The following is a 47,611-nucleotide window of genomic DNA, read 5'->3' as shown; positions in this document are numbered from 1 at the left end:
GGCGCAGGCCGCTGGGAATGGTTGTTCCCTTTCCAAGGCCTGCAACGCAGCCTGGCCCGCTTTAAGGCACAACCCGAAGGGCCGGGCCTGCTGTTGTGCAGGGCTGCGTTGCTCGAAGCTTATTTGGAATGACCAAACCACGCTTCTCGCGCCTTGCCCTGCACAACAGCAGACCCGGCGCGGCGGGAAAACTAATTGAGAACGCCCCCTGGAACTATAACGCGCCTGCCCCACGGCGCCAGAAATGCGCTGGCCGGAACGCGGGTGTTGAGTACACTCAGGCAGTCTTATCCAGGAGGTGTCCGGCATGAACGACGAATCCCGCGAGCCGTTCAAACGCCTGTTCTTTGCGTTGAACTGTGCCCCGACCATGCGCCGGGAGATCGCCCAGTGGCGCAGTGCGCTGCAACTGCGCAACGGACGGCCGGTGCCGACGGAAAACTTTCACCTGACGCTGAAGTTTTTGGGGGCGGTGGGTGTGGCGCAGATCGCCGAGCTCTGCACCGCTGCGGCGTCCATCCGTACACCGGGCGAGCGCTTGACGGTGGTGCTGGATCGGCTGGACGTGTGGCGCAGGGCAGGGGCGCTGGTGCTCGCGCCGCAGCAGGCGCCCCCGGCATTGCTGCGCCTGGTGTATGCCCTGGAACAGGCGATGTTGCCGTTCGGGCTGGAGGAAGCACCAAGGGAATATCGTCCGCACCTGACCCTGGCACGACAGTATCGGGCGCCGGTGCCGGAGTCCACAACCGCACCGGAATTCTTCCTGCGTGCCGACCGATTCACCCTGTTCGAATCCCACAAGGGCCGTTATCGGGCGCTGGCCGAATGGCCGTTGATTGATCCCCAATAAAAAAGGCGCCCGAGGGCGCCAAACTTCACCTGAACCGAGGGAGCCAGGTGAGGCCGTTCTACTGCAGGAGAGGCAGCGGTGGTAAGGCGCTGCGTGAACGGAAAGGGTTTGAACATCGTACTTGATCGAACACATCACTCTGAAAAAAGCAGGTGAATTACTGTCCGAGTTTCACCTTGGTCCAGCCACGGGTCATGATCCGCTGGATGGCAATCGGCTGGTCCGGCACGGCATAGAGCGTGGCCATCACCGCTTGTGGCGGGTAGGAGCCCGGATCGTTACGGATGGCTTCATCCACCAGCGGCGTGGCCGCCGCGTTGGCGTTGCTGTAGCCGATGTTGTTGGTGATGTCGGCGATCACGTCGGGGCGCATCAGGAAGTTCATGAACAGGTAAGCGTTCTCGACGTTGGCGGCATCGCGGGGGATGGCGAGCATGTCGTAGAAACTGGCGGCGCCTTCTTTCGGGATGCTGTAGTCGATCTTCACCTTGTCTCCGGCTTCCTGGGCGCGGGCCTTGGCCTGCAGCACGTCGCCGGAGTAACCGACGGCCACGCAGATGTTGCCGTTGGCCAGGTCCGAGATGTATTTCGACGAATGGAAGTACGCCACGTTCGGGCGAATCTTCATGAACAGCGCCTCGGCTTCGGCGATGTGCTGTTTGTCCTGATCGTTCACCGGGTAGCCCAGGTAGTGCAGGGCGGTCGGGATCATTTCTGTCGGTGAGTCGAGGAAGCTGATGCCGCAGGCTTTGAGCTTCTCGGCGTTTTCCGGTTTGAACAGCAGGTCCCAGGAATTGGTCGGGGCGTTGGCGCCGAGTACTTCCTTGACCTTCTGCGGGTTGAAACCGATGCCGATCGAGCCCCACATGTACGGGATGGCGTGGGCGTTATCGGGATCGCTCGCCGAGGCATTTTTCAGCAGCACCGGGTTGAGGTTTTTCCAGTTCGGCAGCTTCGATTTGTCCAGCGTCTGGTAGACCCCGGCCTTGATCTGCTTGGCCAGGAAACTGTTGGACGGCACGACGATGTCGTAGCCGGATTTACCCGCCAGCAGGCGTGCTTCAAGGGTTTCGTTGCTGTCGAAGACATCGTAGGTCACCTGGATGCCGGTCTCGTCTTCGAACTTCCTGACGGTATCCGGGCCAATGTAATCCGACCAGTTATAGACGCGCAGAACCTTGTCATTGGCCTGGGCGCCAGTGGCGATTGCGCCCAATAAGGACAGTGTCAGCAGAGTCCTGCCAAACATTTTCATCGGTACAACTCCATTTTTTTTATTCAAAAACACAACACCAAAACTGATCGACTGAGCCCGTTTTTGTAGGGGCTGTCGAGAGAAACGAGGCTGCGATCTTTTGATCTTGAACAGCAGAATCAAAAGATCGCAGCGTTCCGCAGCTCCTACAGGTTCAGGCGGTGGCGGCGCGTTGCGGCTGCCACGCCTCGTTTGCCGTCTGATCCATGGCTTCCTGGATCGCGCGTTTACGGGTGGCTTCGGCACGGCGGCTGAAGTACCAGACCATGAACGTCACGATCGATACCGCCAGCAGGATCAGGCTGGCCACGGCGTTGATCTCGGGCTTAACCCCAAGGCGCACCGCCGAGAACACTTCCATCGGCAGGGTCGTGGAACCCGGACCGGACACGAAGCTCGCCAGCACCAGGTCATCCAGCGACAGGGCGAACGACATCATGCCGCCGGCCGCCAGTGACGGCGCGATCATCGGAATGGTAATCAGGAAAAACACTTTGAAAGGCTTGGCGCCCAGGTCCATAGCCGCTTCTTCGATGGACAGGTCCAGCTCGCGAAGGCGGGCGGAGACTACCACCGCCACGTAGGCCGCACAAAACGTGGTGTGGGCGATCCAGATGGTGACGATGCCGCGTTCCTGCGGCCAGCCGATCAACTGCGCCATGGCCACGAACAGCAGCAACAGCGACAGACCGGTGATCACCTCAGGCATCACCAGCGGTGCGGTGACCAGGCCACCGAACAGGGTGCGACCCTTGAAACGGGTGACGCGGGTCAGGACGAACGCGGCTAACGTCCCTAGTGCGACTGCTGCGACGGCGGTGTAGCAGGCGATTTCCAGCGAGCGCACCACCGAACCCATCAGTTGCGAGTTGTCGAGCAAGCCGGTGTACCACTTGATCGACCAGCCACCCCACACCGTCACCAGTTTCGAGGCGTTGAACGAGTAAATCACCAGAATCAGCATCGGCAGGTAGATAAACGACAGGCCGAAAATCAGCATGAACTTTGAAAATCCGAAGCGTTTCATCCCCGTGCCTCCATCTCTTTGGCCTGGCTGCGGTTGAACAGCAGAATCGGCACAATCAGGATCAACAGCATCACCACCGCCAGGGCAGACGCCACCGGCCAGTCGCGGTTGTTGAAGAACTCTTGCCACAACACACGGCCGATCATCAGGGTTTCCGGGCCGCCCAGCAGTTCCGGAATCACGAACTCACCAACCACCGGAATGAACACCAGCATGCAGCCTGCGATGATCCCGTTCTTGGCCAACGGCACAGTGATTTTCCAGAAGTTGTTGAAATTGCTCGAGCCCAGATCCGACGCGGCTTCCAGCAGGCTGCCATCGTGCTTCACCAGGTTGGCGTACAGCGGCAACACCATGAACGGCAGGTAGGCGTAAACGACCCCGATGTAGACGGCGGTGTTGGTATTGAGGATCTCGATCGGCGCCGAGGTCAGCCCGGTCCACATCAAGAATGCGTTGAGCAAACCGTTGTTGCTGAGGATGCCCATCCACGCGTAAACGCGGATCAGGATCGCGGTCCAGGTCGGCATCATGATCAACAGCAGCAGGACGTTTTGCGCTTCCTTGCTGGCCTTGGTGATCGCGTAGGCCATCGGGAAACCGATCACCAGGCACATCATCGTGCTGAGCAGCGCTACTTTCAACGAGCCGAGGTACGCCGAGATGTACAGTTCGTCCTGGGTCAGCAGGCTGTAGTTACCGAGGTTCAACAGCAGTTGAAATTTCTGCTCGGCGAAGGTGTAGATCTCCGAGTAGGGCGGAATGGCCAGCGCTGCTTCCGAAAAACTGATCTTCATCACCAAAAAGAACGGCAGCATGAAGAACAGGAACAGCCAGACGAATGGAATCCCGATGACGAACTTGCGCCCGCTGGGGACCAGTCTCAGAAATTGCTGATTGAAGGTTTTCATGCGCGCAGTACCACGCCGCTGTCGTCTTCCCACCACACGTAGACCTGATCGTCCCAGGTCGGACGCGCACCACGGCGTTCGGCGTTGGCCATGAACGACTGGACGATCTTGCCGCCAGGCAACTCGACGTAGAACACCGAGTGGCCGCCGAGGTAGGCGATGTCATGCACCTTGCCGCTGGACCAGTTGTAGCGGTGCTCGGGCTTGACGGTGCTGACCAGCAGTTTTTCCGGGCGGATCGCGTAGGTGATCGACTTGTCCTGCACCGAGGTGCTGACGCCGTGGCCGACGTAGATCTTCTGCGCAAGGTCCGGGCTGTGGATGATCGCGTGACCTTCCAGGTCTTCAACCACGGTGCCGTCGAAGGCGTTCACGTTGCCGATGAATTCGCAGACCATGCGGCTGACCGGTGCTTCATAAATGTCGACCGGGCTGCCGATCTGGGCGATCCAGCCCAGGTGCATGATCGCGATGCGTTCGGCCATGGTCATGGCCTCTTCCTGGTCGTGGGTCACCATCACGCAGGTCACGCCGACGCGCTCAATGATCTCGACAAGCTCAAGCTGCATCTGCGAACGCAGCTTTTTATCCAGTGCGCCCATCGGCTCGTCGAGCAGCAGCAGTTTCGGACGCTTGGCCAGGGAACGGGCCAGGGCCACGCGCTGACGCTGGCCGCCGGACAGTTGATGTGGCTTGCGCTTGGCGTACTGGGTCATGTGCACCAGGCGCAGCATTTCCTGCACGCGGGCTTCGATTTCGGCCGCTGGCAAACGGTCCTGCTTGAGGCCGAAGGCGATGTTCTGCGCCACCGTCATGTGCGGGAACAGCGCGTAGGACTGGAACATCATGTTGATCGGTCGTTCGTACGGCGGCATGTCGGTGATGTCGACACCGTCGAGCAGAATCCGGCCTTCGGTCGGGCGCTCGAAACCGGCGAGCATGCGCAGCAGGGTCGATTTGCCGGAGCCGGAACCGCCGAGCAGGGCGAAGATTTCACCCTGGTGGATTTCCAGGGACACATCGTCCACCGCGGTGGTTTCGTCGAACTTCTTGGTGACGCGATCGACTTTCACCAACACCTTTTTCGGTGCCTGGTGACCTTCAAGAGCCTTCCTGTAGATGCTGGAGGCGTTTGCCATGTGAAACTCCCAACAGGTTTCAGTCGCCCGGCCAACACGGCCCGGCTTAATAGTGGATTGCAAACCCGTTCCGTCAGTGGATCTCGATCCCTGTAGGAGCTGCCGAAGGCTGCGATCTTTTGATCTTGATGTTGAAGAGCAAAATCAAAAGATCGCAGCCTTCGGCAGCTCCTACAGGGGATACCCCGTCGGCTCGGGTTTATTCGGCGCCGCCATCCTGGCTGCCTGGTCGTACTTGTTGTTATTGCAGTGTGTTGTTTTCGTCAGCGGGGCACGCACAAGCGCCTGCCCGCTCGCGTTGGGCAGTTAATCGTTGAATGTGGGTATCAGGTCGTCAGCGCGAGTGACGCAGTGCCGCCCGTTGCCGGCAGGCTTCGCCGAACGCCTGGAAAATACTCAAGTAAGGAGGGTTATCCAGCACTTGCCATTCCGGGTGCCATTGCACGCCGAGGGCGAAGGCCTTGCTGTGTTCGACCGAGATCGCCTCGATCAGGCCATCGGGCGCAACGGCTTCGGCGCACAGGCCGGGCGCGAGTCGGTCGATGCCTTGGCTGTGAATCGAATTGACCTGGAACACCGCAGGCAGGTCCAACGCTTCGAACACACCGCCAGGCTGCACATTCACCGCGTGAGCGGGAGCGTATTGCACGGCCAGGTCCGGATGGTCGGCCTCGCGATGATCGAGGAAGCCAGGCAGTTCATGGACCTTCTGATGCAGGCTGCCACCGAACGCCACGTTCATTTCCTGGAAGCCACGGCAGATGCCGAGCACCGGGACACCCGCTGCAATAGCGGCGCGGATCAGGGGAAGGGTGGTGGCATCCCGCGCCGGATCATGATCCGTACCGGGGGCGCTGTCGGGGCCTTGATAGTGGAAGGGTTCCACGTTCGACGGCGAGCCGGTCAGCAACAGACCGTCGAGCTGCGGCAGCAGGTCATCGATTTCGGTCAGGTCGCCTAAGGAAGGAATAACGACAGGCAGCCCCAGCGCCGCAACGCTGACAGCACGCAAGTACTTGTCACCGCTGATGTGGTAGGGGTGCAGGCCAATCTGTTTGACGCATGCAGTAACGCCGATCAATGGCTTGAGTGCCATTTTTATCACCTCGAAGTTTCACACTTGAACGAGCTTTTCTGGAGCTTAGCCTTGTTGATTTTAATTAACAACTCTCATGTAAAAAATTCTAAACGCTGCACCTCCGATGTTCAGGGTTTACGCGTGTTTGAGGGTGCATCTGGCACTCTCGTCCTTCTTGGAGGCCCGAAAATAAACGCTTAAAGGCTGAGTGTTCGCTATTGACTTCACTTTGTCGTTCGGGTTGACTGGGTTCGTGAAAGGGTAGTGAACATAATAATTAACAGCTAAAAAATAGGTGCATCATGTCGGTCCCTCTGCGTGCCGTTCAACTCAACGAAGCAAACGCATTCCTTAAGAAATATCCTGAGGTTTTGTACGTCGACCTTCTGATTGCGGATATGAACGGTGTGGTGCGCGGCAAGCGCATCGAGCGCACCAGTCTTCATAAGGTTTACGAAAAAGGCATCAACCTGCCGGCGTCACTGTTTGCTCTGGACATCAACGGTTCTACGGTGGAAAGCACCGGCCTGGGTCTGGACATCGGCGACTCAGACCGAATCTGTTTCCCGATCCCCGGCACTCTCAGCATCGAACCCTGGCAGAAGCGCCCGACTGCGCAACTGCTGATGACCATGCACGAACTCGAAGGCGAGCCATTCTTCGCCGACCCGCGTGAAGTGCTGGCCAATATCGTGCGCAAGTTCGACGACATGGGCCTCACCATCTGCGCCGCGTTCGAACTGGAGTTCTACCTGATCGACCAGGACAATGTGAACGGTCGTCCGCAATCGCCACGTTCGCCGGTGTCCGGCAAGCGTCCGATGTCGACCCAGGTGTACCTGATCGACGACCTCGACGAATACGTCGATTGCCTGCAAGACATCCTCGAAGGCGCGAAAGAGCAGGGCATCCCGGCCGACGCCATCGTCAAGGAAAGCGCCCCGGCGCAGTTCGAAGTCAACCTGCATCACGTGGCTGACCCTATAAAGGCTTGCGACTACGCCGTCCTGCTCAAGCGTCTGGTGAAGAACATCGCCTACGACCATGAGATGGACACCACCTTCATGGCCAAGCCGTATCCGGGCCAGGCGGGCAACGGTCTGCACGTGCACATTTCAATTCTCGATAAAGAAGGCAACAACATCTTTGCCAGCGAGGATCCCGAGCAGAACGCCGCGCTGCGTCACGCGATCGGCGGTGTGCTCGAGACCCTGCCGGCGCAGATGGCGTTCCTTTGCCCGAACGTCAACTCGTACCGTCGTTTCGGCGCACAGTTCTACGTGCCGAACTCGCCGAGCTGGGGCATCGACAACCGCACCGTAGCGGTGCGTGTACCGACCGGTTCGCCAGACTCGGTGCGCATCGAACACCGCGTAGCGGGCGCCGATGCCAACCCGTACCTGCTGATGGCTTCGGTATTGGCGGGCGTGCACCACGGCCTGACCAACCAGATCGAACCGGGCGCCCCGGTGGAAGGCAACAGCTACGAGCAAAACGAGCAGAGCCTGCCGAACAACCTGCGCGATGCCCTGCGCGAGCTGGACGACAGCGAAGTCATGGCCAAGTACATCGACCCGCTGTACATCGACGTGTTCGTGGCATGCAAGGAAAGCGAGCTGGCCGAGTTCGAGAACTCCATCTCGGACCTTGAGTACAACTGGTACTTGCATACCGTTTGATGGCGTTGGCGGCGTACACCAAACCTGTGTCCGCCGCCGACCCCTGTAGGAGCCGGCTTGCTGGCGATGGCGTCATGACAGTCAACATTGATGGCGTCTGATCCACCGCCATCGCTGGCAAGCCAGCTCCTACAGGGATCGCATTTCATTTTTTGATTGGGCGGGCGTTCGTCCGACGATCACCTATTCCCCTGCGTCGAGTCACAACAATGACAAACACTCGCAGCGATTGGGAGCAGCGCTTCCAGTCCCTAACAATCGAAGGTCGCGCATTCATTGACGGCCAATACTGCGCGGCCGCCAGTGGCGCCACGTTCGAATGCCTGAGCCCGGTGGACGGTCGTTTCCTGGCCAACGTTGCCAGCACCGATGAGGCCGACGCCAACGCCGCGGTCGCCGTCGCGCGCCGCGCGTTCGAATCCGGCGTCTGGGCCAACCTGGCCCCGGCCGAGCGCAAGCGCATCCTGATCCGCTTCGCTGATCTGATCCTGGCGAACCAGGAAGAACTGGCCCTGCTCGAAACCCTCGACATGGGCAAGCCGATCAGCGATTCGATGAGCATCGACATTCCAGCGACCGCCAACGCGATCCGCTGGACCGCCGAGGCCATCGACAAGCTCTACGACGAAGTCGCCGCCACGCCCCACGATCAGCTTGGTCTAGTGACGCGCGAAGCGGCCGGCGTGGTCGCGGCTATCGTGCCGTGGAACTTCCCGCTGATCATGGCCAGCTGGAAATTCGCCCCGGCCCTGGCGATGGGCAACTCGTTCATCCTCAAGCCTTCGGAAAAATCCCCGCTGACCGCGATCCGCATCGCGCAGCTTGGACTGGAAGCGGGCATCCCGAAAGGCGTGTTCAACGTCCTGCCGGGCTACGGCCACACCGTGGGCAAGGCGCTGGCGTTGCACATGGACGTCGACGTGCTGGCCTTCACCGGCTCCACGGCGATTGCCAAGCAGCTGATGGTCTACGCCGGGCAGAGCAACATGAAACGCGTTTGGGCCGAAGCCGGTGGCAAGAGCGCCAACGTGGTGTTCGCCGACGCGCCGGACCTGCGCGTCGCCGCACAAGCCGCGGCCGGTGCCATTGCTTTCAACCAGGGCGAAGTCTGCACCGCCGGTTCGCGCCTGCTGGTGGAGCGTTCGATTCGCGAGCAGTTCATTCCATTGCTGGTGGAAGCCCTGCAAGCCTGGAAACCGGGCCACGCACTCGATCCTGCGACGACCGTTGGCGCGGTGGTCGACCAGCGTCAGCTGGAAAACGTATTGCGCTACATCGAAGTCGGCAAGCAGCAGGGCGGTCAACTGATCGCCGGCGGCAGCCGCACCCTCGAGGACACCGGTGGCCTGTACCTGGAACCGGCAATTTTCGACGGCGTGACCAACGCCATGACCATCGCCCGGGAAGAAATCTTCGGCCCGGTGCTGTCGGTCATCACCTTCGACACCTTCGATGAAGCCCTGGCGATTGCCAACGACAGCATCTTCGGCCTGGCCGCCGGCGTCTGGACCAGCAACCTGAGCAAGGCCCACACCTTCGCCCGTGGCCTGCGTGCCGGCAGTGTCTGGGTCAACCAGTACGACGGCGGCGACATGACCGCGCCGTTCGGCGGGTTCAAGCAGTCGGGTAACGGTCGGGACAAATCGCTGCACGCGTTCGACAAGTACACCGAACTCAAGGCGACCTGGATCAAGCTCTGACACCTTTTAAACGGCGGTCGCCGGCACGCTGCCGGCGACCCTCGGAGAAACCTATGAAACAAAGCTCTGATAAACAAACTCATGTAAACAGCTACTACGCCGCCACCCGCAACTTCACCGGCGATTTCCCGGTGCTGGAAGGCGCGGTGGACTGCGACGTCTGCGTGATCGGCGCCGGCTACACCGGCCTGTCCTCGGCGCTGTTCCTCGCTGAAGCGGGCTACAGCGTGACCGTACTCGAAGCGGCCAAGGTCGGCTTCGGCGCCAGTGGTCGCAACGGCGGCCAATTGGTCAACTCTTATAGTCGCGACGTCGATGTCATCGAAGAGCGCTACGGCGACAAGACCGCCGAAGTCCTCGGCAGCATGATTTTCGAAGGCGCCGACATCATTCGTCAGCGCATACAGCACTACGACATCCAGTGCGATTACCGTCCCGGCGGTATCTTCGCGGCGATGAACAAGAAGCAACTCAAGGGCCTGGCCGAGCAGAAGAAAAGCTGGGAACGCTACGGCAACAAGAACCTGAAAATGCTCGACGCGGCCGATATCAAGCGCGAAGTCGGTTCCGATGCCTACGTCGGCGGCCTGCTGGACATGCAGGGCGGCCACATTCACCCGCTGAACCTGGCACTCGGTGAAGCCTCGGCGATCATCGGCCTGGGCGGCAAGATCTACGAGCAATCGGCGGCGGTGGAAATCACCTACGGCGAGCCAATCACCGTGCGCACCGCCAAAGGTGTGGTGAGGGCCAAGTACCTGCTGATCGCCGGTAACGCCTACCTGCCGCAAGGCCTCGACAACCGCGTGACCAGCAAGAGCATGCCGTGCGGTTCGCAGATCGTCGTCACCGAGCCGTTGTCGGAAAAGCAGGCCCGCAGCCTGATCAAGAACAACTACTGCGTCGAAGACTGCAACTACCTGCTCGACTACTACCGCCTGACCGCCGACAACCGCCTGCTGTACGGCGGTGGCGTGGTCTACGGTGCGCGCGAACCGGACGACATCGAACAACTGATCCGCCCGAAAATCCTCAAGACCTTCCCGCAATTGAAGGACGTGAGGATCGACTACCGCTGGACCGGCAACTTCCTGCTGACCATGTCGCGCATGCCGCAATTCGGTCGTATCGAGAAAAACGCCTATTACATGCAGGGCTACAGCGGTCACGGCGTTACCTGCTCGCACCTGGCCGGCAAACTGATCTCGGAAATGATCCGTGGCGACGCCGAGCGTTTCGACGCGTTTGCCTCGCTGCCGCACTTGCCGATGATCGGCGGGCGCACCTTCTCGGCGCCGTTGACCGCCCTCGGCGCCGTGTACTACTCGCTGCGCGACCGTTTCGGCATCTAAGCTTTACCTCGCCGGTGGCTTCTGCCCAAAGGGTGCTGCCGGCTTTTTAACACCTGAAACACTGCAGTCCCCCTGTAGGAGCTAGCTTGCTAGCGATGAGGCCATATCAGCCAAAATTGATGTCGCCTGACACACCGCCATCGCGAGCAGGCTCGCTCCTACAGGTCGTTTTTTTCTGCCGTTTATCGAACCTGCTGAGCATTACGAACAAACGTGATTTAATAGCCGCCTTTCACGTTTCCGGGACCGGAAAACGGCGTGATCCGCGCCTGCACTCCACCCTTCCATTATCCCTGTAGGAGCGAGCTTGCTCCGGGCGGCGATCCGACGATGGCGTTGATTCAGTCGACATCAATGATGAAGGTCAGATCGCAATCGCGAGCAAGCTCGCTCCTACGGGTTGGCACATAAGGCTGTCATGGACACGGGCTCACGACTCAAACTAGTACGCGAAAGCTACAAAATGTCCCAGCGCGAGCTGGCCCGGCGTAGCGGCGTCACCAATGCAACCATCTCCCTGATCGAACAGAATCGGGTCAGTCCTTCCGTCAGCTCCCTGAAGAAATTGCTGGAGGGCATCCCCATGTCCCTGGCCGACTTCTTCACCTTCGATCAGCCACCTCGCGAACACCAGTACGTCTTCCGCGCCAACGAACAGCCCGACCTCGGCCGGCATGGCCTGCGCCTGCTGCTGATCGGCGCGTCCGTGCCGAGCCGGCAGATGCGCTTGCTGCGCGAGCAATACGCGCCGGGCGCCAGTTCCGGTGAAGAGCCGATCGTGCATTCCGAAGGCGAAGAGTGCGGGTTGGTGACACGCGGCACGGTGGAATTGACCGTGGATGGCCAGGTGAGTGTGCTGAACGCCGGGGACGGCTATTACTTCCCGACGACCTTGCCGCACAGATTTCGCAATATCGGGGCGGATGAGGCGGAAATCATCAGTGCCAACACCCCGGCCAACTTCTAATAGAGTTTGTCCCGGTGACGCTTTGTCAGACCGAGCAATCGGTTCCTCCAGACAGAACCCACCAGGATCAGGCGATAGAAACCCGCATTAATGCGGGTTTTTTACGACTGGAATTTGCTTATTGCGACTTGGACACTTCAAATCCCCGCTGCTCAATCACCCCAAACTACAGGGCTGCGAAACCCTGTCGCCAATTCAAGTCAGCGACGGGCGCACATTAGGCATCGACTTCGACGGCTGCAACCGGCCTGTAGGCCCCAAATGGCCCTGTGGCGAGGGAGCTTGTCGGATCGCCGCACCGTCCCGTTCGGCGGCTCTGCCGCCGTAAAACCGGGCACTGCGGTGTGTCTGAGGAAATGAGTTACAAAGGATCAGGGCCGCTTCGCAGCCCAGCGGGACGGTGCGGCGATCCGACAAGCATCCTCGCCACAAAGGGACAAGTCCTAAAAATTTTTCAGACGTCAAGATTGAACGTTCGTCGGATGGCGGGTTGCTACCATCGCAATTGCCTGCCGATATCAACACGGCTGCTACGCTTGGTCGTTGCAGTGCCCGAGCCCCATTCCTGCTCACGCTGCAAGGGTTATCACGGAGTGCGACATCCATTCCTGTCGGCAACCTGCACGGAGGCAGGCGATGGTGATCAAAAGCATGGCCGATTCGACTGCGGCGGGGGTTCCCGAGCCGCTCGATCGGGAAGAAATCGAGCGGGTGCTGGCGTTGTTGCTGGTCAGCCCGTTGTTTGTCAAGTCCAGGCGCATGGGCAGTCTGTTGCGCTTTCTGGTCGAGCACGACCTTCAGGCTTGCAAAACGCCGCTGACCGAACACGCCATCGGCATCGAGGTGTTTCGTCGTGACCCGGCAGTGTATTGCACGGGCGACGATCCGGTGGTGCGAGTGCAGGTGGGGCGCTTGCGGCGCAAGCTCGCAGCGCATTACGCCGGCAACGGCCAGCAGGACCCGGTGCGCTTCAGCATTCCACCCGGGTGTTATCGCTTGACCTATCAGCGGCTGCGGCCCAAGGGCGTCGGCACTCGCCATCCTGTGGTCCAGATCCAGCCGTTTACCTGCCTCACCCGCGATGGCAATGACTTTACCCGGGGCTTGTGCGAGGAGTTGAGCTGCCGACTGTTCGAGTCGTTCGAGCAGGCGCAGACCGGGACCAATCATGTGTTGATGCGGGTGGCACGCAACAGCGAGCCGGTACCGGACTTCAAGCGTGGCGGGCGTTACAGTTATTGCCTGGAGGGCAGCGTGCGGGTCGAGCCTTCGCGGGTGCGAGCGTCATTGCGCCTGGTGGATGTGGCGCAGGGGCGGATTCGCTGGTCGGCGCAGTTCGATCGTGATCGACCCTATGGCATCGCCACCCAGGAGGACCTCGCGCAGTCGATCTGTCGCTCGCTGACGGGCTACTTCACCACGGCGGGCAAAGAGGAGTGAAAGGGCAACCACAAGGTTGCCCTGGCATGACGGTTACACGGTTTTCCACTGACCGCCTTCGTAAAGGCGATCTGCGGTGTTATCGAACGTCAGGTCGATTTCGATCGCCTTGGAGCGTGAGGTACTGAACATGGTGCTGGTCTGTACGTTCTGTTCGAACCACACGAGGATGGTTTCCACCGGCGTCAGCACGGTATTGCCGGTGACGACCTGGTTTACGGCCACGTAGATTGGCGTACTGACCTGAGTGCCATCGATGCCGGTGGACAATTGGTTGACCCCCGGATGAATCGGCGCGTAGTCGTTCACGAAAGTCAGGGAAATGTCCGGGCCACCGGTTACCGCCTGGCTCAGCAGGCCGCTTTCATCAAGTGTCGAGGTTTGCCCCAGGCCAATGTTGACGACGTTGGTCGAGACTTTGACTTGCACGTTGTCCTTGAACACGTTGGAGGCGAACAGCTGATACTGCGGCGTCCAGCTGAACTCGTTGTTGCTCAGGTAAGCGTCATAGGACTGCCAGACCACGTTGTAGTCGGCGTCACCCACCTTCTTGGCAAAGCACAGCTTGTAGCCGGACTTCTTCAGCAGCGTCAGGTCGCCGGCGGCGATTTCGATGGTGACGGTTTTTTGCGAGGCCGCCAGGGCCGACCTCAGTACCCGGCCGTAATCTGACGCCTTGAGTTGCGTTGCACCCATGATCGACTTGACGGCTTCTTGCACATCATTGTGAAGCTGCTGGCTCTGTTGGCTGACAGCGATTGATTTGCTCATGGTTTCCCTCTTCCTTGGTGGTGTGTTGGGCAAACAATGGGCTGCTGGCGCTTGGCGCCGCAGTCCATTGATGGCTTCACTCTAGGGGCGAGGGGCAGGGCGGCTAAGTGTCTTGGTGTTACAAGCGGGTATCGGGGTTGTGTCAGGGGCTGAGCGGGGCAGCCGATCGGCCGCCCCGTCTTGAACTCAGGCGGCCCGGGCATCGGCCCAGACGAAGTTCCAGCTGGTGCGTTTGCCCTTGGCGATCTCGATCAGCTTGTTCTCATACACCGTGTGATTGACCACACCGGTGTAGGTCAGGGTGCGGGCGGCATTGGTCCCGGTGACCTCGCCCGGCTTGCCGCCCGACTCGACCATGGCTTTTTTCATGTCGGCATCCGACGGGGCGCTGCTCTGGTTTTTTTCCACTTTGACGAAACTCATGATTCACCTCTTCCGTGATGGGGGGATCGGTGCCAGCGCGGGCCGACAAGTCGACGACCCTGTTCCACACCGACGGCCATACTCTATTGGCCAGTTCGACGGCGCAGAAGTGACAACTGCGGCGCTGAGGTAACAATCGGGAAACAGCGCCACGCGTTGAAGTATCTGCGACGTATCAAGCGTGGATTCACATCGAAGAAGGTTGCGGCGAGTATCTCGGGCCGAATGGGCACTCACCGAATGGAATTCCATACAAGGTATTAGAGTTGTGCCTGTAGCAAGCTCCCTCACCACGACAGAGGAGTGCCTGCGCTGCTTTTGGGCGTCCGGCTCAATAGCTCGCTGGTCGCGACGTCACTTCTCGATAAACCCGCGAATCGCCGCAATCGTCTGCGTCGGCGCTTCCTCCATCAGCCAATGCCCCGCCCCAGGAATCACCACTTCCGTCACCTTGTCCGCTGCATTGCGCATCACGATGGCTTCATTGGCGCCGAAGGATTTCTCACCCCCGACCGCCAGCACCGGCATGCTCAGCTTTTTGGCCATCGACGCCTCGTTGTCCACGGCGTCCTGACGAATGCTGCGGAACTGGGCGAAGGCTGCGTGCATGGCGCGGGGGCGGGCGTAGAGTTTGGCGTAGTGCTGGCGGATGCCTTCATCGACCTTGGCCGGGTTGCCGGCGAACTCGTTCCAGAAACGGTCCAGGTAGAGGCGTTCACGCCCGGCGACGAGGCGTTCCATGTCCGGCCCGCCGAAGTCGAAGTGCCACAGCATGGGGGAGCGCACGATGTCGTTCCACGGTGGAATGCCCGGCACCGGTGCATCCATCACCACCAGACGGTCGGTGCGCTCCGGGTAGCGCGAGGCATAGGCGAAGGCGACCATGGTGCCGATGTCGTGACCGACGACCACCGAGTGCTCGATCTTCAGCACGCTCAACACGCCACGGATATCGGCCGCCTGAGTCTTCTTGTCGTAGCCGCTTTGCGGGATCGATGACAAGCCCATGCCGCGCAGGTCCGGCACCACCACGGTGTGGTCCCGCGCCAGATCGGCCGCCAGCGGTGCCCACATGTCGCCGGTGTCACCAAATCCATGCAACAGCACCACCGCCGGCCCCTTGCCGCCGACGCGAACGTGCATCGTGACGCCGTCGACGGGGATGTCCTGGGTGTGGAAAGACGCCGGGAACGGCGTGACATCGGCGTGGGCGGCGACGCTCAGGGCAAGCAGGGTGAGGGCGCTCAGCAGCGGGCGGATCATGGCGATGTCTCCAGGGAGGCGCAGTGAGATGCATATAATCGACAAGCCCCATCCTTCGGCAAACGCTTGCAAGGCTTCGATCGGATGAGCGTAGACGGTTTGGCGGTTGGTGACTTGATGGAACCAACACCGTCAATAGCGTCTAAATTTCAGAGAATCTTCCCCACCACGAAGGAACGACTCATGTACAAGTCTCGATCATTGATTGCAGCGATTACCTGTTTGACCCTGATCAGCGGCTCGGTGACGGCGCTGGCCGATCCCGGTAACGGACAGGGCAACGGGAAGGTCAATCATGGCAACCAGGGTGGTCATGGCAACAAGAACAAGAATTCCGGCGGCGGGGACTGGAGCAACGGCCCGAGCATCAACCGTGGTAGCGTGCTCGAGATCATTGGCGTGAATACGGGCTACTGGAGCCCCGGGCCTGACCTGCCACCGGGTATTCAAAAGAACCTTGCCCGAGGCAAGCCGCTTCCACCCGGCATTGCGAAAAAACTGGATGGCCGACTGGTCGGCCGGCTGCCCCACTATGATGGCTACGAATGGCAGCAAGTCGGCACGGATCTGATCCTGGTTGCGCTGGCCACCGGGCTTGTCTATGAAATTCTCGACGGTGCGTTTGATTAAAGTGTGGAAGGTAGTCTTCCCGCTGACTCAAGGTGCTCCAGCCGTCTGTCGTAGTGCTTGAACTGTTGGAGGGATATCGCGTCATACGTCACGCGATATCAACCTCCTACGGAAGCAATCATGCTTTTTAAAAACAAGAGTCTCGTTGCTGTAATGTCATGCGCCATGATGCTTGCAGCCGCCCCGTTACTCCCTGATGGCCTGTCGATCATGGGTTCCGCATACGCGAAGGACGGCGGTGGCGGTGGCGGTGGCGGCGGAAACGGCGGCGGTGGCGGCGGTGGAAACGGCGGCGGAAATGGTGGCGGAAACGGCGCAGGCCACGGCGGCGGTATGGGTGGCGGACACGCCGGTACAGGCCACTCTGGCAGTAACGGCCGCGGCAACGGGCTGGACAGCGACCATGCTGGCAAATCCGTGCGCGACCATGGCCTGAGCGGGAACCACTACGGTAGTGAGCGCAACGATGACAACGGTCATGGCACCACGACCTCAGGCCTCGCCCATTCCAAGGATACTCGCGGCATCTCCAAGGCCAGGGCTATTTCGGCTTCGACGCCAGGTGATCACAACACCAAAGGCTTGAGTAAAGCCGGACTGTCGACCTCGAAAAAATCCCATTGAGTTCGCGGTTGTAGACATCAGTTTCTGAAAAGCCCATAACCCGCTGAAAGGCGGGTTTTTTGCAACTGGAATTTGATCGCCGGACATTACACGGACACGCAAAAGCGCCAGGACGTTATCAATGAGTAATGACAGGTTCGTGACCGCAGCTTCTACCGGCCCCATTTGCACTCACCAGACGCCACCGCTCGCACCGGACAACCGGTGGCACGAGCGGTACCGAGGGCCGGCCTGAAAGGGTCGCGGCTATTTCGCTGGCACTTCAGGCTTGATATCCCCGCAAAAAATATCGACGTTGCCATCGGTCGCTGCCGTGCGCACGACCACCGAATACTTGCCGTCAAGCAACGTCTGCAACGGCACAGGCGCGGTTCTGGTAAAAGACCAGCCGCGTACGGCTTGGCGTTCGGTGTTGACGGTGTCGTTCATCGCGTAGGCGACTGACCCGGGTTGCTGGCAGCTACCGTTATTGATGAAAGAGTAAAGACGCAAGGGCAGGATAACCCCGGTTGGAACACCGCTGACGAAGAAACTGAGCCCGGTTTTCTTGTCCCAGTCGGTCAACGTGACGGTGCCGATCTGACCGGCGTTTTGCCGGGTGGCGACCAGGGTAACGTTCACGCCGTGGGTCGATGAAGTGGTGCAGCCAAACAGGCTTGCCGCAACCATGAGTGCTGCCAGTGAGGTTTTGAGCTTCATTGCCAAACTCCTGAGCTGAAGAACTGCAATGGGGGGGAGTTAGCCGGTATAGCTCATTTATCGCTTTCATGACGTCGTCCATATAAGGCTTTCCATTTTTGACCGGTGATGGTGGGGCGTCTGTCCCCTTCGCCAGCCATATGGCGGCGTAGCCGTGCAAACCGGCTACATTTGTAACTGGTCGAGCCTGCGCGGATTGCCTGCTGGCACACGCGCCTGGATCCCAATGAAGGTTTGCAGTGGTTACGCGTGCAGTTAAAGGATTGTGCGGTCAGTTGAGTCTACTCATCATCCGCATGGGACGATTGGCGACTGGAGTGACTCATGAATCAACAAGGCAGCCATCCGCAAGAGCGGAGTCCAGGCACTCCACCGCGGGGTACCATGCGCAGCCTGTTGATCCCGCAATGGCTCGGCAGTTATCGGCCCGACTGGCTGCGAGGCGATGTGGTCGCCGGGCTGACGGCAGCGGCCGTGGTCATACCCAAGGCGCTGGCGTACGCCACGATTGCCGGCCTGCCGGTGCAGGTCGGGCTGTACACGGTGCTGGTGCCAATGGTGATCTATGCCGTGCTCGGTACCTCGCGCCCGCTCAGTGTCAGCACCACGACCACCCTGGCCATTCTCGCTGGCTCCGCGTTGGGCCAGATCAGCCCGGACGGCGATGCGGCGACCTTGCTCGCGGGTTCCGCCACGCTGGCCCTGATGGTGGGCGCGATCCTGATCGTCGCGGGGTTGCTGCGCCTGGGCTTCGTCGCCAATTTCATTTCTGAACCGGTACTGGTGGGTTTCAAGGCCGGCATCGGTGTGGTCATCGTGCTCGACCAGCTACCCAAATTGCTCGGTACTCACATCGACAAAGGTGGCTTCCTGCACAATCTGCTGGCCACGGTTCAGAGCATCGGTCATGCCTCGCTGCCCACCGTGGCGGTCGGTGTGTTCATGGTACTGCTGCTGGTCGGCATGAAGCGTTTTACGCCGCGGCTGCCCGCACCGTTGATTGCGGTGGCGCTGGGCATCATTGGCATGAGCCTGTTTGGCCTGGAGAGCTTTGGTGTGTCCGCCGTCGGCCTGGTGCCGATCGGATTGCCCGCGCCGACCCTGCCGGTATGGTCGTTGGCCGAAACCCTGTGGCCTTCGGCGATGGGCATCGCGCTGATGAGCTTCACCGAAACCATCGCGGCGGGGCGCGCGTTCGCCCGCAGTGACGAGCCCGTGCCACAGCCGAATCGGGAGCTGCTGGCCACTGGCGTTGCCAACATCGGCGGCGCATTTCTCGGGGCAATGGTCGCGGGTGGCGGGACCACTCAAACGGCGGTGAACCGTTTGGCCGGTGCCCGTTCGCAACTGGCCGCACTGGTCACCGCAGCACTGGCTTTGGGTACTTGCCTGCTGCTGGCGCCGCTGATTGGCCTGATGCCCAATGCCACGCTCGCAGCCGTGGTGATTGTGTATTCGGTGGGCCTGATCGAGCCGGCGGAATTTCGCGAGATCCTGTCGGTTCGCCGTACCGAATTTGCCTGGGCCGTAGTGGCCATGATCGGCGTGATGTTGCTGGGCACGCTGCAAGGGATCGTCGTGGCGATTATCGTCTCGTTGCTGGCCCTGGCCTATCAGGTCTCGGACCCGCCCGTGCATGTCCTCGGGCGCAAGCCTGGCACCAATGTGTATCGGCCGCAGTCCGCCGAACACCTCGATGACGAACACTTTGACGGGCTGCTGTTGCTTCGGCCTGAAGGGCGGATTTTTTTCGCCAACGCCCAGCGCATCGGCATGAAGATGCGACCCCTGATCGAAGATGCAAGGCCCGCCGTGGTGATTCTTGACCTGCGCAGCGTGTTCGACCTGGAGTACACCGCCCTGAAAATGCTCACCGGGGCGGAACAGCAACTGCGGGAAAAAGGCATTTCACTGTGGCTGGTGGGCATGAGCCCTGGCGTATGGGACATGGTCACCAAGGCACCGTTGGGTCGTACGCTGGGTGAAGCGCGCATGTTCCTGAACCTGGAGCAGGCGGTTGAACATTACCAGCGCAGTCGAGGCTGAATGAACGCGGCCGGGCGCACTCCGGACGCTGTGTGACGCATTGAAGGAGGTAACGGGCATGGCAAAGAAGAAGGCTGCACCGAAAAGCAAACCGGTCGAAGGCGACAAGCTCAAGAACAAGGTGTATCTCGAGGAACTGGCGAAGCTGCATGTCGAGCTGGTCAAACTGCAGGAGTGGGTGCAGCACACGGGCGCGAAGATTTGCATCATCTTCGAGGGCCGTGATGGCGCCGGCAAGGGCGGGAGCATCAAGGCACTGACCGAACGGGTCAGTCCGCGAGTGTTCCGGGTGATGGCGTTGCCGGCACCGACCGACCGGGAAAAAAGCCAGATGTATTTGCAACGTTATCTGCCGCACATGCCGGCGGCCGGTGAAGTGGTGATCTTCGATCGCAGCTGGTACAACCGCGCCGGGGTCGAGCGGGTCATGGGATTTTGCAGCGAAGAGCAGGTGCGCACGTTTCTCACCGTGGCGCCGCGCGTCGAACAGGCACTGGTCGAATCGGGAATCATCCTGATCAAGTACTGGCTTGAAGTGAGCGAGGAGGAACAGACCCGTCGCCTCAAGGCACGTATCACCGACGGGCGCAAAATCTGGAAGCTGTCACCCATGGACCTCAAGTCCTACAACCGTTGGTACGACTACTCCCGTGCCCGGGACGACATGTTCAAGTACACCGACACCAAATTCGCCCCTTGGCGGGTCGCCAACTCCAATGACAAGCGGCGGGCGCGGCTGAACATCATCAGCGATGTGCTGAAAAGCGTTCCTTACGAGGAAGTACCGCGGGCAAAAGTGAAACTGCCCAAACGGCAAGACCCCGGTAACTACCGGGAGCCGAACTATCCATACAAGTACATTCAGGAAAAATTCTGATCGTTGCATCGGGCAGGAGCCAGCCCAGGCCGGCTCCTGCTGCAGGCCATCAGGCGTGAACCAGCGCAATCGTAAACGAGACCACGATCATGCACGCAAAGGCAAAATTGATATTCATGAAGTTTCCATCCAAAACATGAGTGACGGCGCCATCTTGAACAGGTCACAGAAAAATAAAAAATTCGCTGTAATGATTTGAAAGATCGAAAAAAATGATACTTGGCCGGTTCGTTGTTTTTGCTCCGGGTTGCAGATACTCTCGTGTAACACGCAGTTACATGCATAAACGAGCAAAAACATGCACGACAACCATTCTGCTGCCGAACTTCCATCGGTGCGCCGACAAAAAATCCTGTTGATCCTCGAACGTGACGGCAAGGTCATGGCCTCGGAGTTGAGCCAGCATTTCGCGGTATCCGAAGACACCATCCGCCGCGATCTGGCGGAGCTGGCCAGCGCCGGCCTGGTGCAACGGGTGCACGGCGGGGCGTTGCCGCGGCCCAAGGATACGGGCAAGGACTATTTCACCCGGATCAGCGAAACCGACGAGGTGAAAACCCATCTGGCGCAACTGGCCGCGCGACGGGTGCAGGACGGTCAGATCGTGGTGTTCGATTCCGGCACCACCACCTTGCAGATTGCGCGTTCGCTGCCGGCGGACATCGCCATCACCGCGATCACCGCGTCGCCGATGACGGCCATTACCTTGTCTGAATACCAAGGCATCAAGGTGATCCTGGCCGGCGGCCAGCTCAACCCGGCGACGATGTCGGCCGGCGGCCACGAAACGCTGAGGCTGCTGGCGGGCATCAAGGCCGACCTGTTGTTTACCGGGGTGTGCGCGATACACCCGCAGGTGGGTTTAAGCTCACTGCACTTCGATGAAGTGCCGGTGAAACAGGCGATGCTCGACGGTGCTTCCCATGTGATTGCCGTCACCACCGCGGACAAGCTCGGTGCGGTGGAGCCCTTTGTCGTCGCGCCTTGTAACCGTGTGCACACGTTGATCACCGAACGGCATGTGGCGTCAGGCAATGTCGAGGACTACCGGGCGTTGGGGATCGAGGTGGTGCAGGCTTGAGCGTTTTTTGCTGGCAGGTGTATTGAATGTTCCGGCCCCTTCGCGGGCAAGCCCGCTCCCACAGGTTTTGTGTTTGACGCCGAATTTGGGAACGGTACAAATCCTGTGGGAGCGAGCTTGCTCGCGATGAACGATAACGCGGTCTAGCAGATGGTCACTGCGCCAACCACCCACCATCAACATTCCATGCCGCGCCCCGCACCTGGCTGCCGGCTTCGCTGCACAAAAACAGCACCAGTTCACCCAGTTGCGGCGGTGTCACGAATTCCAGCGATGGCTGCTTTTCTGCGAGCAAATCGTGTTGCGCCTGCTGCGGATCAACCCCTCTGGCGGCACGATCATCAATTTGCTTCTGCACCAGTGGCGTCAATACCCAGCCTGGGCAGATCGCGTTGCAGGTGACCTGGGTGGTCGCGGTTTCCAGCGCGACCACTTTGGTCAAGCCGATCACCCCGTGCTTGGCGGCGACATAGGCTGACTTGCCCACCGAGCCGACCAGGCCATGTACCGAAGCAATGTTGATCACCCGGCCCCAGCCCTTGGCGCGCATGCCCGGCAGGCTCAAACGGGTGCTGTGGAACACCGACGACAGGTTGATGGCGATGATCGAATCCCAGCGCTCCACCGGGAACTCATCCACCGCTGCCACGTGTTGAATGCCAGCGTTGTTGACCAGAATGTCGACGCCGCCAAACTCGCGCTCGGCGTAGGCGATCATGTCGGCAATTTGAGCCGGATCGCTGACATCGGCCGGGTGATGGCCGACCTTGCCGCCGAACTGTTCGACTTCGGCAATCACCTTGGATGCATCGCCAAAGCCGTTGAGGATCAGGTTGGCCCCGGCCTTGGCCAGGCTGAGGGCTATCCCCAGGCCGATGCCGCTGGTGGAACCGGTGACCAGTGCGGTCTTGCCCGAAAGAGTCGTCATGAATACCTCACACAATGCCAGTGGCGTAGAAGGTGCCGATCACTACGAAAACCGCCAGGGTCTTGATCAGCGTAATACAGAAAATGTCTTTGTAAGCTTCGCGGTGGGTCAGCCCGGTGACCGCCAGCAGGGTAATGACGGCGCCGTTGTGCGGCAGGGTGTCCATGCCACCGCTGGCCATGGCGGCGACCCGGTGCAGCACTTCCAGCGGAATGTTCGCCGCGTGGGCGGCGCTGATGAACTGCTCGGACATCGCCGCCAGCGCGATGCTCATGCCACCCGAGGCGGAACCGGTGATGCCGGCCAGCAGGGTCACGGTAATCGCTTCGTTGACCAGTGGGTTGGGGATGCTCTTGAGCCAGTCGGCCAGCACCAGAAAGCCCGGCAAAGACGCGATCACCGCGCCGAAACCGTATTCCGAGGCGGTGTTCATCGCCGCCAGCAAGGCACCGCTGACTGCACTTTTACTGCCTTCGGCGAGCTTGCGGCTGATCGCCTTGTAGCCGAACGCCAGCACCATGAGGATGCCGACCAGCAAGGCTGCCTGGACCGCCCAGATCGCCGTGAGCTTGGCGATTTCCGTGGTCACTGGCGCGGCCATGCCTGGCAGCGCGAGGCTGTGGGTCTTGCCGTACACCTGCGGAATCCAGTGGGTGAACAGCAGGTTCATGATGCCCACCGCCAGCAGTGGCGACAGCGCCAGCCACGGGGTGGGCAGCTTGAGGTCGGCGGCGGTTTCCGGTTCGTTACGCAGGTCAGAACCATAGCCTTCACCGGCACGCTGGGCCTTGTTGCGCTGACGCTGGAGAAACAGCATGCCGGCACAGAACACGAAGATTGTGCCGATCACCCCCAGCCACGGCGCCGCCCACGCGGTGGTGTTGAAGAAGGTGCTGGGGATGATGTTCTGGATTTGTGGCGTGCCGGGCAGGGCGTCCATGGTAAACGAGAAGGCGCCCAGGGCAATGGTCGCCGGGATCAGCCGCTTGGGGATGTTGCTCTGGCGGAACATTTCAGCGGCAAACGGATAGACCGCGAACACCACCACAAACAACGACACACCGCCGTAGGTCAGCAGGGCGCAGACCAGCACGATCACCAGCATCGCCTGGCGGGTGCCGAGCAGGCGAATCGCCGCCGCGACGATGGAGCGCGAGAAACCGGACAGTTCGATCAGCTTGCCGAACACCGCGCCGAGCAGGAATACCGGGAAATACAGTTTGATGAAACCGACCATTTTTTCCATGAACACCCCGGTGAAAGCAGGGGCGACGGCAGACGGGTCAGTCAGCAGGACAGCGCCGAGGGCGGCAATCGGGGCAAAAAGGATAACGCTGTAGCCACGGTAGGCAGCCAGCATCAGCAGCGCGAGGGCTGCCAAGGCAATGATCACACTCATCGTGTGTCTCTCCTGGGTTGTTATTTTTGTTGGGTGAAGCCTGGTAGGAGAGGCGTATAGCGAGTTTTGTGCCAGATGTTTAAGTTGTTGAAATATAAGGATATAAATTAATTTTAAGATGGGTTTGTGGCGTGCTTGTCTATTTATTGAGACTTTTTGTGCCTGAAAAGATCGCAGCCTTCGGCAGCTCCTACAGGGAAACGCGAAAAACCCTGTAAGAGCTGCCGAAGGCTGCGATCTTTTGATCTTGAAAATGCTTTCTACAAACAGAGATTTGTATCTCGTTAAGGAGACTCTGCAATCCCCAGTGCCACCATTTTCTTGTACAACGTCGACCGACCCAGCCCCAGCCGCGCCGCGGCATCAATCACCTTGCCCCCGCATTGCGCGAGGGTGGACTCAATCAATTGCCGGTCAAATCGCTCCCGCGCCGCACTGAACGTCTCATGGGCAAGCGGTTCGATGGTCAAGGGCGCCACGCGCTCCACCTGGGTGAACGTACCAATCGCCGCGCGGATGTCCGCCGCCGTCAGGCGCAAGTCATCACTGAGCAGTGCGGCCCGCTCCAGCACATTGCGCAGCTCCCGGATGTTCCCCGGCCAGGCGTGTTGCCCCAACAGTTCCAGGGCCTCGTGGTGCAACTCATGCTGGCTGCGCAGTTCCTCAAGAATGGCTTCACTGAGCGCCGGCACGTCATCCAGGCGGTCGCGCAGGGGTGGAACCTGGATCGGCAGCACATTGAGGCGGTAGTACAAGTCGGCGCGGAATTCGCCGCGCTTGATGGCCGCTTCCAGGTCGGTCGAGGTCGCGGCGATCACCCGCACATCGCTCTGGATCACTTCGTTGGAGCCCACCGGCTCGAATTCCTTTTCCTGCAATACTCGCAGTAGTTTGCTTTGCAGGGGCAACGGCATGTCGCCGATTTCATCGAGGAACAGCGTTCCGCCCTGGGCAATCTGCAATTTGCCGGCGCGGCCCTTGCGGTCGGCACCGGTAAATGCGCCAGGGGCTGTGCCGAAGAATTCGGCCTCCAGCAGCGATTCGGGAATCGCCGCGCTGTTGACACTGACAAACGCCTTGTGTGCACGGGGCGAGGCATTGTGGATCGCCTGGGCCAGCAACTCCTTGCCGGTGCCGGTTTCACCAAGCAACAGCACCGGCGATTCGGTACTCGCACTGCGCCGGGCGCGGCGTTTGACTTCCAGGCTGGCGGTGCTGGTGCCGATGAAATGGGCGAAGTTGTATTTGGTCTGCCGCGCCCGCAGCAGCGAGCGGGTGGAGGCCAGTTCTTCCTGCATGCTCATGTAGCGCTTGAGCATCGGCGACAGGCTGCGCAATTCGTCGAACAGGGCGAAACCAATGGCACCGATCACCACGCCGGCATCGTCATGAATCGGCAGGCGCATGACCACCAGCGGCTCTTTGGGGGTGTCTTGCATATCCAGCAAAATCGGCCGGCCGCTGCGCACCACTTCACGCAACAGGCTGCCGGGGATCACGCTTTCGCAGGGCTTGCCGATTGCAATTTCCGCCGATTGCAGGCCGAAGCGCCGGGCGTAGCGTTCATTCATCCAGACGATGTTGGCGTCGCGATCGACAATCACCGTGCCCTCGCTCGACTGCTCGATGATCTCGAACAACGAGCGGATCGCCAGCAAGCGAACGCGCTGGTAGTCCTTGAGGCTTTCGGTGGTGTTCATGGGTGTTGGTCCTGATGATGTGTTGGCTGTGCTGGCCTCTTCGCTGGCAAGCCAGCTCCTACAGGGGATTTGTGAACGACACAGATCAACTGTAGGAGCTGGCTTGCCAGCGAAGGCTGCGACTCGGTCCAGAGTCAGGATTATGCCTGCCCCAACATCGCCGCCGCCAACAGCTCCTTGGTGTACGGATGCTGAGGTGAGTCAAACACCTCATGGCTGGCGCCGCGCTCCACCACTTTGCCATCCTTGATCACGATCATGTCGTGGGCCAGGGCGCGCACCACCGCCAGGTCATGGCTGATGAACAGGTAGGTCAAACCGTGTTTTTCCTGAAGCTGGCGGAGCAGGGCGACCACTTGTTTCTGTACCGTGCGGTCGAGCGCCGAGGTCGGTTCGTCGAGCAGGATCAGCGCCGGCTTCAGCACCAGCGCCCGGGCGATGGCGATGCGCTGGCGTTGCCCCCCGGAGAACTCGTGGGGATAGCGATGGCGACTTTGCGGGTCCAGCCCGACTTCGCTCAGTGCCCGGATCACTTCGGCATTGCACTCTTCAGTGCTCAACTGGCTGTGCACTTCCAGGCCTTCGCTGATGATTTGCGCCACGGACATCCTTGGGCTGAGGCTGCCGAAGGGGTCCTGGAACACCACCTGCATTTTCTTGCGCCACGGTCGCAGCTGTTTTTGCGTCAGGTCGTCCAGCGCCTGGCCCTGAAAGCGGATGCTGCCTTCGGAGTCGAGCAAACGCAGAATCGCCTGACCGAGCGTGGACTTGCCGGAACCGGACTCACCGACGATGCCCAGGGTTTTGCCGCGCTGAATATTCAGGCTGATACCATCGACCGCGCGCAGCCAGGTCTTGCGTTGAAACAGGCCGCCACCGACGGGAAACCGCACCTGCAGGTTGTCCACTTCCAGTACGTTTTCGCGCTCGTCCCGGGGCAAGGCTTCGCCCTCGGGTTCGGCGTGCAGCAATACGCAGCTGTAAGGGTGCTTCGGTTCGGTGAAAAGGACTTCGCAAGGCGCCTGCTCGACGATTTCCCCGGCCTTCATCACGCACACGCGCTGGGCGATGCTGCGTACCAGATTGAGGTCATGGCTGATCAGCAGCAGCGACATGCCCAGTCGCTGTTGCAGGGATTTGAGCAGCAACAGGATCTTGCGCTGTACTGTCACATCCAGCGCAGTGGTCGGTTCGTCGGCGATCAGCAGTTCCGGTTCGCACGCCAGGGCCATGGCGATCATCACCCGCTGGCGCTGCCCGCCGGACAATTGATGGGGATAGGCCTTGAGGCGTTCCTCGGGTTTCTGGATGCCCACCAGATGCAGCAATTCAAGAATCCGCTCTTGCGCCGCCTTGCCCGCCAGGCCTTTGTGCACCAGCAGCGTTTCGCCGATCTGCTTTTCGATGCTGTGCAGCGGGTTGAGGGAGGTCATCGGCTCCTGGAAGATCATCGCGATGCGATTGCCGCGCAGTTTTCGCAACTTGCCGGCATCGGCGCCCACCAGTTCCTGGCCGCGATAGCGGATGCTGCCCGTCGTCTCGGTATCGGTTTGTGGCAGCAGTTGCAGGATCGAGTGGGCCGTCACCGACTTGCCCGAGCCCGATTCACCCACCAGCGCCAGGCATTCGCCGGGGCGGATGTCCAGGCACAGATTGCGCACCACGGTCTGGCCGCTGAAGGCCACGCTGAGGTCACGGATTTCGATCAGGTTGGTCATATCAACATTCCGTTTTCAAGAGCGTGCATCAAGATCGCGGATCAAGATCGCGGATCAAGATCGCGGATCAAGATCGCGGATCAAAAGCGTCGCGCAGCGCTTCGCCAATGAACACCAGTAAAGAAAGAATCAGCGCCAAAGTGAAGAACGCCGTCAGGCCCAACCACGGCGCTTGCAGGTTCTGCTTGCCCTGGCCGATCAGTTCGCCCAGGGAAGCGCTGCCCGCAGGCATGCCGAAGCCGAGGAAGTCCAGCGCCGTCAGGGTGGAAATCGCCCCGGTGAGAATGAACGGCAAGTAGCTCAAGGTCGCGTTCATGGCGTTGGGCAGAATGTGCCGCACGATGACTTTGCGGTCAGTCAGGCCCAGCGCGCGCGCGGCCTTGACGTACTCCAGGTTGCGCCCGCGCAGGAACTCGGCGCGCACCACGTCCACCAGGGCCAGCCATGAAAACAGCGCCATGATCCCCAGCAGCCACCAGAAATTCGGCTCGACGAAGCCCGACAGGATGATCAGCAGATACAGCACCGGCAACCCGGACCACACCTCCAGCAGGCGCTGGCCGAGCAAATCCACCCAGCCGCCGTAATAGCCTTGCAGGGCCCCGGCCGCGATGCCGATCAGGGCACTGACAAAGGTCAGCATCAAGGCAAACAGGATCGACACCCGGGCACCGAAGATCACCCGGGCCAGAACGTCCCGTGCCTGGTCGTCGGTGCCCAGCCAATTGACGCTGGAGGGCGGGCTGGGGGCGGGTTTATCCAGGTCATAGTTGGGCGTGTCGTCACTGAACGGAATCGGCGGAAACAGCAACCAGCCACCGTCCTTCTTGATCAACTTCTGCACGTAGTCGCTGCGGTAGTCGGCCTGGAACGGCAGATGCCCGCCGAACTCCAGTTCGGTGTGGCGCTTGAAGACCGGGAAGTACCACTGGCCTTGATAGCTGACCATCAGCGGTCTGTCGTTGGCGATCAGTTCGCCGCCCAGGGTCATCAGGAACAGGCCGACAAACAGCCAGAGCGACCACCAGCCCCGGCGGTTTCTCTTGAAGCGCTCGAAGCGCCGACGCGCCAGCGGTGAAAGCTTGAGCATCAGGCGTTCCTCGCGGCAAAGTCGATACGCGGGTCGACCAGGGTGTAGCAGAGGTCGCCGACCAGTTTTATCAAAAGGCCGAACAGGGTGAAGATGAACAGCGAACCGAACACCACCGGATAGTCCCGGGATACCGCCGCTTCGTAGCTCATGCGGCCCAGGCCGTCGAGGGAGAAGATCACTTCGATCAGCAGGGAACCGGCAAAAAATACACTGATAAAGGCCTGGGGAATGCCCGACACCACCAGCAGCATGGCGTTGCGGAATACGTGTCCATACAGTACCCGCCGTTCACTCAAACCCTTGGCCCGGGCGGTGACCACGTACTGGCGGGTGATTTCATTGAGGAACGAGTTCTTGGTCAGGATGGTCAGCGTGGCGAAACCGCCGATCACCAGCGCGGTCACCGGCAACACCAGATGCCAGAAGTAGTCGGCCACTTTGCCTATGGTCGACAGCGATTCGAAGTTGTCCGAGACCAGCCCGCGAACCGGGAACCAGTTCAGCGAAGTGCCACCGGCAAAGACCACGATCAGGAACATCGCAAACAGGAACGCCGGCATGGCATAGCCGATGATGATCGCGGTACTGCTCCAGATGTCGAACTGGCTGCCATGGTGCACGGCCTTGCGGATGCCCAGGGGAATCGACACCAGATAGGTGATCAGTGTCGCCCAAAGCCCGAGGGAAATGGTCACGGGCATTTTTTCGAGGATCAGGTCGGTGACGGTGGCACCGCGGAAGAAGCTCTTGCCGAAGTCCAGGCGCGCGTAGCTGGTGAGCATCAGCCAGAGGCGTTCGTGTGCCGGTTTATCGAAGCCGTACTGTTTTTCAATGTCCTTGATCAGCTGCGGATCGAGCCCGCGACTGGCCCGGGACTTGCCACTCATGGCTTCGCCGGAACCGCCGCCGACTGCGGCGCCGCCAATGCCTTGCAGGTGTGCGATGGCCTGTTCGACCGGCCCGCCCGGCGCTGCCTGGACGATGACAAAATTGACCAGGAGAATGATCACCAGCGTCGGAATGATCAGCAGCAGGCGCCGCAATATGTAAGCCCACATCAGTGCGGCCCTCCGGGTTTGCCACGGCTGATACGCTCGGCCGTCATCTGTTGGTTGGTCAATGGCGTGGTGCTCATCTCCCACCAGCTCTCGATGGCTTCGTCATTGCTCGCCTGCACGTTCGGGATGCCAAAGCGGTTCCACCACACCGTCGAGGTGCCCGGCGGGTAATAGTTGGGAATCCAGTAGTAATTCCATTGCAGCACCCGATCCAGGGCATGGGCGTAATGCAGCATGTCAGCCTGGGTATTGGCGCGGATCAGCCCGGTGATCAGCGTGTCCACCGCTGGGTTCTTCAACACCATGTAGTTGTTGGAACCAGGGTCGGTGGCTGCCGCCGAGCCGAAATAATTGAGCAGTTCGTTTCCCGGAGAGGTGGTGACCGGGTAGCCGGTGACGATCATGTCGTAGTCGCGGTTCATCAGGCGATTGACGTACTGGGACGAGTCGATGCGGCGGATGTTCAGGTCGATGCCGATCTGTTTCAAGGTGCGCTTATAGGGCAGCAGCAGGCGGTCCATGCCGTTCTGACTGACCAGGAAGGTGAAGCTCAGCGGCTCGCCGTCGGCATTGACCAGTTGGTCGCCAACGGGTTTCCAGCCGGCCTGTTCGAGCAAGTCCAGGGCTTGCAGCTGCTTGTCGCGAATCACGCCGCTGCCATCGGTCTTCGGTGCTTCGAACACCTGGGTGAAGACTTCGTCGGGAATCTGCCCGCGCAGCGGTTCGAGAATCGCCAGCTCACCGGCATCCGGCAGTTGCCGGGCCGCGAGGTCGGTGTTGGAAAAGAAGCTCTGCTGACGGATGTACATGTCACGCATCATCTGCCGGTTGCTCCACTCGAAGTCCCACAACATCACCAGCGCCTGGCGCACGCGACGGTCCTGGAACATGGGCTTTTGCAGATTGAACACAAAACCCTGGGCCGGCTGCGGTGCCTCGGTGGCGAGGTGGGCCTTTTGCAGGCGACCGTCGCTCAGGGCCGGGCTGTCGTAGCCGATGGAATAGCCGGTGGCGGAAAATTCCCGGTTGTAGTCAAAGGCGCCGCCGCGCAGGACCTGGCGCGCCACGTCGGTATCGCCGAAGTACTCGATGCTGAAGTGATCGAAGTTGTACAGGCCACGACTGACCGGCAGGTCCTTGCCCCACCAATCGGGATTGCGCTCGAAGGTGATGCTGCGTCCGGAATCGATCTTGCCGACTTTATAGGGGCCGCTGCCCAACGGCGCTTCATAGCCGCCGCCACCGGCGAAATCGCGGCTCTTCCACCAGTGTTCGGGAAACACCGGCAAGGTCGCGATATCCAGGGGCAGGGTGCGATTTTCGTTGTTCTTGAAATCAAAGCGCACGGTCAGTGGCGATTCCACTTCGACGCTTTTGACGTCGGCGAACTGGGTGCGGTAACGCAGGCTGCCCTGGGTCATCAGCAGGTCGAAGGTGTAACGCACGTCTGAGGCGGTAATCGGTTTGCCATCGGCAAAACGCGCCTTGGGGTTGAGGTAAAAGCGCAAGGACAGGCCGTCCTCGGAGCGCTCCATCTTCTCTGCCACCAGACCGTACACGGTGTAAGGCTCGTCCAGTGAACGTTGGGCCAGTGGTGAATAGAGCAAACCGTCGATCTGTGTGACGCCGATGCCTTTGTCGATGTAAGGCAAAACGTGGTCGAACTGACCGATTTCGATCGCCGAGCGCCGCATCGTGCCGCCCTTGGGGGCCTGCGGGTTGGTGTAGGCGAAATGACTGAAGCCGGCAGGGTATTTCGCCGGTTCGCCGTACACGGTCATTGCCGGTTGCGGTGCTGCATTCACACCCGCGGCAGCCATCAGCAGGGTCACGGCAGTGAATAACAAGGTAGGGAAAGCCAGTCGCATTGTCAGCCTTGGAGCCGGGTGGTCGTTAACGACAATTTGTACGCTAGCGGCGCGTCCCTCGCCAGCCGAATTACGCACCTGAAACACAACGGCCCACCAAAAGGCGGGCCGTTGTGAGAATAACTCAAGCGTCGATCAGTCCTGGCGGCTGGTCACTTCCAGCAGGTGGAAACCGAACTGGGTCTTGACCGGGCCCTGAACCACGTTGATTGGTGCGCTGAAAACCACGGTGTCGAATTCCTTGACCATCTGGCCCGGGCCGAACGAACCCAGGTCACCGCCCTGGCGGCTGGAAGGGCAAGTGGAGTTTGCCTTGGCAACTTCAGCGAAATCGGTGCCAGCCTCGATTTGGGCCTTGAGTTCGTTGCACTTTTCTTGCGAGGCAACAAGGATGTGACGGGCAGTGGCTTTAGCCATGGAAAAATTCTCCTTTCAATATTCGATAAAGCGCTGAGCCTACCGGATTCCGTGAGCTATTTCTCCTCAAAGTTCCGTTCCACACGGGATCACGGCAGGTGGCACCTCAAAGGCCAGCGTCTCTCAAGCGTTTGGCATGCTGGACATACAGTTCGATTGGGTCGACACCTGTGCGCAACTGGCCGGTCGGTTGACCAATGGTGTCCAGATGATCCAGCGCATAGTCGGAGCGGATAACCGTACCCAGATGGGAACTGAAGCGACCGACCAACCCGTCGTTCTGCTCGCTTTCCGTGACGAAATAACCGGAAAGGGCCCGGCAGAACGCGTTGAGCGGATCGAACGCATTGAGCCCTGCTTCGAGTACATTCGACTGCAGCACGCCGCTCCACGAGTAGTAACGCACACCGTTGACCCGTTCGCGCCCCTTGCCACCCCAGATGGTGGGCAGCCCTTGCGGGTATTTGTCGTTGAATGCGCCTACGCCTTCGGTGGTCAGCGCATTGAGGGCCGCAATGGCGTTTTTCGGTTGGTACTGATTATCGCTTAATGCTGCCAGGAAGTCGGCGAACAGGGTCACCACCGTCTCGGCCACCTGTTCCGGCAGACTGCCTGGTGTCAATGCCTTGCGCAGGAAATCGGCCAGTTCCGAGCCATGATTCGGCCCGCTGACGGAGGTCACCGACGCCACGCTGTGTGGCGCAATCGCTGCGGCATAACGTGCGGTCAGTGCGCCCTGGCCATGACCTATGAGGTTGACTTTGCGTGCACCGGTTCCTTCAAGTACCCGCTCGATCTGCGTGAGCAATTGGTCACCGCGTACCTCGTTGTCATGGGTGGCCGACAAGTAGGGGACGAACACCCTTGCTCCGGCGTTCCTCAGCGCCTGCCTGATGTCGTGAAAGAGTTCGAATTTGCCGATTCTTTCGAAGCCGAAAAGGCCGTGGGCCAGCAGTATTGGATAACAAGTGCTTGCATTCCTTTGCATGTTCATACCTTTGCACAGAAGTTCGTTGGGACTGCATGGCGTTTCACTCTAAAACACTCGTGGTTGGCGCGATGTATGAAAAGTCCGCCGAAACTTGCGGAAAGCGGAATAGAACAAGTGCGAATGCTCAAGAGCGGCTGAGGCCTTAGTCGGAATAAATTGATGACTTTTCACGGCAATCAGGTTGCTGCTGATCAAAGACCTACTTCGTATGTATCGATTTTCCGAGTGAGCCGGGGTGAGAGGCCGACATCGCGGCTGTTTGCCGTGAGGTTAAATAGTCGTCATCCAAAGCCGGCCACCTGTTCGGTGTTTATTCCAAGGACTGGAGCGAATGAATGACTGTTTATGAACCCGATGCCTTGAATCTCGCGCAGCAACCATTACCACCTCCAATTCTTGAACAGGCGGAAAACGGCGTTCTGAACCCCTCTGACAGAAAAGCCGTCATCAGGGTCCAGCCTTATCCGGGCATGACTTGCGGCGACAAATTGCTATTGAGTTGGGCGGGTCTGGATGCTGATGGCGTCGCCTGCAATCATCAGGTCGCGCGCTTTGTCACTGAGGACCGGGTCGGCGAGGACATGATCTTTGCCGTGGTTAGCGCACATATTGCGACGCTTGACGGTGGTTCACTCGAAATCAGTTACTCACTCACGAGCACCCGTTTTGCCGAGCCCTTGCACTCCCACCGTTTGCAACTGAGTGTGGGTGATGTGCAATCCGACCTGTTGCCTGCGACAGTGAACGACGCGGTGGGTAGAACGCTTGATCCGGATCGGGTGAAAGAAGGGGCGATCGTTACGATCAAACCCTATGCACGCATGGCGGCGGGCGACTGGGTATTGCTGGCCTGGGCTGGCGTTTCGGTCGAAGGAAGTTTCAGTGATGCACTCAAGGTCGAGTCCTTTGCTGTGGGGGAGGAGCTGTCGTTTTGGGTCAGCCCGGAGTGCATTGCGTCGAATCTGGGCTCCTCCGTTTCCATCGATTATTGCGTCAAGCAAGCAGGTCAGGGGCCTCGTTACTCTGAAGTGACGGCACTGATGGTTGACATCCTGGAACGGCGACCACTGCCAGGGCCCATTGTGCTGGAGGCCGACGAAGGTTGGGTGGATCTGCATGATGCACAGGATGGCGTGACTGTCGTCATCGAAAACGCCAGGGCTGATAAAGGTGAACTGATTTACCTGAGATGCGACGGGGAGAAATTCAATCACTGTAACGAGCGCGAAGTAACCAGAGACACTGCGGGCGAGCCGTTGGTGTTCATCGTTCCCTACCGGTTCTGGAGGGAGCATCGAGATTCCGCGATCCGTGTTTCCTATTCAGTCGAGCGCCTTGACGGCACCCGCCAGCAATCCGGAGTGACACTGGTTCAGGTGCAGTCCCTGATGGGGCATTGATTGCCATTTGCCCTCCAGTCTTCGCATGAAGGCCGGAGGGCGAAAGGATGATGCCAATTATCGGGCGTTGTTTGATGCCCGCAGCCGATCTGCCGCATCAAGCAACAGTCGTTCTGTCCCGGTCCAACCGAGGCAGCCATCAGTCACTGACACACCGTATTGCAATGACAAACTCAACGGCTGGCAGCCCTCGAACAAATGGCTCTCGATCATCATGCCGATCAGCGAACGGTCACCTTGCAGACGCTGTTCAAGTACATCCTTGAACACGGCTGGCTGGCGCAACGGGTCTTTGCCGCTATTGGCGTGACTGCAATCGACCATGATTCGAGCCGGAATTTTGAGCCTGGTCAGGTCGCTGTTTACCTGGACAACGCTGGCGCTGTCGTAGTTCGGCCCGCGATGGCCGCCGCGCAATACCAGGTGAGTGTCCGCATTGCCCGGGGTTTGAATGATCGCCGGATGTCCCTGACTATCGACACCGAAATGGCGATGGGGATGGGCGGCGGAACGCATGGCGTCGCTGGCGACACCGACACCGCCGTCAGTTCCGTTCTTGAAACCGACCGGCATCCCCAGGCCGCTGGCCATTTCCCGATGGATCTGCGACTCCGTGGTCCGGGCGCCAATCGCCACCCAGCTCAACAGATCGTCGAAGTAGCCGGCCGCCATCGGTTGCAGCAGTTCAGTGGCAACGGGCAGGCCCAGGCGGAGCATTTCGCACATCAGCTCGCGGGATAGCGTCAGGCCAGCGGCCATGTCATCGCTGCCATCCAGGTGTGGGTCGTAGGCCAGGCCTTTCCAGCCAACCGTGGTACGGGGTTTTTCGACGTAGGCGCGCATCACCAGCAGCATTTCGTCGCTGACTTCGGCGGCGAGGCGGGCAAGGTTGCCAGCGTATTCGAGGGCTGACTTGGGATCGTGTATCGAGCATGGGCCGACGATGACCAGCAAGCGGGAGTCTTCACGGTTGAGGATCGCGCGAACCGCCTGGCGGTGGGCGGTGACTTGCCGGGACAGGGCATTGCTGAGGGGTAATTGCTGTTTGAGTTGCAATGAGCTGGGCAGGCGCAGGGTCAGCGCTTCATTGGCAGGGCTCATGGTGGACAGCGGCAGTGCGGAGACGGACGAATTCATATTCAAGGCTTCCTGGGCTGGTGGCGGGTTTGTGCCCGCGCGCTCGGCCCTACTGGGGTGTTCGACAATTGGCCAGATTGGCTGCGTGTGTGTGCTTGCCACCTATGGGTGACCGATCGGAGGCGGCAGGCTGTCCCGAGCGGAGGGTGGTAAATCGCCAGGCGGTAAAACTGTCGTAACGGTAATCAGTGGCGTAGTTCATGTGCTGAATCCTCTAAATGTCTGGTGTGTGGCTAAAAGTGTTGGGACTGAAAAAAACAAAACCCCCGGTCGGGAGGCCGACCGGGGGTTGAGAATTCTCTGGTGGCGACCCGTTTAAAGTGGGCGCCGTGTGGGTATCAGGCGCGCCAGTGGCTAAACCAATACCCAAAATAAAAGCTGACCGGAGCGCAACCGTCGTTCACCCGGGCAGCCGCAACCGAGCGCAGGGCGCTGGCGGTACGAGGCTGTAAGAGGGTGTTGAACATGGTCTGTCTCCGATGGATGGGTCGAGCTTACTAGAGGCCGGTATGCAGATTCAATCAGAAAATGCTATCGGCCAACGACCCCGCTTTCTATCGCTTGAGTGCCCCGAAGGTTGTGACACACTCTGCGCCTCAACAAAAAACACATCGTCACAAGGACGCCTCATGACGGTACTGTCCCTTGCAGTGGAGCTGGAATGATGGAGCGTCAATGGCGTCCGGCATCGCCTGATGACCTGAAGTTCGCCCGCGAACTGACCTGTAGTGGCATGCTGCGCTACTACATTCAGCATGATCTGCTGTGGCAGGACGAGGCGTTTGATGTGGCCTGGGCAGGGCGCGACAACCGGTTGATCGTATGCGGCGAAAATGTCCTGGGTTATGTCAGTCTGAGCCGTGATGCCAGAGCCTTGTACATCCGCGAATTGCATATTGTCGAAGCGTTTCGTGGGCAGGGCACTGGAACCTGGGCGATCGATCAGGTGCTGGCTCTGGCGTGCAAGGAGCGGCGTCCGGCGTTGCGCCTGACGGTTTTCGAAAACAACCCGGCGCAAGCGTTGTACGGGCGCAAGGGATTAAGGGTGGTGGGCAAGGACGAATGTTTCTTGAGGATGCAGCTGGATTTCTCCGGTCGGGATTGCTGCAACACGCTTGCAACAAGCCTTTCAAGATGAATTGAAACTTTTAATCTGATGCTTTCCGCTAGGTCTGCCAGATGCTTTTTGCTAAGGTGTCTGGCAATCCAATAAGACCATATTGCGAGGTGTCTGCTTGATTAGGGTGCTAGTAGTCGATGACCATGATCTCGTTCGTACAGGCATTACACGAATGCTGGCTGACATCGATGGCCTGCAAGTAGTCGGCTAGGCCGAGTCGGGAGAGGAATCCCTGCTCAAGGCGCGTGAGCTGAAACCCGATGTGGTGCTGATGGACGTCAAGATGCCGGGTATCGGCGGTCTTGAAGCCACTCGCAAATTATTGCGCAGTCATCCGGATATCAAAGTCGTCGCGGTAACCGTGTGTGAAGAGGACCCGTTTCCTACGCGGCTGTTGCAGGCAGGGGCGGCAGGGTACCTGACCAAAGGGGCGGGTTTGCCGGAAATGGTCCAGGCCATCCGCCTGGTATTCGCCGGACAACGCTACATCAGCCCGCAAATTGCCCAGCAGCTGGCGATCAAGTCCTTCCAGCCCACCAACGATTCGCCTTTCGATGCCTTGTCGGAGCGGGAAATCCAGATCGCGCTGATGATCGTCGGCTGCCAGAAAGTACAGATCATTTCCGATAAGTTGTGCCTGTCCCCGAAAACCGTGAACACCTACCGTTACCGCATCTTCGAAAAGCTTTCGATCAGCAGTGATGTCGAATTGACGCTGTTGGCGGTTCGTCACGGTATGGTCGACGCCAGCCTCTGAAAATGACCGAAACCTTTGATCCGAGCGCCTTTCTGTCCACCGTTAGCGGGCGCCCCGGCGTGTACCGCATGTTCGACAGCGAAGCGCGTTTGCTCTACGTCGGCAAGGCGAAAAACCTCAGGAATCGCCTGTCGAGTTACTTTCGCAAGACCGGGCTCGCCCCCAAGACCGCCGCACTGGTAGCGCGTATCGCCCAGATCGAAACGACGATCACGGCCAACGAAACCGAAGCCTTGCTGCTTGAGCAGACGCTGATCAAGGAATGGCGTCCGCCCTACAACATCCTGCTGCGCGACGATAAATCCTACCCCTACGTCTTTCTCTCCGACGGAGAGTTTCCGCGACTGAGCATTCATCGCGGCGCGAAAAAGGCCAAGGGTAAATATTTCGGTCCTTACCCGAGCGCTGGCGCGATTCGCGAAAGCCTGAGCCTGCTGCAAAAGACGTTTTTCGTTCGGCAATGCGAAGACAGTTTTTACAAGAATCGCACCCGTCCTTGCCTGCAATACCAGATCAAGCGCTGCAAGGCGCCCTGCGTCGGGCTGGTGGAGCCCCAGGTGTATGCGGAAGATGTGCGCCACTCGGTGATGTTTCTTGAAGGGCGCAGCAATGCTCTGACAGACGAGTTGTCCGCCGGGATGGAAGAGGCGGCGATCAATCTCGAGTTCGAACGAGCAGCCGAGTTGCGGGACCAGATTGCGTTACTGCGCCGGGTTCAGGATCAGCAGAGCATGGAAGGCGGGACCGGGGACGTCGATGTGATTGCCGCCTTCGTCAACCCGGGCGGTGCCTGTGTTCACTTGATCAGCGTGCGGGGCGGGCGGGTACTGGGAAGCAAGAACTTCTTCCCTCAGGTTGGTATTGAAGAAGACGTTAGCGAAGTCATGGCCGCATTTCTCGGCCAGTATTTTATCAGCAGTCCTGAGCGCGACTTGCCAAGTGAACTGATCGTCAATGTGGTCCACGACGACTTTCCAACACTGATCGCCGCCATCGACGAGTTGCGCGGTCGTGAACTGACCATCAGCCATCGTGTGCGTGGTACGCGGGCGCGCTGGCAGCAATTGGCGGTGACCAATGCCGAGCAGGCACTGAGTGCGCGCCTGGCGAATCGTCAGCACATTACGGCACGCTTCGATGCGCTGACCGAGGTGCTGAAGCTGGATGAGCCTCCTCAACGACTTGAGTGCTACGACATCAGTCATTCCAGTGGCGAGGCGACGGTGGCGTCCTGCGTGGTCTTCGGCCCCGAAGGCCCGATCAAATCCGATTACCGCCGGTATAACATCGAGGGCGTTACGGCCGGCGATGACTACGCGGCGATGCATCAGGCGTTGACCCGACGCTTCAGCAAGCTGAAGGACGGGGAGGGCAAACTGCCGGATATCCTGTTGGTGGATGGCGGTAAAGGCCAGTTGTCCATGGCCCGCGACGTACTCGATGAATTGGCCGTACCCGACCTGATTCTGCTGGGCGTGGCAAAAGGCGCGACGCGAAAGGCCGGTTTCGAAACCCTGTACCTGAACGACGCTGCACATGAGTTCACGTTGCGCGGCGATTCTCCCGCGTTGCACCTGATCCAGCAGATTCGCGACGAAGCCCACCGGTTTGCCATCACCGGGCACCGCGCCCGGCGTGGAAAAACCCGTCGGACGTCTACACTGGAGGGCGTCGCCGGCGTCGGACCCACACGTCGGCGGGATTTGTTGAAACATTTTGGTGGATTGCAGGAGCTGTCTCGTGCAAGCATCGAAGAAATTGCCAAAGCCCCCGGGATCAGTAAAAAGCTCGCAGAGTTGATTTATGCAAATCTGCACAGCGAGTAGAATGCCCCCTCACCTCGTAGCCAGTTGTGCCGATGAATATCCCTAATCTGATTACCGTTCTACGCGTTCTACTCATACCGATCTTCATTTTACTGTTCTACCTGCCTTACCAATGGAGCTACCTGGCCTCCGCCTCGGTCTTCGCATTCGCTGCCGCCACCGACTGGCTGGACGGGTACCTGGCCCGCCGTCTGGAACAAAGCACACCGTTCGGGGCTTTCCTCGATCCGGTTGCCGACAAGCTGATGGTTGCGGTTGCACTGGTATTGTTGGTGCAGGAACACGGAAACCTGTGGCTCACGCTGCCTGCTGCCGTGATCATCGGTCGCGAGATTGTCGTCTCGGCGCTGCGCGAATGGATGGCCGAACTGGGTGCTCGTGCCCACGTCGCCGTATCGAACCTGGGCAAATGGAAAACCGCCGCGCAAATGCTGGCGCTGGTGATCCTGCTGGCCAATCCCAAGGAATTCAGTTTCTGGGTCTTGCTGGGCTACACCTTGCTGATGGTGTCGGCTGGCCTGACTTTGTGGTCGATGGTCCAGTACCTGCGGGCTGCCTGGCCACATCTGAAGACCGACGTTGAAAAGAAATAAAACTTTTTTGAATCAAAGGGTTGACGGGGCTTCTGGATTCTATAGAATGCGCCACACCAAGACGCGGGAATAGCTCAGTTGGTAGAGCACGACCTTGCCAAGGTCGGGGTCGCGAGTTCGAGTCTCGTTTCCCGCTCCAAGTTTGTACGCATTTGATGTCGCGCTACTAGACACCAAATGTTTTGAGGCCGAGTAGCAAAATGGTTATGCAGCGGATTGCAAATCCGCCTACGCCGGTTCGATTCCGACCTCGGCCTCCACTAATAAACGAGCTCCGTAGATCTATGATTTACGGAGCTTTTTTATTTGCAGTAGCCTGCAAGATTTAGTCTTGAAAAGGGTATTTGCGAACTTGCTTCACCGGGGCGGGATGTATATATTTCCACCTCTGCTGCACAAGCGTCAGAACTGCCAGATCGTTATTTGACAGAACCTGGACGCTTCACCGCGCTACCGCCCGAATGGCGAAACTGGTAGACGCATGGGACTTAAAATCCCCCGCTCGTAAGGGCGTGCCGGTTCGATTCCGGCTTCGGGCACCATCTTGCATTCCACAGAGCGCTTTTGAGTTCTTTGGAGGCCTTGAAAAACCTGCCTTCTGGCGGGTTTTTTCGTTTTAGCATTCCGTCGGATTCTTGTCCAATCTTCTGGAATCCGGTCATTTAGAGGGTAAAGTTAGGGGTAGTCTTTGGTTCGATTAAGGATAGTACCCTTATGTCGCGCACAACTGCTCCGCTTACCGACGCTGCTTGCCGTTTAGCCAAGCCAACAGACCGTCCCTACAAGCTTTTCGACGGCGACGGTCTCTATCTCCTAATCCAACCCAATGGCCGTAAAGGCTGGCGTCTCAGGTACGTAAAGCCTGACGGCCGGGAGGGGTTGACCTCCCTCGGCAGCTATCCTGTGATTGGCCTTGCCGATGCGCGCCAGAAGCGTTTAGATGCGAAGCGGATGCTCGCAGACGGCATTGATCCCGTTGAGAACAAGCGTAAAGCCAAAACGGAAGATGCTGTCAACGGGCGTACCTTTGAAAGCGTTGCGTTGGACTGGCACAAGAACATGTCGGCCAGATGGACACCGGACCATTCCAAGAATGTGTTGAACCGTCTGAATAACTATGTTTTCCCGTTTATCGGTGCCCGCGCGATTGCTAATCTCGATACTTATGATCTGATGCAACCTTTGGAGGCGATCAGAAAACGAGGAACGATTGACGTCGCCTTAAGGGTACAAAGATACCTGCAAAGTATTATGCGTGAGGCAAAACGCCTTCGTCTTATTCCGATAAACCCTGCGTACGATCTTCAGGGCTTGATCAAAGCGCCGCGAGTCACCCATCGGCCTGCATTGCCCCTATCACGCCTGCCTGAATTGCTGGCACGAATCAATGCCTACAAAGGCCGAGAGCTGACCCGGCTAACGCTCAGGCTGTCGCTGCACGTGTTTGTTCGCTCGAGTGAATTACGTTTCGCTCGCTGGTGCGAGTTCGACCTCAAGCGTGGCGTATGGGAGATCCCGGATACTCGGCCGGAGCTGGAGGACGTACGCCATTCAACGCGGGGGACGAAAATGGCGGGTGATGTCCATCTTGTGCCTTTATCGCCGCAAGTTGTGGCCGTGCTTGAACAGATCCACACCCTCACTGGCACATTCGACCTGGTATTTGCCGGTGATGCTAGGGCCTGGAAGCCGATGTCCGAAAACACCGTGAACAAAGCGTTGCGCACGATGGGGTACGACACGAAGACAGAGATTTGTGGTCACGGCTTCCGCTCAATGGCCTGCAGCGCACTGGTTGAGTCAGGGCTGTGGTCAGAGACGGCTATTGAAAGACAGATGAGCCATCGAGAGCGGAACAGCGTTCGTGCCGCCTACATTCACAAGGCAGAGTTCATTGAAGAGCGCAGGCTGATCATGAACTGGTGGAGTCGGTACCTTGAGGCCAATCTTCAGGAGCATGTCACCCCTCACGAGTTTGCGAATCAGGCCGGCGAGAATGTCACTCGGTTAAAAGTAAAACGTGGCGCAATGAAGTAAGCGTACCGGTAATGCTTCGTTGGGGGTGGCGATTAAAAGGTCGTTCGACAATTGATGTCCTCACTCCGGATAATTTCGACGTGACCACGCGGTTCGTGTGCAGAGCCCTGGGCTCAAGCTAAGGTGTTAACTTCGAGCGGTGGCAAAGGATGTTACCGTTACAGTTGAGGCGTTTGTTGTTCTTCGAGTTGCCACTGGAGTGCTGGGCTTCACATGCCACCTGAGGCATCGGGAAAAACTCGAAAAATGACGGTCAGCATCTGATTTCTACGGGCTAATGATCACGATATACCGCACTTGAGTCGGATTTTTTATTGCGCAGAAGAGCACCATTTAGCAATATCTCGCCCCCCACACTCTCTTTTCAGCTCTCCATCCCTCTCATTTGGGGGCTGCGTCTCGGAGAGGGTGGGTAACCCGGCCTTCGTGTCGGGTTTTTTATTTACAAGCCAACCACAGCCAGCAGAAAAATTTAAATATTTCTCTACCTTCTTAAATGGGGTGCTGGGGGTCGAGTGTTCGAATCATTCCGTCCCGACCATATAATTCAAGGGGTTGCGAGACTTTATCTCGCGACCCCTTTTTGTTGTGCGCCCAGCATGGGCGCAATCTTGTGGGTGAAAGTCCCGCCGTAAGCTGACCACAGCGAACGAAGTGAAGCGCAACTGCATGAGGGCGACCGAGTGTGGGGAGGAAGCGTGGAGCAAAGCCGCGAGCCGATGGACAAGAACCGGATGCAAGGCGATGCCGATCAGGGCGAGCGGGCAGCAAACCGCGAAGTTCTTGTGGTCAAAGGGGCGGCAACGTAAATCCGGCGGTTGTGCGGGGAAGGATTGCGCTCTTACCTGGGGAGATCTCGCCTCGCGCCTGAAAGGGCGACGGCGTTAGCCGGGCCGCGATTCGTGAACAGCTTCTCTCAGGTGTCTACCGGCCCAATCCGGTACGCCGCGTGGTCATCCCCAAGCCTGACGGCGGCGAACGCGAGTTGGGTATTCCAGCGGTCACCGACCGCTTGATCCAGCAAGCGTTGCTGCAGGTATTGCAGCCACTACGCGAACTCACCCGTCGCTCAGGTGGCCGCAGTCTGCGACAAGTTGTCGAGAACCTACGCCCCTATCTTCTGGGCTGGAAAACTTACTTTGGGTTGTCACAAGCGCCGAAAATCTGGCGAGGGCTGGATGAGTGGATGCGACACCGATTGCGAGCGATCCAGCTTAAACAATGGAGACGTGGTCCGACGATCTACCGCGAGCTGCGGGGTCTGGGGGCCAGTGCCCAAACCGCACGGAAAGTGGCGGCCAACTCGTATAGCTGGTGGCGTAACAGCCGCTTTGAGCTCAATCGAGTGCTGGATGTGGCGTGGTTCGACAGGTTGAGTCTGGTGCGACTCTCATAACCTCAATCTCTCGAACCGCCCGGTGCGGACCCGCATGCCGGGTGGTGTGGCAGGGGAACGGCCTATGAAGGCCGTCTCCTATGCCGATTTTGATCGTTTTTACCCCTACAAAACGACTGGCTCTCGGTGGAGTCCTCACCTCTTTCGGAGGAGATGGACGCAAGATTTCTGTGTGCCAATGCCCCCCGCAGGAAGTTTGGCGATGGAGGGCAGGGATGGACCTAGTTGACGGCTCGTCAGGCAGTCTTCTCCAACTTCTATACAGCGGCACCGGAAAGTTTAAAGGCGTCCAGGCCAAGTGATACACGTCTCTGAGAGGCATTCGGCAAGGCTTCTCACAGGCTGTCCGGATCCCCAGCCAACATTTTGACTAGGCTCTAGGACGGTAGTTTTAGGTCAAAAAAGATCAGTTATGCCCCCATTTTTGCCCCCACTCGCACTGGTTTGCGAGCGATCTCGAATGGCGATTCCTGTCAGAATACCAAGATGGTGCGGGGTGGCTTTCAGTGTTATTGCGTTTTGGGATTGGATGGAGAGTATTTGTCCAAGAAAGGGCAGTGTGTCGTCGAGCTTTGTTTCTAAGCCTTTGCATTTAGGCCCAACACTTCACGTAGTGACTCGTTGTCTGGCCAGTGACGATGCATCAGCCACCAAACACCTGCCTGACCGATGGCGCGACTGATGCAACCAATCCCTTGAAGGTGGGTGACGCACAGAGCTGCGATTTCTGATTTTTCTTTGGGGCTTTCGTTGTGGCCATGGGTCTCAAGCGATAAAAATCTATAGAAAACGGTATACAGGTCCAAAACGCCTGCCTCTTTGGCTTGCTCCTCAACACTCTTACGTCGCGGACTCCCCTTTGCCTGCTCCCTCTCGAGATATCTGGCTGTTACTTCCTCGCCAGTGCGCCGGTCAAAGACCTTGGCGGTGCCTGCTTTTAAGTTCATCTTTAGTGCTTTCGCCAATTCAGCAGTACCCGCGTCGCTTTGGGACTTCGCATTGTCAATAGATCGAATGCCCCACAAAACCATTATCAGTTGCTCGAGTAAGCTGCGGCTTAAGACTCCCAAGGAGGCGGAATTTGCCACTGCCCCTAATGCCGCTGCTCCGCTCACGAGCTCCGCTGAGCGCCTCAGCTGTCGACGAGCAAATTCGTCGCGAAGATCATTTGGCCCTTTGGCCTCCATTTCTGATGCAGCGATCAGCAATGAAGCTTGCGTCTTCAAGGACTCAACAAGCTCGTCCAGTATTGCTGATGAAGTGCTCATTCGGCTCTAACACCTTCTGATCTGATATGGATGCAAGACTCTATTCAGTGAATGCGGTTTTTTCTACCCTTTGTGGTGGTGATGGAGGTGGCGGCCTGCTCCCGTGATCAATTGCGCTTGGGTGTGGCGGGGGTATCAAGTCACGGTATTGCAAATGACAAGAGCACGTGAGTGATCCAGATCATCATGGCTCAGATTCAGATTGGGCGTGCCTGTCAGTTCGGTGAGATACCAAGCGGCTTTGGTATCGTTAACTAAAAGTGCGTATTTACCATGCGAAGCGGAGCGGCCGCAGCCCGGTATGCGCCTCACTTGAATGGCCAACCGATGTAGGTCTACCCGCAGCAGTAATCCGTTGCTCACATCATCTGACTGGTCTTCCCTGTACGGAATGATGTGCGCCGTCTCGACCAGCGCGGCGAAGTTGCACCCGCTGATGCAGCACTCTCCGCCATACCGCGCCAGCACGCTTTCTCTGAAATTTGCCTAGCCAGGCTGAACAACCGATGGATGGGTACGAAGCCTCCGCCGATCGGCCTGTAGCAGCTCGAGCTCTCCCGTCGGTGAGACTGTTGGTGTGAATGCCGCTTCCTAGATCTCCAGCGGCAGCGCATCGGCGAGCTCCTGCATCAGTTCGTGAGAGAGCATTGTCCGGTAGGAAGGTTTGGTCGACGATTTGCTCTACAGAGAGCGCAGGATGGCCAGCGTTCCCGCCGCGGCCTCAAGCGACGAAAAGCTGTCCGGGCGGTTGCGAGTCACTTCGCGGGCTGGCTACGTGTCATATTCAGCACCACCACCGCCACGCGTCCCTGCGTGGCAGCCTTGCTACGCTCGACCAGCATCGTCTTCAGCTGCTCCGGGGAGCTGGGGGACGGGCTTCCATCTGCTGGGCGGCGCGGTTTCTTGGAGTGCTCGCCAAACCACAGCACCAGGTATATGCCTAGGCCCGAGCCACGGTGGAAGCTGACATACGCGGCATCGAGCTGCTGGTCGGCCGCGTCCCAGAGTTGCCCGTTCCAGGCACGTTTGATTTCGATGGGCAGTGTGATGTCCATGGTTTCGCACATGATGTCCACGCGTCGTTGGCCGACCACGTGTCTTTCGGGATCGAATCGGATATCTGCCGTTATATGTTCAAACATACCGATCAAACGATCTCGGCAACATTCTTCTCGTTGTGGCGCCTTGCCGTCGTCCATGTAAAACAGTTTCCAAGAGTTGAGCTCGTCATTCTTGATCCGGCGCTGTACATCTTCCAGCTGTTCGAGGATGCAGGCCAGCAAATCGGCTCCGGTGCGCGGTGGTCCGTCACGCTTGATTGCCAGCAACGTCTCCAACGTGGGTGGTTGGTATGCCAATCCCTGGCCTTGCTGGCGTTGCAGGGTACGGCGTTCACACAGGTAATCGGTGTAACTGTCACGGGAGGCTTCGCACAGGAGGTCCATGGCCGAGTGTGCTTCGTGGGTTTGCTGCTCGCTTAGCTGGAAGATCAGGCGTTGCAGGTATTCACTTTGCGGTCTCGACCAGTCTTCATCGATCAGGTTGCCCTTGAGCCAGCCGATCATGGGATACCAGCCCCGGAATCTTTCGATGATCCAGCTGGTGGTGTCCACGCTTGGAGTGAGCATCTGAAACTTACTAAGTGCCAGCAGCAGTTCAGGGTTCACCGGTGTGCAGTCGAGTAGCGCCGACTTTTCCTCGAAGTTCACGATGAGTTGCGCAGCTTCAATGAATAGCGGCATGGGGCGAGAATTTCCCGAGCCCCAATGCCGCAGAGCACGGGGGACTGTGTCTGGCTCATTGTGGGCCAGATGCTGCAAGCACCAGTACTGCGATGCCTCGGGCAGGTCCGGTCGGCACTCCAGCCAGTCGCTTGCCAGTTTCGTCAGGATTTTCTCGGTTTGGTTGTAGAGCTCCGGGTCATCTGGATAAAGCTGCGGGATGAACTCGCCGATAAGCAGGCAGGGTTCGAACCAGAGCTTTATGGCCTCCATCAGAAGTTTGCGTTCGCCTAGCGTCTTGTACACCAGCGTTTCCAGCGTGTCGGGTGCCTTGAAGGGGAGCTGTTTGAGCGAAAGAAAGATGGCGAACAGCGCTTCGGTCGTTAAGCATGCCAAAGAGCTTCGGGTGCGCACGTGCTCGATTGCCGCAGCCAGGATGATCTCTGCGGAAAGCTCTGCCAGCGCCACGTCTTGGTCGTTGCGTTCGTACTGGCTGAATCGGGCGAAGTACTGGCTGATCGCTTCAGCCGATAGGCGTGCTTGAATGTTTCGTAGGTAGTTTTCGAAACCTTGGAAAACTGCGGCTGCCAATTCGTGACCTGCCCACTGCACGACAGCGCCATTTCCGGCCCCTGCATCAAGGCTATGGCGAGATCCGCGCAGGTAGGTTTGCGCCGGTATCGTCAGGTACCGGTGATCGCCTTTGCTCATGGCGGCAATTGCTGCCTTGTGCTCATTCAGCCGGGCAGTGGCGTCGTGACGGTCCTGTTCCACACGGGTCTGGTTTTCGCGCAGTTGACGTTCCCAATGCGCTTGCCGACGGGAGTCCAGTTCGATGTTGCTTGCCGAGGCCAGCCTTTGCGGGTGGCTGCCGGCAAACCGCAGCGCGGCGGCGCGCAGTTGCACGCCGTGCTCGTTGTCGTGATGTATGAGGCTTACCAGAGCCTTCCAGCGCTCGTCCTCTAGATCGTCGGCGTCCAGCCTCGCCAGCATCTCGATCGCGTCGCTTTCCGAGCAATCAAGACCGATCTCTTGCAGCCGCTCATGCCGTTGGCCAAGGCTCTCACCATCTGTGCAGTCGAACATCACATGTTGTTGAACGGCGTGGCGAAAGGCGTGGTCTGCGGCCAGACGCTCAATGATGGTGGGGTCCAGCATTGGGTAAAGCGGAACTGAACAGGAGAAGCTGAACGCACGCCAAGCTTGCGCCGGAGAGAGCGTATTGTCCGTCATCGCCGCCAAGGTCAGGGCAGTAAGCAGTTCGCGAAACTCGTCAACCTGCCGGGTATAGAACTCGGTACAGGACAGCCCTGCGGGAGCCTGGTCGATCAGGCAATTCAACAGTGGCGTGCGTCGCGACGCCGGGAAGTCG

38 protein-coding genes, 3 tRNA genes and 2 pseudogenes (1 of these 43 only partly in view) are annotated in these 47,611 nt (G+C 59.1%); 21 read left to right on the top strand and 22 right to left on the bottom strand.

Translation table 11 applies throughout. The features are described 5' to 3' along the window. The first annotated feature begins 307 nt into the window (after positions 1 to 307). A complete protein-coding gene (gene thpR, locus AC1DWG_RS03695) occupies positions 308 to 850 on the top strand; it encodes an RNA 2',3'-cyclic phosphodiesterase (RefSeq protein WP_477787220.1) in 543 nt (180 codons plus the stop codon). A 157-nt stretch (positions 851 to 1,007) separates the two neighbouring features. Here thpR and AC1DWG_RS03690 read toward each other — a convergent pair whose 3' ends face one another. The 5 genes from AC1DWG_RS03690 to AC1DWG_RS03670 form a co-directional block, all read right to left on the bottom strand. Further along, positions 1,008 to 2,105, bottom strand: coding sequence for a polyamine ABC transporter substrate-binding protein (locus AC1DWG_RS03690; protein WP_477762255.1), 1,098 nt, complete (start codon positions 2,103 to 2,105; stop codon positions 1,008 to 1,010). A gap of 154 nt (positions 2,106 to 2,259) precedes the next feature. Beyond that, a complete protein-coding gene (locus AC1DWG_RS03685) occupies positions 2,260 to 3,132 on the bottom strand; it encodes an ABC transporter permease subunit (RefSeq protein ID WP_477762254.1) in 873 nt (290 codons plus the stop codon). Next, positions 3,129 to 4,043, bottom strand: a complete 915-nt coding sequence (locus tag AC1DWG_RS03680; RefSeq protein ID WP_477755344.1) for an ABC transporter permease subunit — start codon at positions 4,041 to 4,043, stop codon at positions 3,129 to 3,131. The genes AC1DWG_RS03685 and AC1DWG_RS03680 overlap by 4 nt, the downstream gene beginning before the upstream one ends. Then, positions 4,040 to 5,182, bottom strand: a complete 1,143-nt coding sequence (potA, locus tag AC1DWG_RS03675; RefSeq protein ID WP_477755345.1) for a polyamine ABC transporter ATP-binding protein — start codon at positions 5,180 to 5,182, stop codon at positions 4,040 to 4,042. The genes AC1DWG_RS03680 and potA overlap by 4 nt, the downstream gene beginning before the upstream one ends. 334 nt (positions 5,183 to 5,516) lie before the next feature. Continuing rightward, complete coding sequence (locus AC1DWG_RS03670) at positions 5,517 to 6,278, bottom strand: gamma-glutamyl-gamma-aminobutyrate hydrolase family protein (protein ID WP_477787219.1); 762 nt, start codon at positions 6,276 to 6,278, stop codon at positions 5,517 to 5,519. Between the two features lie 284 nt (positions 6,279 to 6,562). Here AC1DWG_RS03670 and AC1DWG_RS03665 point away from each other — a divergent pair, with 284 nt between their 5' ends. From AC1DWG_RS03665 to AC1DWG_RS03645, 5 genes are all read left to right on the top strand, one after another. Continuing rightward, on the top strand, positions 6,563 to 7,939 hold the full coding sequence (locus tag AC1DWG_RS03665; RefSeq protein ID WP_223456650.1) for a glutamine synthetase family protein: 1,377 nt from the start codon (positions 6,563 to 6,565) through the stop codon (positions 7,937 to 7,939). Between the two features lie 209 nt (positions 7,940 to 8,148). After that, positions 8,149 to 9,639: an aldehyde dehydrogenase gene (locus AC1DWG_RS03660; RefSeq protein ID WP_477787218.1), complete on the top strand. Its 1,491-nt coding sequence runs from the start codon at positions 8,149 to 8,151 to the stop codon at positions 9,637 to 9,639. A gap of 53 nt (positions 9,640 to 9,692) precedes the next feature. Beyond that, on the top strand, positions 9,693 to 10,991 hold the full coding sequence (locus AC1DWG_RS03655; protein WP_477787217.1) for an NAD(P)/FAD-dependent oxidoreductase: 1,299 nt from the start codon (positions 9,693 to 9,695) through the stop codon (positions 10,989 to 10,991). 418 nt (positions 10,992 to 11,409) lie between these two features. After that, positions 11,410 to 11,958, top strand: coding sequence for a cupin domain-containing protein (locus AC1DWG_RS03650; RefSeq protein WP_046042404.1), 549 nt, complete (start codon positions 11,410 to 11,412; stop codon positions 11,956 to 11,958). 636 nt (positions 11,959 to 12,594) lie between these two features. Next, positions 12,595 to 13,398: a hypothetical protein gene (locus AC1DWG_RS03645; RefSeq protein ID WP_477787216.1), complete on the top strand. Its 804-nt coding sequence runs from the start codon at positions 12,595 to 12,597 to the stop codon at positions 13,396 to 13,398. 33 nt (positions 13,399 to 13,431) lie between these two features. On the opposite strand, the gene AC1DWG_RS03640 is transcribed toward AC1DWG_RS03645, so the two are convergent. The 3 genes from AC1DWG_RS03640 to AC1DWG_RS03630 form a co-directional block, all read right to left on the bottom strand. Next, positions 13,432 to 14,169: a hypothetical protein gene (locus AC1DWG_RS03640; protein ID WP_477787215.1), complete on the bottom strand. Its 738-nt coding sequence runs from the start codon at positions 14,167 to 14,169 to the stop codon at positions 13,432 to 13,434. 186 nt (positions 14,170 to 14,355) lie between these two features. Continuing rightward, positions 14,356 to 14,592, bottom strand: a complete 237-nt coding sequence (locus tag AC1DWG_RS03635; protein ID WP_090456158.1) for a hypothetical protein — start codon at positions 14,590 to 14,592, stop codon at positions 14,356 to 14,358. A gap of 354 nt (positions 14,593 to 14,946) precedes the next feature. After that, complete coding sequence (locus tag AC1DWG_RS03630) at positions 14,947 to 15,855, bottom strand: alpha/beta fold hydrolase (RefSeq protein ID WP_477787214.1); 909 nt, start codon at positions 15,853 to 15,855, stop codon at positions 14,947 to 14,949. Between the two features lie 183 nt (positions 15,856 to 16,038). Here AC1DWG_RS03630 and AC1DWG_RS03625 point away from each other — a divergent pair, with 183 nt between their 5' ends. Continuing rightward, on the top strand, positions 16,039 to 16,485 hold the full coding sequence (locus AC1DWG_RS03625) for an anti-virulence regulator CigR family protein (protein ID WP_108232172.1): 447 nt from the start codon (positions 16,039 to 16,041) through the stop codon (positions 16,483 to 16,485). 120 nt (positions 16,486 to 16,605) lie between these two features. Beyond that, positions 16,606 to 17,109 carry a hypothetical protein gene (locus AC1DWG_RS03620; RefSeq protein WP_477762248.1) on the top strand — a complete coding sequence of 168 codons (504 nt, stop codon included), beginning with the start codon at positions 16,606 to 16,608 and terminating at the stop codon, positions 17,107 to 17,109. Between the two features lie 246 nt (positions 17,110 to 17,355). Here AC1DWG_RS03620 and AC1DWG_RS03615 read toward each other — a convergent pair whose 3' ends face one another. Further along, positions 17,356 to 17,808: a hypothetical protein gene (locus AC1DWG_RS03615; RefSeq protein WP_223457641.1), complete on the bottom strand. Its 453-nt coding sequence runs from the start codon at positions 17,806 to 17,808 to the stop codon at positions 17,356 to 17,358. A gap of 324 nt (positions 17,809 to 18,132) precedes the next feature. Between AC1DWG_RS03615 and AC1DWG_RS03610 the strand changes: the two genes are divergently transcribed. The 3 genes from AC1DWG_RS03610 to AC1DWG_RS03600 all read left to right on the top strand — a co-directional run bounded on the left by AC1DWG_RS03610 (position 18,133) and on the right by AC1DWG_RS03600 (position 21,812). Continuing rightward, a complete protein-coding gene (locus tag AC1DWG_RS03610; protein ID WP_477762247.1) occupies positions 18,133 to 19,854 on the top strand; it encodes a SulP family inorganic anion transporter in 1,722 nt (573 codons plus the stop codon). A 58-nt stretch (positions 19,855 to 19,912) separates the two neighbouring features. Then, positions 19,913 to 20,731 carry a polyphosphate kinase 2 gene (ppk2, locus tag AC1DWG_RS03605; protein WP_477762246.1) on the top strand — a complete coding sequence of 273 codons (819 nt, stop codon included), beginning with the start codon at positions 19,913 to 19,915 and terminating at the stop codon, positions 20,729 to 20,731. 298 nt (positions 20,732 to 21,029) lie between these two features. Then, entirely contained in the window at positions 21,030 to 21,812 is a 783-nt protein-coding gene (locus tag AC1DWG_RS03600; protein ID WP_477762245.1) for a DeoR/GlpR family DNA-binding transcription regulator, read from the top strand. Between the two features lie 154 nt (positions 21,813 to 21,966). Here the strand turns inward: AC1DWG_RS03600 and AC1DWG_RS03595 are convergent, their stop codons facing one another. The 9 genes from AC1DWG_RS03595 to AC1DWG_RS03555 form a co-directional block, all read right to left on the bottom strand. Beyond that, complete coding sequence (locus tag AC1DWG_RS03595; RefSeq protein ID WP_477759958.1) at positions 21,967 to 22,740, bottom strand: 3-hydroxybutyrate dehydrogenase; 774 nt, start codon at positions 22,738 to 22,740, stop codon at positions 21,967 to 21,969. A gap of 7 nt (positions 22,741 to 22,747) precedes the next feature. Beyond that, positions 22,748 to 24,139 carry a GntP family permease gene (locus tag AC1DWG_RS03590; RefSeq protein ID WP_477787213.1) on the bottom strand — a complete coding sequence of 464 codons (1,392 nt, stop codon included), beginning with the start codon at positions 24,137 to 24,139 and terminating at the stop codon, positions 22,748 to 22,750. 284 nt (positions 24,140 to 24,423) lie between these two features. Then, complete coding sequence (locus AC1DWG_RS03585; protein WP_477762244.1) at positions 24,424 to 25,839, bottom strand: sigma-54 interaction domain-containing protein; 1,416 nt, start codon at positions 25,837 to 25,839, stop codon at positions 24,424 to 24,426. A 140-nt stretch (positions 25,840 to 25,979) separates the two neighbouring features. Further along, entirely contained in the window at positions 25,980 to 27,557 is a 1,578-nt protein-coding gene (locus tag AC1DWG_RS03580) for an ABC transporter ATP-binding protein (RefSeq protein WP_477759959.1), read from the bottom strand. Between the two features lie 67 nt (positions 27,558 to 27,624). Further along, positions 27,625 to 28,647, bottom strand: coding sequence for an ABC transporter permease (locus tag AC1DWG_RS03575; protein ID WP_477762243.1), 1,023 nt, complete (start codon positions 28,645 to 28,647; stop codon positions 27,625 to 27,627). Continuing rightward, the gene (locus AC1DWG_RS03570) at positions 28,647 to 29,708 is read right to left on the bottom strand and encodes a microcin C ABC transporter permease YejB (protein WP_477756408.1); all 1,062 of its coding nucleotides are present in this window, start codon (positions 29,706 to 29,708) and stop codon (positions 28,647 to 28,649) included. Before AC1DWG_RS03570 ends, AC1DWG_RS03575 begins: the two co-directional genes overlap by 1 nt. Beyond that, entirely contained in the window at positions 29,708 to 31,576 is a 1,869-nt protein-coding gene (locus tag AC1DWG_RS03565; protein WP_477759961.1) for an extracellular solute-binding protein, read from the bottom strand. The genes AC1DWG_RS03570 and AC1DWG_RS03565 overlap by 1 nt, the downstream gene beginning before the upstream one ends. Before the next feature lie 135 nt (positions 31,577 to 31,711). Beyond that, a complete protein-coding gene (locus tag AC1DWG_RS03560; protein ID WP_477756370.1) occupies positions 31,712 to 31,993 on the bottom strand; it encodes a peptidylprolyl isomerase in 282 nt (93 codons plus the stop codon). A gap of 106 nt (positions 31,994 to 32,099) precedes the next feature. Then, positions 32,100 to 32,981 (bottom strand): esterase/lipase family protein, encoded by an 882-nt coding sequence (locus AC1DWG_RS03555; RefSeq protein WP_477762241.1) that lies wholly within the window; start codon positions 32,979 to 32,981, stop codon positions 32,100 to 32,102. Positions 32,982 to 33,319: 338 nt separating this feature from the next. Between AC1DWG_RS03555 and AC1DWG_RS03550 the strand changes: the two genes are divergently transcribed. Further along, a complete protein-coding gene (locus AC1DWG_RS03550; protein WP_477762240.1) occupies positions 33,320 to 34,384 on the top strand; it encodes a hypothetical protein in 1,065 nt (354 codons plus the stop codon). Positions 34,385 to 34,441: 57 nt separating this feature from the next. Here the strand turns inward: AC1DWG_RS03550 and AC1DWG_RS03545 are convergent, their stop codons facing one another. Beyond that, on the bottom strand, positions 34,442 to 35,521 hold the full coding sequence (locus AC1DWG_RS03545) for a 3-deoxy-7-phosphoheptulonate synthase (protein ID WP_477787212.1): 1,080 nt from the start codon (positions 35,519 to 35,521) through the stop codon (positions 34,442 to 34,444). Positions 35,522 to 36,185: 664 nt separating this feature from the next. On the opposite strand from AC1DWG_RS03545, the gene AC1DWG_RS03540 reads away from it, so the two are divergent. From AC1DWG_RS03540 to AC1DWG_RS03500, 9 genes and pseudogenes are all read left to right on the top strand, one after another. Further along, a complete protein-coding gene (locus AC1DWG_RS03540) occupies positions 36,186 to 36,659 on the top strand; it encodes a GNAT family N-acetyltransferase (protein WP_477787211.1) in 474 nt (157 codons plus the stop codon). Between the two features lie 97 nt (positions 36,660 to 36,756). Next, positions 36,757 to 37,398, top strand: a pseudogene (gacA, locus tag AC1DWG_RS03535) (response regulator transcription factor GacA). A gap of 2 nt (positions 37,399 to 37,400) precedes the next feature. Next, positions 37,401 to 39,224 (top strand): excinuclease ABC subunit UvrC, encoded by a 1,824-nt coding sequence (gene uvrC / locus AC1DWG_RS03530; RefSeq protein ID WP_477787210.1) that lies wholly within the window; start codon positions 37,401 to 37,403, stop codon positions 39,222 to 39,224. A 32-nt stretch (positions 39,225 to 39,256) separates the two neighbouring features. Next, positions 39,257 to 39,817 (top strand): CDP-diacylglycerol--glycerol-3-phosphate 3-phosphatidyltransferase, encoded by a 561-nt coding sequence (gene pgsA / locus AC1DWG_RS03525; protein WP_477756494.1) that lies wholly within the window; start codon positions 39,257 to 39,259, stop codon positions 39,815 to 39,817. 63 nt (positions 39,818 to 39,880) lie between these two features. Then, positions 39,881 to 39,956, top strand: a tRNA-Gly gene (locus tag AC1DWG_RS03520). Positions 39,957 to 40,003: 47 nt separating this feature from the next. Beyond that, a tRNA-Cys gene (locus tag AC1DWG_RS03515) sits at positions 40,004 to 40,077 on the top strand. 195 nt (positions 40,078 to 40,272) lie between these two features. Then, positions 40,273 to 40,359 (top strand) — tRNA-Leu (locus tag AC1DWG_RS03510). Between the two features lie 172 nt (positions 40,360 to 40,531). Then, positions 40,532 to 41,854, top strand: a complete 1,323-nt coding sequence (locus AC1DWG_RS03505; protein ID WP_477762236.1) for a tyrosine-type recombinase/integrase — start codon at positions 40,532 to 40,534, stop codon at positions 41,852 to 41,854. A gap of 1,048 nt (positions 41,855 to 42,902) precedes the next feature. Further along, positions 42,903 to 43,250: pseudogene (locus tag AC1DWG_RS03500) on the top strand (group II intron maturase-specific domain-containing protein); the annotation flags it as partial. A gap of 578 nt (positions 43,251 to 43,828) precedes the next feature. Here AC1DWG_RS03500 and AC1DWG_RS03495 read toward each other — a convergent pair. The 3 genes from AC1DWG_RS03495 to AC1DWG_RS03485 form a co-directional block, all read right to left on the bottom strand. After that, positions 43,829 to 44,518 carry a DUF5677 domain-containing protein gene (locus AC1DWG_RS03495; protein WP_477762235.1) on the bottom strand — a complete coding sequence of 230 codons (690 nt, stop codon included), beginning with the start codon at positions 44,516 to 44,518 and terminating at the stop codon, positions 43,829 to 43,831. A gap of 135 nt (positions 44,519 to 44,653) precedes the next feature. Further along, positions 44,654 to 44,986, bottom strand: a complete 333-nt coding sequence (locus AC1DWG_RS03490) for an HNH endonuclease (RefSeq protein ID WP_477774114.1) — start codon at positions 44,984 to 44,986, stop codon at positions 44,654 to 44,656. Between the two features lie 287 nt (positions 44,987 to 45,273). Next, positions 45,274 to 47,611 carry the 3' portion of an NACHT domain-containing protein gene (locus tag AC1DWG_RS03485; RefSeq protein WP_477762233.1) on the bottom strand. The gene runs 1,604 nt beyond the window's last position, so 2,338 of the gene's 3,942 nt are visible here — the last part of the coding sequence; its start codon lies beyond the right edge, outside the window; it ends in the stop codon at positions 45,274 to 45,276.

This window comes from Pseudomonas sp. P4_B3 (assembly GCF_056402295.1).
This window is presented reverse-complemented; position numbering and strand designations above follow the sequence as displayed.

Bases quoted from the DNA above. Each gene is read 5' to 3' on its own strand.
- AC1DWG_RS03560 (WP_477756370.1), bottom strand. From the start codon at position 31,993: ATGGCTAAAGCCACTGCCCGTCACATCCTTGTTGCCTCGCAAGAAAAG.
- AC1DWG_RS03545 (WP_477787212.1), bottom strand. From the start codon at position 35,521: ATGAATTCGTCCGTCTCCGCACTGCCGCTGTCCACCATGAGCCCTGCC.
- AC1DWG_RS03540 (WP_477787211.1), top strand. From the start codon at position 36,186: ATGGAGCGTCAATGGCGTCCGGCATCGCCTGATGACCTGAAGTTCGCC.
- AC1DWG_RS03555 (WP_477762241.1), bottom strand. From the start codon at position 32,981: ATGCAAAGGAATGCAAGCACTTGTTATCCAATACTGCTGGCCCACGGC.
- thpR (WP_477787220.1), top strand. From the start codon at position 308: ATGAACGACGAATCCCGCGAGCCGTTCAAACGCCTGTTCTTTGCGTTG.
- AC1DWG_RS03575 (WP_477762243.1), bottom strand. From the start codon at position 28,647: ATGCTCAAGCTTTCACCGCTGGCGCGTCGGCGCTTCGAGCGCTTCAAG.
- AC1DWG_RS03635 (WP_090456158.1), bottom strand. From the start codon at position 14,592: ATGAGTTTCGTCAAAGTGGAAAAAAACCAGAGCAGCGCCCCGTCGGAT.
- AC1DWG_RS03570 (WP_477756408.1), bottom strand. From the start codon at position 29,708: ATGTGGGCTTACATATTGCGGCGCCTGCTGCTGATCATTCCGACGCTG.
- AC1DWG_RS03690 (WP_477762255.1), bottom strand. From the start codon at position 2,105: ATGAAAATGTTTGGCAGGACTCTGCTGACACTGTCCTTATTGGGCGCA.
- AC1DWG_RS03585 (WP_477762244.1), bottom strand. From the start codon at position 25,839: ATGAACACCACCGAAAGCCTCAAGGACTACCAGCGCGTTCGCTTGCTG.
- AC1DWG_RS03620 (WP_477762248.1), top strand. From the start codon at position 16,606: ATGCTTTTTAAAAACAAGAGTCTCGTTGCTGTAATGTCATGCGCCATG.
- AC1DWG_RS03650 (WP_046042404.1), top strand. From the start codon at position 11,410: ATGGACACGGGCTCACGACTCAAACTAGTACGCGAAAGCTACAAAATG.
- pgsA (WP_477756494.1), top strand. From the start codon at position 39,257: ATGAATATCCCTAATCTGATTACCGTTCTACGCGTTCTACTCATACCG.
- AC1DWG_RS03610 (WP_477762247.1), top strand. From the start codon at position 18,133: ATGAATCAACAAGGCAGCCATCCGCAAGAGCGGAGTCCAGGCACTCCA.
- AC1DWG_RS03630 (WP_477787214.1), bottom strand. From the start codon at position 15,855: ATGATCCGCCCGCTGCTGAGCGCCCTCACCCTGCTTGCCCTGAGCGTC.
- AC1DWG_RS03600 (WP_477762245.1), top strand. From the start codon at position 21,030: ATGCACGACAACCATTCTGCTGCCGAACTTCCATCGGTGCGCCGACAA.
- AC1DWG_RS03590 (WP_477787213.1), bottom strand. From the start codon at position 24,139: ATGAGTGTGATCATTGCCTTGGCAGCCCTCGCGCTGCTGATGCTGGCT.
- AC1DWG_RS03680 (WP_477755344.1), bottom strand. From the start codon at position 4,043: ATGAAAACCTTCAATCAGCAATTTCTGAGACTGGTCCCCAGCGGGCGC.
- AC1DWG_RS03505 (WP_477762236.1), top strand. From the start codon at position 40,532: ATGTCGCGCACAACTGCTCCGCTTACCGACGCTGCTTGCCGTTTAGCC.
- AC1DWG_RS03615 (WP_223457641.1), bottom strand. From the start codon at position 17,808: ATGAAGCTCAAAACCTCACTGGCAGCACTCATGGTTGCGGCAAGCCTG.
- AC1DWG_RS03495 (WP_477762235.1), bottom strand. From the start codon at position 44,518: ATGAGCACTTCATCAGCAATACTGGACGAGCTTGTTGAGTCCTTGAAG.
- AC1DWG_RS03660 (WP_477787218.1), top strand. From the start codon at position 8,149: ATGACAAACACTCGCAGCGATTGGGAGCAGCGCTTCCAGTCCCTAACA.
- AC1DWG_RS03685 (WP_477762254.1), bottom strand. From the start codon at position 3,132: ATGAAACGCTTCGGATTTTCAAAGTTCATGCTGATTTTCGGCCTGTCG.
- AC1DWG_RS03655 (WP_477787217.1), top strand. From the start codon at position 9,693: ATGAAACAAAGCTCTGATAAACAAACTCATGTAAACAGCTACTACGCC.
- AC1DWG_RS03625 (WP_108232172.1), top strand. From the start codon at position 16,039: ATGTACAAGTCTCGATCATTGATTGCAGCGATTACCTGTTTGACCCTG.
- AC1DWG_RS03550 (WP_477762240.1), top strand. From the start codon at position 33,320: ATGACTGTTTATGAACCCGATGCCTTGAATCTCGCGCAGCAACCATTA.
- AC1DWG_RS03665 (WP_223456650.1), top strand. From the start codon at position 6,563: ATGTCGGTCCCTCTGCGTGCCGTTCAACTCAACGAAGCAAACGCATTC.
- AC1DWG_RS03595 (WP_477759958.1), bottom strand. From the start codon at position 22,740: ATGACGACTCTTTCGGGCAAGACCGCACTGGTCACCGGTTCCACCAGC.
- ppk2 (WP_477762246.1), top strand. From the start codon at position 19,913: ATGGCAAAGAAGAAGGCTGCACCGAAAAGCAAACCGGTCGAAGGCGAC.
- AC1DWG_RS03640 (WP_477787215.1), bottom strand. From the start codon at position 14,169: ATGAGCAAATCAATCGCTGTCAGCCAACAGAGCCAGCAGCTTCACAAT.
- potA (WP_477755345.1), bottom strand. From the start codon at position 5,182: ATGGCAAACGCCTCCAGCATCTACAGGAAGGCTCTTGAAGGTCACCAG.
- AC1DWG_RS03565 (WP_477759961.1), bottom strand. From the start codon at position 31,576: ATGCGACTGGCTTTCCCTACCTTGTTATTCACTGCCGTGACCCTGCTG.
- uvrC (WP_477787210.1), top strand. From the start codon at position 37,401: ATGACCGAAACCTTTGATCCGAGCGCCTTTCTGTCCACCGTTAGCGGG.
- AC1DWG_RS03645 (WP_477787216.1), top strand. From the start codon at position 12,595: ATGGTGATCAAAAGCATGGCCGATTCGACTGCGGCGGGGGTTCCCGAG.
- AC1DWG_RS03580 (WP_477759959.1), bottom strand. From the start codon at position 27,557: ATGACCAACCTGATCGAAATCCGTGACCTCAGCGTGGCCTTCAGCGGC.
- AC1DWG_RS03670 (WP_477787219.1), bottom strand. From the start codon at position 6,278: ATGGCACTCAAGCCATTGATCGGCGTTACTGCATGCGTCAAACAGATT.